At 57.7% G+C, this 57287-nt stretch carries 52 protein-coding genes, 1 pseudogene and 1 other annotated feature (1 of these 54 only partly in view); of the genes and pseudogenes, 30 read left to right on the forward strand and 23 right to left on the reverse strand.

All coding sequences use genetic code 11. The features are described from left to right. Nucleotides 1-206: 206 nt before the first annotated feature. From malG to malE, 3 genes are all read right to left on the reverse strand, one after another. Nucleotides 207-1097 carry a maltose ABC transporter permease MalG gene (malG, locus tag RTX96_RS15690; protein WP_103818754.1) on the reverse strand — a complete coding sequence of 297 codons (891 nt, stop codon included), beginning with the start codon at nucleotides 1095-1097 and terminating at the stop codon, nucleotides 207-209. A 14-nt stretch (nucleotides 1098-1111) separates the two neighbouring features. Continuing rightward, nucleotides 1112-2656, reverse strand: a complete 1545-nt coding sequence (gene malF, locus RTX96_RS15695; protein ID WP_103818753.1) for a maltose ABC transporter permease MalF — start codon at nucleotides 2654-2656, stop codon at nucleotides 1112-1114. Between the two features lie 75 nt (nucleotides 2657-2731). Further along, entirely contained in the window at nucleotides 2732-3922 is a 1191-nt protein-coding gene (gene malE, locus RTX96_RS15700; protein WP_312671523.1) for a maltose/maltodextrin ABC transporter substrate-binding protein MalE, read from the reverse strand. Nucleotides 3923-4266: 344 nt separating this feature from the next. Here malE and malK point away from each other — a divergent pair, with 344 nt between their 5' ends. The 5 genes from malK to ubiA all read left to right on the forward strand — a co-directional run bounded on the left by malK (nucleotide 4267) and on the right by ubiA (nucleotide 9332). After that, on the forward strand, nucleotides 4267-5376 hold the full coding sequence (gene malK, locus RTX96_RS15705; protein ID WP_103818751.1) for a maltose/maltodextrin ABC transporter ATP-binding protein MalK: 1110 nt from the start codon (nucleotides 4267-4269) through the stop codon (nucleotides 5374-5376). A gap of 45 nt (nucleotides 5377-5421) precedes the next feature. Then, a complete protein-coding gene (locus tag RTX96_RS15710; protein ID WP_103818750.1) occupies nucleotides 5422-6741 on the forward strand; it encodes a maltoporin in 1320 nt (439 codons plus the stop codon). Nucleotides 6742-6867: 126 nt separating this feature from the next. After that, complete coding sequence (gene malM, locus RTX96_RS15715) at nucleotides 6868-7836, forward strand: maltose operon protein MalM (RefSeq protein WP_103818749.1); 969 nt, start codon at nucleotides 6868-6870, stop codon at nucleotides 7834-7836. 117 nt (nucleotides 7837-7953) lie between these two features. Beyond that, nucleotides 7954-8460, forward strand: a complete 507-nt coding sequence (gene ubiC, locus RTX96_RS15720) for a chorismate lyase (RefSeq protein WP_103818748.1) — start codon at nucleotides 7954-7956, stop codon at nucleotides 8458-8460. Nucleotides 8461-8462: 2 nt separating this feature from the next. Beyond that, complete coding sequence (ubiA, locus tag RTX96_RS15725) at nucleotides 8463-9332, forward strand: 4-hydroxybenzoate octaprenyltransferase (protein WP_103818747.1); 870 nt, start codon at nucleotides 8463-8465, stop codon at nucleotides 9330-9332. Nucleotides 9333-9399: 67 nt separating this feature from the next. On the opposite strand, the gene thrC is transcribed toward ubiA, so the two are convergent. The 6 genes and pseudogenes from thrC to yjjY form a co-directional block, all read right to left on the reverse strand. After that, nucleotides 9400-10686, reverse strand: coding sequence for a threonine synthase (gene thrC / locus RTX96_RS15730; protein ID WP_312671524.1), 1287 nt, complete (start codon nucleotides 10684-10686; stop codon nucleotides 9400-9402). A gap of 3 nt (nucleotides 10687-10689) precedes the next feature. Next, nucleotides 10690-11619, reverse strand: coding sequence for a homoserine kinase (gene thrB / locus RTX96_RS15735; RefSeq protein ID WP_103818745.1), 930 nt, complete (start codon nucleotides 11617-11619; stop codon nucleotides 10690-10692). 1 nt (nucleotide 11620) lies between these two features. Then, nucleotides 11621-14083, reverse strand: coding sequence for a bifunctional aspartate kinase/homoserine dehydrogenase I (thrA, locus tag RTX96_RS15740; protein ID WP_103818744.1), 2463 nt, complete (start codon nucleotides 14081-14083; stop codon nucleotides 11621-11623). A gap of 24 nt (nucleotides 14084-14107) precedes the next feature. Next, nucleotides 14108-14225, reverse strand: a sequence feature (Thr leader region). Beyond that, the gene (gene thrL, locus RTX96_RS15745) at nucleotides 14164-14232 is read right to left on the reverse strand and encodes a thr operon leader peptide (RefSeq protein ID WP_103818806.1); all 69 of its coding nucleotides are present in this window, start codon (nucleotides 14230-14232) and stop codon (nucleotides 14164-14166) included. Its footprint overlaps the feature before it by 62 nt. A gap of 210 nt (nucleotides 14233-14442) precedes the next feature. Beyond that, a complete protein-coding gene (locus tag RTX96_RS15750; RefSeq protein ID WP_312671525.1) occupies nucleotides 14443-15129 on the reverse strand; it encodes a tRNA/rRNA methyltransferase in 687 nt (228 codons plus the stop codon). A gap of 400 nt (nucleotides 15130-15529) precedes the next feature. Beyond that, a pseudogene (gene yjjY, locus RTX96_RS15755) lies at nucleotides 15530-15672 on the reverse strand (protein YjjY). Nucleotides 15673-15767: 95 nt separating this feature from the next. Here yjjY and arcA point away from each other — a divergent pair. Beyond that, nucleotides 15768-16484 (forward strand): two-component system response regulator ArcA, encoded by a 717-nt coding sequence (gene arcA / locus RTX96_RS15760; protein WP_103818742.1) that lies wholly within the window; start codon nucleotides 15768-15770, stop codon nucleotides 16482-16484. 58 nt (nucleotides 16485-16542) lie between these two features. Here arcA and creA read toward each other — a convergent pair whose 3' ends face one another. After that, on the reverse strand, nucleotides 16543-17013 hold the full coding sequence (creA, locus tag RTX96_RS15765) for a protein CreA (RefSeq protein ID WP_312671526.1): 471 nt from the start codon (nucleotides 17011-17013) through the stop codon (nucleotides 16543-16545). Nucleotides 17014-17223: 210 nt separating this feature from the next. Here creA and robA point away from each other — a divergent pair, with 210 nt between their 5' ends. Further along, nucleotides 17224-18093 (forward strand): MDR efflux pump AcrAB transcriptional activator RobA, encoded by an 870-nt coding sequence (gene robA / locus RTX96_RS15770; RefSeq protein WP_103818740.1) that lies wholly within the window; start codon nucleotides 17224-17226, stop codon nucleotides 18091-18093. Here robA and gpmB read toward each other — a convergent pair. Continuing rightward, nucleotides 18090-18737: a 2,3-diphosphoglycerate-dependent phosphoglycerate mutase GpmB gene (gene gpmB / locus RTX96_RS15775; protein WP_103818739.1), complete on the reverse strand. Its 648-nt coding sequence runs from the start codon at nucleotides 18735-18737 to the stop codon at nucleotides 18090-18092. The genes robA and gpmB overlap by 4 nt on opposite strands. Nucleotides 18738-18791: 54 nt before the next feature. Between gpmB and yjjX the strand changes: the two genes are divergently transcribed. Next, nucleotides 18792-19307: an inosine/xanthosine triphosphatase gene (gene yjjX, locus RTX96_RS15780; protein ID WP_103818738.1), complete on the forward strand. Its 516-nt coding sequence runs from the start codon at nucleotides 18792-18794 to the stop codon at nucleotides 19305-19307. On the opposite strand, the gene trpR is transcribed toward yjjX, so the two are convergent. Both trpR and sltY read right to left on the reverse strand, forming a co-directional pair. Continuing rightward, on the reverse strand, nucleotides 19304-19627 hold the full coding sequence (gene trpR, locus RTX96_RS15785; protein WP_103818737.1) for a trp operon repressor: 324 nt from the start codon (nucleotides 19625-19627) through the stop codon (nucleotides 19304-19306). The two genes, yjjX and trpR, sit on opposite strands and share 4 nt — an antisense overlap. A 53-nt stretch (nucleotides 19628-19680) precedes the next feature. Next, the gene (gene sltY, locus RTX96_RS15790) at nucleotides 19681-21615 is read right to left on the reverse strand and encodes a murein transglycosylase (RefSeq protein WP_312671527.1); all 1935 of its coding nucleotides are present in this window, start codon (nucleotides 21613-21615) and stop codon (nucleotides 19681-19683) included. 206 nt (nucleotides 21616-21821) lie between these two features. On the opposite strand from sltY, the gene ettA reads away from it, so the two are divergent. Next, nucleotides 21822-23489, forward strand: a complete 1668-nt coding sequence (ettA, locus tag RTX96_RS15795; RefSeq protein ID WP_103818736.1) for an energy-dependent translational throttle protein EttA — start codon at nucleotides 21822-21824, stop codon at nucleotides 23487-23489. Nucleotides 23490-23603: 114 nt separating this feature from the next. On the opposite strand, the gene nadR is transcribed toward ettA, so the two are convergent. From nadR to serB, 3 genes are read right to left on the reverse strand one after another with little or no spacing between them, the layout of a single operon-like run. Further along, on the reverse strand, nucleotides 23604-24836 hold the full coding sequence (gene nadR, locus RTX96_RS15800; protein WP_103818735.1) for a multifunctional transcriptional regulator/nicotinamide-nucleotide adenylyltransferase/ribosylnicotinamide kinase NadR: 1233 nt from the start codon (nucleotides 24834-24836) through the stop codon (nucleotides 23604-23606). A gap of 35 nt (nucleotides 24837-24871) precedes the next feature. Beyond that, the gene (radA, locus tag RTX96_RS15805) at nucleotides 24872-26254 is read right to left on the reverse strand and encodes a DNA repair protein RadA (RefSeq protein ID WP_103818734.1); all 1383 of its coding nucleotides are present in this window, start codon (nucleotides 26252-26254) and stop codon (nucleotides 24872-24874) included. Nucleotides 26255-26264: 10 nt separating this feature from the next. After that, nucleotides 26265-27236, reverse strand: coding sequence for a phosphoserine phosphatase (gene serB / locus RTX96_RS15810; protein ID WP_312671528.1), 972 nt, complete (start codon nucleotides 27234-27236; stop codon nucleotides 26265-26267). A gap of 119 nt (nucleotides 27237-27355) precedes the next feature. Between serB and RTX96_RS15815 the strand changes: the two genes are divergently transcribed. Beyond that, nucleotides 27356-28003 carry a YtjB family periplasmic protein gene (locus tag RTX96_RS15815; protein WP_103818732.1) on the forward strand — a complete coding sequence of 216 codons (648 nt, stop codon included), beginning with the start codon at nucleotides 27356-27358 and terminating at the stop codon, nucleotides 28001-28003. A 65-nt stretch (nucleotides 28004-28068) separates the two neighbouring features. Next, a complete protein-coding gene (lplA, locus tag RTX96_RS15820; protein WP_312671529.1) occupies nucleotides 28069-29085 on the forward strand; it encodes a lipoate--protein ligase LplA in 1017 nt (338 codons plus the stop codon). Between the two features lie 39 nt (nucleotides 29086-29124). Here lplA and plsB read toward each other — a convergent pair whose 3' ends face one another. Further along, complete coding sequence (gene plsB / locus RTX96_RS15825) at nucleotides 29125-31548, reverse strand: glycerol-3-phosphate 1-O-acyltransferase PlsB (protein WP_103818730.1); 2424 nt, start codon at nucleotides 31546-31548, stop codon at nucleotides 29125-29127. A gap of 129 nt (nucleotides 31549-31677) precedes the next feature. On the opposite strand from plsB, the gene RTX96_RS15830 reads away from it, so the two are divergent. The 3 genes from RTX96_RS15830 (at nucleotide 31678) to RTX96_RS15840 (ending at nucleotide 33238) form a co-directional block, all read left to right on the forward strand. After that, nucleotides 31678-32046, forward strand: coding sequence for a diacylglycerol kinase (locus RTX96_RS15830; RefSeq protein ID WP_103818729.1), 369 nt, complete (start codon nucleotides 31678-31680; stop codon nucleotides 32044-32046). Between the two features lie 108 nt (nucleotides 32047-32154). Beyond that, nucleotides 32155-32763 (forward strand): transcriptional repressor LexA, encoded by a 609-nt coding sequence (lexA, locus tag RTX96_RS15835; RefSeq protein ID WP_103818728.1) that lies wholly within the window; start codon nucleotides 32155-32157, stop codon nucleotides 32761-32763. 265 nt (nucleotides 32764-33028) lie between these two features. Further along, complete coding sequence (locus tag RTX96_RS15840) at nucleotides 33029-33238, forward strand: CsbD family protein (RefSeq protein ID WP_103818727.1); 210 nt, start codon at nucleotides 33029-33031, stop codon at nucleotides 33236-33238. A 75-nt stretch (nucleotides 33239-33313) separates the two neighbouring features. Here RTX96_RS15840 and zur read toward each other — a convergent pair whose 3' ends face one another. Then, a complete protein-coding gene (gene zur, locus RTX96_RS15845) occupies nucleotides 33314-33829 on the reverse strand; it encodes a zinc uptake transcriptional repressor Zur (protein WP_103818726.1) in 516 nt (171 codons plus the stop codon). Nucleotides 33830-34183: 354 nt separating this feature from the next. Here zur and RTX96_RS15850 point away from each other — a divergent pair, with 354 nt between their 5' ends. The 3 genes from RTX96_RS15850 to pspG all read left to right on the forward strand — a co-directional run bounded on the left by RTX96_RS15850 (nucleotide 34184) and on the right by pspG (nucleotide 36957). Further along, the gene (locus tag RTX96_RS15850) at nucleotides 34184-35482 is read left to right on the forward strand and encodes a conjugal transfer protein TraF (RefSeq protein ID WP_312671530.1); all 1299 of its coding nucleotides are present in this window, start codon (nucleotides 34184-34186) and stop codon (nucleotides 35480-35482) included. Between the two features lie 102 nt (nucleotides 35483-35584). Beyond that, a complete protein-coding gene (gene dusA / locus RTX96_RS15855) occupies nucleotides 35585-36583 on the forward strand; it encodes a tRNA dihydrouridine(20/20a) synthase DusA (protein ID WP_312269607.1) in 999 nt (332 codons plus the stop codon). A 131-nt stretch (nucleotides 36584-36714) separates the two neighbouring features. Further along, the gene (pspG, locus tag RTX96_RS15860) at nucleotides 36715-36957 is read left to right on the forward strand and encodes an envelope stress response protein PspG (protein WP_042388868.1); all 243 of its coding nucleotides are present in this window, start codon (nucleotides 36715-36717) and stop codon (nucleotides 36955-36957) included. Nucleotides 36958-37258: 301 nt separating this feature from the next. Here the strand turns inward: pspG and RTX96_RS15865 are convergent, their stop codons facing one another. Further along, complete coding sequence (locus RTX96_RS15865; RefSeq protein ID WP_103818723.1) at nucleotides 37259-38242, reverse strand: quinone oxidoreductase; 984 nt, start codon at nucleotides 38240-38242, stop codon at nucleotides 37259-37261. A 103-nt stretch (nucleotides 38243-38345) separates the two neighbouring features. Between RTX96_RS15865 and dnaB the strand changes: the two genes are divergently transcribed. From dnaB to RTX96_RS15895, 6 genes are all read left to right on the forward strand, one after another. Beyond that, nucleotides 38346-39752, forward strand: coding sequence for a replicative DNA helicase (gene dnaB / locus RTX96_RS15870; RefSeq protein ID WP_042388864.1), 1407 nt, complete (start codon nucleotides 38346-38348; stop codon nucleotides 39750-39752). Nucleotides 39753-39897: 145 nt separating this feature from the next. After that, complete coding sequence (gene alr / locus RTX96_RS15875) at nucleotides 39898-40977, forward strand: alanine racemase (protein WP_103818722.1); 1080 nt, start codon at nucleotides 39898-39900, stop codon at nucleotides 40975-40977. Between the two features lie 141 nt (nucleotides 40978-41118). Further along, nucleotides 41119-42315 carry an aromatic amino acid transaminase gene (gene tyrB / locus RTX96_RS15880; RefSeq protein WP_312671531.1) on the forward strand — a complete coding sequence of 399 codons (1197 nt, stop codon included), beginning with the start codon at nucleotides 41119-41121 and terminating at the stop codon, nucleotides 42313-42315. Nucleotides 42316-42379: 64 nt separating this feature from the next. Beyond that, nucleotides 42380-43090 (forward strand): acid phosphatase AphA, encoded by a 711-nt coding sequence (gene aphA, locus RTX96_RS15885; protein WP_312671532.1) that lies wholly within the window; start codon nucleotides 42380-42382, stop codon nucleotides 43088-43090. Nucleotides 43091-43195: 105 nt separating this feature from the next. Continuing rightward, entirely contained in the window at nucleotides 43196-43618 is a 423-nt protein-coding gene (locus RTX96_RS15890) for a secondary thiamine-phosphate synthase enzyme YjbQ (RefSeq protein WP_312671533.1), read from the forward strand. Next, a complete protein-coding gene (locus tag RTX96_RS15895; RefSeq protein WP_103818718.1) occupies nucleotides 43615-43968 on the forward strand; it encodes an MmcQ/YjbR family DNA-binding protein in 354 nt (117 codons plus the stop codon). The genes RTX96_RS15890 and RTX96_RS15895 overlap by 4 nt, the downstream gene beginning before the upstream one ends. Here the strand turns inward: RTX96_RS15895 and uvrA are convergent, their stop codons facing one another. Then, a complete protein-coding gene (gene uvrA, locus RTX96_RS15900) occupies nucleotides 43969-46794 on the reverse strand; it encodes an excinuclease ABC subunit UvrA (RefSeq protein WP_312671534.1) in 2826 nt (941 codons plus the stop codon). Between the two features lie 261 nt (nucleotides 46795-47055). On the opposite strand from uvrA, the gene ssb1 reads away from it, so the two are divergent. Together ssb1 and RTX96_RS15910 are read left to right on the forward strand one after the other, a co-directional pair. Next, the gene (ssb1, locus tag RTX96_RS15905) at nucleotides 47056-47592 is read left to right on the forward strand and encodes a single-stranded DNA-binding protein SSB1 (RefSeq protein WP_103818716.1); all 537 of its coding nucleotides are present in this window, start codon (nucleotides 47056-47058) and stop codon (nucleotides 47590-47592) included. 138 nt (nucleotides 47593-47730) lie between these two features. Then, the gene (locus tag RTX96_RS15910; RefSeq protein ID WP_312671535.1) at nucleotides 47731-48591 is read left to right on the forward strand and encodes a PhzF family phenazine biosynthesis protein; all 861 of its coding nucleotides are present in this window, start codon (nucleotides 47731-47733) and stop codon (nucleotides 48589-48591) included. A 59-nt stretch (nucleotides 48592-48650) separates the two neighbouring features. Here RTX96_RS15910 and RTX96_RS15915 read toward each other — a convergent pair whose 3' ends face one another. Then, nucleotides 48651-48932 (reverse strand): YjcB family protein, encoded by a 282-nt coding sequence (locus tag RTX96_RS15915; protein WP_103818715.1) that lies wholly within the window; start codon nucleotides 48930-48932, stop codon nucleotides 48651-48653. A 617-nt stretch (nucleotides 48933-49549) separates the two neighbouring features. Between RTX96_RS15915 and RTX96_RS15920 the strand changes: the two genes are divergently transcribed. Then, complete coding sequence (locus RTX96_RS15920) at nucleotides 49550-51115, forward strand: EAL domain-containing protein (protein WP_312671536.1); 1566 nt, start codon at nucleotides 49550-49552, stop codon at nucleotides 51113-51115. A gap of 10 nt (nucleotides 51116-51125) precedes the next feature. Here RTX96_RS15920 and soxS read toward each other — a convergent pair whose 3' ends face one another. Continuing rightward, a complete protein-coding gene (soxS, locus tag RTX96_RS15925; RefSeq protein ID WP_103818713.1) occupies nucleotides 51126-51449 on the reverse strand; it encodes a superoxide response transcriptional regulator SoxS in 324 nt (107 codons plus the stop codon). Between the two features lie 86 nt (nucleotides 51450-51535). Between soxS and soxR the strand changes: the two genes are divergently transcribed. The 4 genes from soxR (at nucleotide 51536) to RTX96_RS15945 (ending at nucleotide 56465) form a co-directional block, all read left to right on the forward strand. Next, nucleotides 51536-52006: a redox-sensitive transcriptional activator SoxR gene (gene soxR, locus RTX96_RS15930; RefSeq protein ID WP_103818712.1), complete on the forward strand. Its 471-nt coding sequence runs from the start codon at nucleotides 51536-51538 to the stop codon at nucleotides 52004-52006. A 291-nt stretch (nucleotides 52007-52297) separates the two neighbouring features. Further along, entirely contained in the window at nucleotides 52298-52966 is a 669-nt protein-coding gene (locus RTX96_RS15935) for a glutathione S-transferase (RefSeq protein WP_312671537.1), read from the forward strand. A gap of 340 nt (nucleotides 52967-53306) precedes the next feature. Continuing rightward, entirely contained in the window at nucleotides 53307-54656 is a 1350-nt protein-coding gene (locus RTX96_RS15940; protein WP_103818710.1) for an NCS2 family permease, read from the forward strand. 162 nt (nucleotides 54657-54818) lie between these two features. Beyond that, nucleotides 54819-56465 carry a Na+/H+ antiporter gene (locus RTX96_RS15945; RefSeq protein ID WP_103818709.1) on the forward strand — a complete coding sequence of 549 codons (1647 nt, stop codon included), beginning with the start codon at nucleotides 54819-54821 and terminating at the stop codon, nucleotides 56463-56465. Between the two features lie 65 nt (nucleotides 56466-56530). Here the strand turns inward: RTX96_RS15945 and RTX96_RS15950 are convergent, their stop codons facing one another. Beyond that, nucleotides 56531-57287: the 3' portion of a LysR family transcriptional regulator gene (locus RTX96_RS15950; RefSeq protein WP_103818708.1), read on the reverse strand. Its footprint extends 158 nt past the window's final position; the window shows 757 of its 915 coding nt (coding positions 159-915); the start codon falls outside the window, past its right edge — the gene reads right to left on this strand; it ends in the stop codon at nucleotides 56531-56533.

The following is a 57287-nucleotide window of genomic DNA, read 5'->3' on the forward strand; positions in this document are numbered from 1 at the left end:
GCCCGCGTAAGCGAAGCGCCACCGGGCGTGACTGTGCTGATGCTGCAACGCCGGGCGGCGCTACGCTTGCCCGGCCTACGACTCACCTATTTAACCTGGAATGGAATAAAAAAATGGCGCTCCTAAGAGCGCCAATAACAGTCACGAGTCAAAGTACAAATGGATAGATAAAGGTTGAGGATAACAGTGGCAAAACATGATGAAACCTAGCCTTTCACCCCACCTGCCGTCAGGCCGTTAACCAGCCAGCGCTGGGCCAGCAGGAAGACAAGGGTAATCGGAATAGCAGAGAGCACCGCCGCTGCGGCAAAATCGCCCCACAGGTAGTTCTGCGGGTTGAGATACTGCTGCATACCTACCGCCAGGGTGTAGCTATTGACGTCGCGCAGCAGCAGCGAGGCAACCGGCACCTCAGTAATGGCGGCGATAAACGACAGAATAAACACCACCGCCAGGATCGGCACCGAGAGGGGCAGCAGGACCAGACGGAACGCCTGCCACGGCGTCGCCCCATCCAGCGAAGCAGCTTCTTCCAGCGAATTATCGATGGTTTCAAAGTAGCCCTTAATCGTCCAGACATGCAGGGCGATACCACCCAGATAGGCGAAGATGACGCCACCGTGCGTGTTCAGACCGATAAAAGGCACGTACTGGCCAAGGCGGTCGAACAGGGCATAGAGCGCCACCAGAGAGAGCACCGCCGGGAACATCTGGAAAATCAGCATCCCTTTCAGCAGCGATGACTTACCGGTAAAGCGCATGCGGGCAAAGGCGTAGGCGCAGGTGGTGGAGAGCACCACGATGCCCACCGCCGTAATGCCAGCGATCTTAACCGAGTTCCACAGCCACAGCAGCACCGGGAAGGGCGGTGGAGTGACGCGCCCATCCGCATGTTCAACGCTGAAACCCAGCGCCAGACGCCAGTGCTCCCAGGATATCTGGTCCGGGATCAGGCTGCCGGTCGCAAAGTTACCGGGGCGCAGCGAGATCGCAATGACCATCAGCAGCGGGAACATGATCGCCGCGATAAAAACCAGCAAGCCCAGATGCGTAAGGAAAAGGCGCAGCTTTTGAGATTTGGGTTGAACCATAGCCATTGTCTGTCTCTCCCTTAATCAAATTTCATGCGCGTGGCTTTCAAATTCACAATCGCCAGGACGCCAACCAGCAGGAAGATCAGCGTGGCAATCGCCGCAGCGAGGCCGAAGTCCTGGCCGCCGCCGCCCTCAAAGGCGATGCGGTAGGTATAGCTCACCAGCAGGTCGGTATAGCCCGCTGGCGTGGTGGTGCCCAGGCGATCCGGGCCGCCGTTGGTCAGGAGCTGGATCAGCACGAAGTTATTAAAGTTAAATGCAAAGCTGGCGATCATCAGCGGCGTTAGCGGCACGACCAGCAGCGGCAGGGTGATGCGGAAGAAGTTCTGCATCGGCCCCGCCCCATCCATTGCCGAGGCCTCATAGAGATCGTCAGGAATGGCTTTCAGCAGGCCCATGCAGAGGATCATCATGTAGGGGTAGCCGAGCCAGGTGTTAACGATGACCACCATCGCACGGGCAGTCGTGGGATCGCTAAACCAGGCGGGCTTGGCACCGAACAGCGCCCCCAGCATCATGTTGATTTCACCGAAGCTCTGGTTAAACAGCCCTTTGAAAATCAGGATCGAGATAAAAGACGGTACGGCATAGGGCAGGATCAGCAGCACCCGGTAGATGGCCTTGCCGCGCAGGGCTTCCCACTGCACAAGACACGCCAGCACCATACCCACCGCCACGGTCAGCACCACCGTCAGCAGCGAGAAGACCACGGTCCAGACAAATATCGCCAGGAACGGCTTCTGAATGCCCTCGTCGGTGAAGACGCGCATAAAGTTATCCCAGCCGATGGTCACGGTATAGCCTGGGCTGAGGCGCTCGCTTTCCCAGCCGCCGTCGGCGTTAACGGCCTGATAGAAACCGACATCGTTATTGGGACGGTATTTAACGCCGCTCTGGTTGTTGGTCAGCGTGCCGTCGTCGGCAAGGGTATAGAGCGGGCGCGTGCCGGAGAACTGGCGCAGAGAGCTCATCACCACGTGGCTCTCATCCGGCAGCACGGCGGTAAGCTGCGTCAGCGCCTGGCGCTGCTGGGTAATCACACGCAGGTTGGCGCGTTCGCCCGCGGGCAGGGCCGCCGCTTCTTTCAGGGTCAGCGTCTGCTCGCCACCGGGCGTAAACGGTTCCGAAACGTAGTGTTTGTCGCTCTCGCCGTCGGTCAGCACCAGCTGCCATTTATTCTCCGCCGGATAGAGGCCAAAGTTAAAGGTCTTACCCGCCTGATAGACGCGATCCATCAGCACGTCACGGACGCGCTCCTGGGCCAGCTGGTTGGTGCTGCTGTAGTTAGTGAAGGCGATAGCAATGGTGCAGATCAGCGGAAAGAGAACAAACAGGCCCATCCCGGCGAGACCGGGGTAGACATAGCGCCAGGCGTAGGCTTTACGATTGGCGAAAATATAGAGGCCAACCGAGCTTAAAATCAGCGTCGTGATGGCAAACAGGTACTCTCCCTGGGCGTACATCAAAACCACAAGATAGCCCACCAGCAGCCCCAGCAGGGCGATCGCCGACCACTTCAGCGCGTTGCTTTGCCACCAGGCACTCTTTTTAACGACATCCATGAGACACTTCCTCAACAACCGTGGAAAACATTGTCAGTTGTAGGGCGGGTAGCGAGGCGCCACCCGCCATTTTTATTACTTGGTAATACGTCCCTGCGCATCTTTCAGCGCAGCATCCACGGTCTGGCGACCGCTGGCAGCGTTGATCACCGCCGTACGCACCGCGTACCAGAAGGCAGCCATCTGCGGAACGTTCGGCATGATTTCACCCTTCTCGGCGTTGCTCATGGTGGCGGCAATGCGTGGATCCTTCGCTAAGGTCTCCTGGAAGGACTTCAGCGCGACGGCACCCAGCGGCTTATCTTTATTCACCGCGTCCAGGCCCTGGTCGGTCAGCAGGTAGTTTTCAATGAACTCCTTCGCCAGCTCTTTGTTCGGGCTAGCAGCGTTGATGCCCGCGCTCAGCACGCCAACGAACGGTTTCGACGGCTTGCCTTTAAAGGTCGGCAGCAGCGTCACGCCGTAGTTCACCTTGCTCTTGTCGATGTTTGACCACGCCCACGGACCGTTGATGGTCATCGCGGTTTCGCCTTTATTGAAGGCCGCTTCGGCGATGGAGTAGTCGGTGTCCGCGTTCATGTGTTTGTTCTTGATCAGATCAACCAGGAAGCCCAGGCCCGCTTTGGCGCCCGCGTTGTCCACGCCCACGTCCTTCACGTCATACTTGCCGTCGGCAAATTTAAACGCGTAACCGCCATCCGCGGCGATCAGCGGCCAGGTGAAGTACGGCTCCTGCAGGTTGAACATCAGCGCGCTCTTGCCTTTCGCCTTCAGCTCTTTATCCAGTGCCGGGATCTCTTCCCAGGTTTTTGGCGGGTTTGGCACGAGGTCTTTGTTATAGATCAGCGACAGAGCTTCGACGGAGATCGGATAGGCGATCAGTTTGCCGTTGTAGCGCACCGCGTCCCAGGTAAAGGGGAAAAGCTTGTCCTGGAAGGCTTTGTCTGGGGTGATCTCCGCCAGCAGGCCTGACTGGGCGTAACCACCAAAACGGTCATGTGCCCAGAGGATAATGTCCGGGCCGTCACCGGTCGCCGCCACCTGCGGGTATTTCTCTTCCAGCTTATCCGGATGCTCAACGGTGACCTTAATCCCGGTATCCTTCTCGAATTTCTGGCCGACTTCCGCGAGGCCGTTATAGCCTTTGTCGCCGTTGATCCAGATCACCAGCTTGCCTTCTTCAATTTTGGCAAGGGCCGAGGCGGAAAACATCATCGTCGTCAGCGCGGAGAGCGCAAGGATGCGAGCGCCAGTTTTCATGTTCATAAATCCCGTCCTTTAGGTAGCGATAAATTGACGCCTCTCAGTCTCCCGGTTTGACAAGCGCTTCTCATCCTCCCCCGACCTACGCCCTGCCGCCGTGATGTGTGATCTTTGTTACATAAAACAGAGTTATGCGTACCGGCGCACACAAAAGCGCCGCGATTTTTGCTGGCGGCATCACGAAAATCGCCCGCAGCCCGCAGCCCCGGTGGCAGAGCCGGGCCGCTCATCCTCCCGTCTCCTCCCCCATAAAAAACCGGGGGGCGGAGGATTCGCCCGACTTATACATGACGCATAGTCACTGCAACTGAATGTTTCAGGGTTGTAACGAAGGAAGGGAGAAGGGCATGGCGAGCGTGCAGCTGAGGAATGTGACGAAGGCCTGGGGCGACGTGGTGGTGTCAAAAGAGATCAACCTCGACATCGAGGAGGGGGAGTTCGTGGTCTTTGTTGGACCGTCAGGCTGCGGAAAATCGACCCTGCTGCGTATGATTGCCGGGCTGGAAACCATCACCAGCGGTGACTTAATGATTGGCGACACGCGAATGAATGAGATCCCCCCTGCGGATCGCGGCGTCGGCATGGTGTTCCAGTCCTATGCGCTCTATCCCCATCTCTCGGTGGCAGAAAATATGTCGTTCGGCCTCAAGCTGGCCGGCGCAAAGAAAGACGTCATTAACCAGCGTGTCACCCAGGTTGCCGAGGTACTCCAGCTGGGCCATCTGCTGGATCGCAAGCCGAAAGCGCTTTCCGGTGGTCAGCGCCAGCGCGTAGCCATTGGCCGTACGCTGGTGGCGGAGCCGCGCGTGTTCCTGCTCGATGAGCCGCTCTCCAACCTTGATGCGGCGCTGCGCGTGCAGATGCGAATTGAGATCTCCCGCCTGCACAAGCGCCTCAAGCGCACGATGATCTACGTCACCCACGATCAGGTCGAGGCGATGACCCTGGCGGACAAGATCGTGGTACTGGACGCCGGACGCGTGGCGCAGATTGGCAAGCCGCTGGAGCTTTATCACTACCCGGCAGACCGTTTCGTGGCGGGCTTTATCGGCTCGCCCAAGATGAACTTCCTGCCGGTAAAAGTGACCGCCACCGCCATTGAACAGGTGCAGGTGGAGCTGCCGAACCGCCAGCATATCTGGCTACCGGTGGACAGCGCCAACGTTCAGGTCGGCGCCAATATGTCTCTTGGGATCCGTCCCGAGCATCTGCTGCCCAGCGACATCGCCGATGTCACGCTGGAGGGGCAGGTACAGGTTGTTGAGCAGTTAGGTCACGAAACACAAATTCATATCCAGATCCCCGCCATCCGTCAAAACCTGGTTTACCGCCAGGGGGACGTGGTGTTGGTAGAAGAGGGTGCCACATTCGCTATCGGCTTGCCGCCGGAGCGCTGCCATCTGTTCCGTGAGGACGGCAGCGCCTGTCGGAGATTGCATCAGGAGCCTGGCGTTTAAGCATTCCCATTACAAAGAAAAGCAAGCAAAGCTTCAGGAGATAGAATGATGATTACTCTGCGCAAACTCCCTCTGGCCGTCGCCATAGCAGCAGGCGTGATGGCTGCCCAGGCGGGTGCTGTTGATTTCAAAGGCTACGCACGTTCCGGCATCGGCTGGACCGGCAGCGGCGGCCCGCAAGAGTGTTTCCAGGCAACCGGGGCCCAAAGTAAATACCGTCTTGGTAACGAATGTGAAACCTATGCTGAATTAAAACTGGGCCAGGAAGTGTGGAAAGAGGGCGATAAGAGCTTCTACTTCGACACTAACGTTGCCTACTCTGTTTCCCAGCAGAACGACTGGGAAGCCACCAGCCCGGCCTTCCGTGAAGCTAACGTCCAGGGTAAAAACCTGATCGAAGCGCTGCCAGGCTCCACCATCTGGGCAGGTAAACGCTTCTACCAGCGTCATGACGTCCACATGATCGACTTCTACTACTGGGATATCTCCGGCCCAGGCGCAGGTATCGAAAACATCGATCTCGGCTTCGGTAAACTCTCTCTGGCGGGTACCCGTTCGTCTGAGTCCGGCGGCTCCTCAACCTTCGCCGACCGCGATCCGATTACCGGTGAGCGTACCTACGACAATATCGTACCGAACGACGTCTTTGACGTGCGTTTAGCCGGTCTGGAAGTGAACCCGGGCGGCACCCTGGAGTTTGGCGTTGACTACGGTCACACCAACCTGCCGGATGACTACTACCTGCAGCCAAACGCCAGTAAAGATGGCTGGCTGTTCACCGGTGAGCACGTGCAGACCATCGGCACCGGCTTCAACAAATTTGTTGTCCAGTACGCTACCGACTCGATGACCTCGAACGGTAAAGGCATCCCGCAGGGCGCTCAGCTTAACAACGACGGCCACCTGCTGCGCTTCATCGACCACGGCTCCATCTCTATGGGCGACCGCTGGGACATGATGTACGTCGGTATGTACCAGGATATCGATCTGGACAACGGCAACGGCACCCGCTGGTGGACCGTGGGCGTGCGTCCGATGTTCAAATGGACGCCGATCATGAGCACCCTGCTGGAAGTTGGCTATGACAACGTGAAGTCCCAGCGTACCGACTCTACCAACGACCAGGTCAAAGTGACCCTGGCCCAGCAGTGGCAGGCAGGCGACAGCATCTGGTCCCGTCCGGCGCTGCGCGTATTCGCAACCTACGCCAAGTGGGATGAGTCCTTCGGCTTCGCTAACAATGGCAGCGACAGAACGGCTGGTCTGACTCCGGGTTACGCTTACCAGGATACCTCCGCACGTACCTTCAGCCGCGGCGATGATGACGAGTGGACCTTCGGTGCCCAGATGGAAATCTGGTGGTAAGACAGTATTGATGTCATGCAGTACCAAGGAGGGGCTTCGGCCCCTCTTAACTCAGTAAAGATTCATCTCTGACGCGGCGCGCTATTGCCTGGCTACCGTCCCGTCATCTCTACAGAGGTCACCATAATGAAAATGAAAAAAACGCTTCTCGCGCTCTGCCTCGGTGCAGGGCTGCTCGCCTGCGTACCCGCAGTAAGCTTCGCTGACGTGAATCTGGTTCCGCAGGATACCTCAAGCGCGCCAGCCATCCCGGCAGGCTCGCTCCAGCAGCTGACCTGGACGCCGGTTGCCAATTCACAAACCCAGACCACGAACCTGGCGACGGCAGGCCAGACCCTGAACGTGCCCGGAATTACCGGTAAAGTGGCCGCCTACAGCGTGCCAGCCAACATCGGTGAGTTGACCATTACCCTGACCAGCGTGGCGGATAAGCAAAGATCGATCTTTGCGCCTAACGTGCTGGTGCTGGATCAAAACCTGACCCCCGCCGCGTGGTTCCCCAGCAGCTACTTCACCTATCAGGAGCCGGGTGTGATGACCGCCGACCGTCTGGAGGGGATCATCAAGCTGACGCCGGCGCTGGGCCAGCAAAAAATCTATCTGCTGGTCTTCACCACGCCAGAAGATCTGCAGCGCACCACCACCATGATCAACCCGGCGAAAGCCTACGCCAAAGGCGTGGGTAATGCGGTACCGGATATTCCGGATCCGCAGGCGCGCCATACGCCGGACGGTACGGTGAAGCTCAAAGTCAGCACCAACTCCGCCTCCAGCATTCTGGTCGGCCCGATCTTTGGTTCTTCTGGCCATGCCGCCGTAACCGTCGGCAATACCGCTGCTCCAGCCACCGCCTATAGCGCCCCGGCGGCCTCGCCTGCGCCGGCAGCAGCGCCTGCTCAAGCCCCGGCTCCGGCCCCGGCAGCGAAGCGTGAGCCGGTATTGAACGATACGGAAAACTACTTTAACCAGGGCATTAAACAGGCCGTTGCCAGCGGCAATATTGATAAAGCACTGAAGCTATTGAATGAGGCTGAAAGCCTGGGCTCCACGTCTGCCCGCGCTACGTTTATCAGCAGTGTAAAAGGCAAGGGGTGATCGTCTCCCCACAATGCTGATTTTGTCCGTTTGGTGCACCTTCACCGGTGCACCCTTTTTCCCGATCTGCCTGTTCTGCGATACACTGTTGCTACGTTATGTACCGGAGAGTAAGGCATGCCACACCCTGCGCTAACGCAACTGCGCGCGCTGCGCTATTTTGACGCAATCCCCGCACTCGAACCACACCTGCTTGACTGGCTGCTGCTGGAAGACTCAATGACCAAACGTTTTGAGCAGCAGGGTTGCCAGGTGAGTGTTACGCTCATAAGAGAGGCGTTTGTCACCGCCGATGAGGTACCGGAAGAGCGCCCGCTCTTGCCCGAGGCATCACGCTACTGGCTGCGGGAGATCCTGCTCTGTGCCGATGGCGAGCCGTGGCTTGCCGGGCGCACGGTGGTGCCGGAGTCGACCCTGTCCGGTCCGGAGCTGGCGCTGCAGCGGCTCGGCAATACGCCGCTGGGGCGCTATCTCTTTACCTCATCAACCCTGACCCGTGATTTTATTGAAATAGGCCGTCATGCCGATCTCTGGGGACGCCGCTCCCGGCTGCGCCTCGGCGGCAAGCCGCTGCTGCTGACGGAGCTGTTTTTGCCTGCATCGCCGCTGTATCGAGAGGAGTAGAAATGGAGTGGAGTCTTACCCAGGGTAAGCTGCTGGCTTATCACCGCTTAATGCGCACGGACAAGCCAATTGGCGCGCTGCTGTTGCTGTGGCCCACCCTGTGGGCGCTATGGGTGGCGACGCCGGGCGTGCCGCCGCTGGGGATCCTCGTGGTATTTATCGCCGGGGTCTGGCTGATGCGCGCCGCAGGCTGCGTGGTAAATGACTACGCCGATCGTAAATTCGACGGCCACGTGAAGCGCACCGCTAACCGGCCGCTGCCGAGCGGCGCGGTGAGCGAAAAAGAGGCGCGTAATCTGTTTATCGTGCTGGTGCTGCTCGCCTTTGTGCTGGTGCTAACCCTTAACCTGATGACCATTCTGCTGTCGGTGGCGGCGCTGGCGCTGGCCTGGACCTACCCCTTTATGAAGCGCTACACCCACCTGCCGCAGGTGGTGCTGGGGGCCGCCTTTGGCTGGTCGATTCCAATGGCTTTTGCCGCGGTCAGCGAGTCGGTTCCCCTGAGCTGCTGGCTGATGTTCCTCGCCAACATCCTCTGGGCGGTGGCCTACGATACGCTCTATGCAATGGTGGATCGGGACGACGACGTTAAGATCGGCATTAAATCGACGGCTATTCTCTTTGGTCGGCACGATAAGCTGATCGTTGGCATTCTGCAGGTGCTGGTGCTGGTGCTGATGGCGGCGGTGGGCTGGCTAAACGGCCTGGGCTGGCCTTTCTATGCCTCGATTGCGGTGGCAGGGGCACTGTTTGTCTGGCAGCAGAAGATGATTGTGCATCGCGATCGCGACGCCTGTTTCAAAGCCTTCCTGAACAATAACTACGTTGGCCTGGCGCTGTTTGTTGGGCTGGCGGTGAGTTACCTTCCCTAAAAAGCGGCCATAAAAAAAGCCCGGGATCGTTCCGGGCTTTTTATCCAGAGGCTGGCTAACCCAGCGATTACGCTTTTTGCATCATCAGCGCGCGCAGGGCGGCAAAATCAGCAGGCAGGCTATGGGAGAGCAGCGGCAGCTCGGCACGTTCCGCCAGCGCGGCAGGCAGATCCAGCGTATCGCCCAGGATTGCCTCAACGCTCTCTTTGAATTTCGCCGGATGTGCGGTGCCGAGGAACAGCCCGTACTCGCCCGGGTGCAGCTGGTCGCGTAGGGCGCGATAGGCCACTGCCGCGTGCGGCTCGGAGAGATACCCCTTCTCCTTCAGCTCAAGCATGGTGGCTTTGGTTACGTCATCGTCGATGGCAGCATAGCCCAGCTCGTTCAGACGCCAGATCTTACGGCGGAACAGCTCCTCCACGCGCGGCCAGTTGTTCGGCTGGCTAACGTCCATCGCGTTGGAGAGCGTCGCCTGGGTCGCATTCGGGCTCCACTCGCCAGCATGCAAGAAGCGCGGCACGGTGTCGTTGGCGTTGGTGGCTGCGATGAAGCGCTTCACCGGCAGGCCCAGCGATTTTGCCAGCAGACCGGCGGTGAGATCGCCGAAGTTTCCGCTGGGTACTGAGATCACCAGCTGGTTGCGTGCTTCCTGCGGCAGCTGCGCCACCGCCTCGAAGTAGTAACAGATCTGCGCCAGCAGGCGGCTGATGTTGATCGAGTTTGCCGAGTTCAGCCCCAGCTTCTGTTTCAGCTCTTCATCATCAAAGGCTTGCTTGACCAGCGCCTGGCAGGCGTCAAAGTCGCCGTCGATGGCCACCGTCTCAATGTTACCGCCCAGGGTACAGAAGAGCTTCTCCTGCAGCGGGCTGATTTTGCCCTGCGGGTAGAGGATCACCACGCGCACGTTTTTCAGGCCATAGAAGGCGTGCGCTACGGCTGCGCCGGTATCGCCGGAGGTCGCGGTCAGAATGGTCACCGGCTTGTCGCCGCTGATGTGGGTCAGCATCTGCGCCATAAAGCGGCCGCCAAAGTCTTTAAACGCCAGCGTCGGGCCGTGGAACAGCTCCAGGCAGCCGATATCTTCCTCAACCTTGCTTACCGGGGCAGGGAAGGTAAAGGCGGTCCGCACACGCTCCTCCAGCAGCTCCTGGGGGATCTCATCCCCAATGAAGGCAGCGAGGATCTTTGCGCTACGGCTGACGAAATCCTGCTCCAGCATCTCGTCGATTTCGGTCAGGTTAAACTCGGGCAGATCGTGAGGGAAGAAGAGTCCCTGCTGTTTACCCAGCCCCTGCGTTACCGCCTGGGCAAAGGAGACCTGCTCGTTATGATCTTTAAGATTGTAGAGTTTCATTAATTATCCCAGTACGCGTGCGCCCGCTGTATCCAGCCGGCAAATATGAACAAAGCCTTCCTGATTCTGCAGATAGTGTTTACCCAGCCAGTCTGCTACGCGCTGCGCGGTGTCCGGCTTGTCACAGAGCGCGAACAGCGTCGGCCCCGACCCGGAGATACCGCTCGCCAGCGCGCCAATCTCTGCCACCGCCTGCCGTGCCTCTTTAAAGCCCGGCAGCAGGCGGGCGCGGTACGGCTCGGCAATGACATCTTTCATCAGCTTCGCGGCCAGCTGCGGCTGCCGTGAGTAGCAGGCGTGAATAAACCCGGCCAGATGCCGCCCGTGGGCGATGCAGTCCTGACGGCGATACTGCGCGGGTAAAATCGCCCGCGCCTCTGCCGTGGAGACTTTGATCCCCGGGTAGGCCAGCACCCACAGCCACTCATCAAAGCCTGGCACCTGCTGGCTGATAATGCCGTTCTCTTCGATCATCAGCTGCATGCCGCCGAGGAAACAGGGGGCAACGTTATCGTAATGAATGCTGCCGGAGATGCGTCCCTCCAGCTCGCCCATCAGCGCCAGCAGGCGCGTATCGTTGAGCGGTTTGCCACAGTGCTCGTTCATCGCCATCAGCGCGGCGACCACCGAGCAGGCGCTGGAGCCGAGTCCCGAGCCAATCGGCATATTTTTTTCCAGCGTCATGGTGACTGGAATCGTTTTACCCAGCTCCTGGCAGAAACGCTCCCAGCACTGATAGACAATATTTTCCCGCGGCTCCGGAGGCAGCTTATCCGCAAAGCGCCCGAGATTATGCAGGCTAAAACGGTCTGCGGCTTCTACCGTGACGACATCGCCCAGCAGTGAATCATCAACCGGCGTTACCGCCGCCCCGAGTACATCGAAGCCAACGCTCATATTGGCGCTGGAGGCCGGGGCATACACTTTCACCATGTTAAACTCCTAACTTCCATGAGAGGGTGCGCAGCAGATCGGCAAAAACGCCTGCTGCCGTCACATCGTTGCCCGCACCGTAACCACGCAGTACCAGCGGCAGCGGTTGATAGTAGTGGCTGTAGAACGCCAGCGCGTTCTCACCGTTTTTCACTTTATAGAGCGGATCGTTGCCGTCTACCTCGGCGATTTTCACCCGGCAGACGCCATCCTCTTCGATATTACCGACATAGCGCAGCACTTTACCTTCATCGCGTGCTTTCGCCACCCGCGCGGCAAAGGCGTCGTCAAGCTGCGGCAGACGCGCCATAAAGCCGGTGACATCGCCGCTGTCGTCAAAGCCTGCCGGCAGAACCGGCTCGATAACAATATCCGTGAGCTCCAGCTCGCGGCCCGTTTCGCGTGCGAGGATCAGCAGCTTACGCGCCACGTCCATGCCGGAGAGATCGTCTCGCGGATCCGGCTCGGTATAGCCCATATCCCGTGCGATACCGGTTGCTTGTGAAAGGCTCATGCCTTCGTCCAGCTTACCGAAAATAAAGGATAATGACCCGGAAAGGATGCCGGAAAAGCGCTGAAGCTCATCGCCAGCGTTCAGCAGGTTTTGCAGGTTTTCGATCACCGGCAGCCCCGCCCCGACGTTGGTATCGTAGAGGAACTTGCGGCGCGATCCGGCGGCAGCGTGGCGCAGCTGGTGGTAGTAGTCCATCGACGAGGTATTGGCTTTCTTGTTCGGGGTGACCACGTGGAAACCTTCGCGCAGGAAGTCGGCATACTGATCGGCCACCGCCTGGTTGGAGGTACAGTCAACGATAACCGGATTGAGCAGATGATACTCTTTGACCAGGCGGATCAGCCTGCCCAGGTTGAATGGCTCTTTCGCCTCTGCCAGCTCCGCCTGCCAGTTCTCGAGGTTCAGGCCGTGCACGTTGGTCAGCAGCGCCTTTGAGTTCGCTACGCCGCAAACCCGCAGATCGATATGCTTCCCTTTCAGCCAGCTCTGCTGACGCTTGAGCTGATCCAGAAGCGCGCCGCCGACGCCGCCGACGCCAATCACGAATACCTCAATCACCTGGTCGGTATTGAACAGCATCTGGTGGGTGACGCGTACGCCTGTGGTGGCATCGTCGTTGCTGACCACCACCGAAATTGAGCGCTCCGAGGAGCCCTGGGCAATTGCCACGATGTTGATATTCGCGCGGGCCAGCGCGGCGAAAAATTTAGCCGAGATACCGCGCAGGGTGCGCATGCCATCGCCGACGACGGAGATAATCGCCAGCCGCTCCATGACCGCCAGCGGCTCCAGCAGCCCCTCTTTCAGTTCAAGGTAGAACTCATCCCCCAGCGCCCGGCGCGCACGGCCGCAGTCGGCCTGCGGCACGCAGAAGCTGATGCTGTATTCAGACGAGGATTGCGTAATCAACACCACCGAGATCCCGGCGCGTGACATGGCGGCAAATACCCGCGCCGCCATCCCGACCATCCCTTTCATGCCGGGGCCGGAGACGCTGAACATCGCCATGTTATTGAGATTAGAAATACCCTTAACCGGCAAGCCGTCATCGTCGGACGTGGCACCAATCAGCGTACCGGGCGCTTGCGGGTTACCGGTATTTTTAATCAGGCAAGGGATCTGGAACTGGGCGATAGGGGTAATGGTGCGTGGGTGCAGCACCTTCGCGCCAAAGTAGGAGAGCTCCATCGCCTCCTGATAAGACATTGACTTCAGCAGCCGGGCGTCGGGTACCTGACGCGGATCGCAGGTGTAGACGCCGTCAACGTCGGTCCAGATTTCACAGCAGTCGGCGCGCAGGCAGGCGGCCAGCACGGCGGCAGAGTAGTCGGAGCCGTTACGCCCCAATACCACCAGCTCACCTTTCTCATTACCTGCGGTGAAGCCCGCCATCAGGATCATATGGTCGGCAGGGATCTGGCTGGCGGCGATGCGGCGGGTAGATTCCGCAATATCAACGGTGGATTCGAGGTAGTGGCCTACGGCGAGCAGTTTTTCCACCGGGTCGATAACCGAGACCTTATGACCTCGGGCCTCCAGCAGTCCGGCCATAATCGCAATGGAGAGCTTCTCCCCGCGACAGATGATGGCGGCGTTGATGCTGTCCGGACACTGGCCCAGCAGGGCGATCCCATGCAGAACGTGTTTGATTTGCGCGAACTCTTGCTCAACCTGCTGCTTCAGCCGGGCAAGGGGGAAACCGGGCTGAACCTCGGCCAGGCCTGCAAGCAGGTCGGCAAAAATATGCTCTGCGTCGCTGATGTTGGGTACGGCATCCTGGCCACCGATGGTCTTCTCAATCATCGCCACCAGATGGTTGGTAATTTTGGCCGGGGCAGACAGCACGGTTGCAACCTGCCCCTGCCTGGCATTGCTCTCCAGAATTTCGGCAACACGCAGAAAACGTTCTGCATTTGCCACTGACGTACCGCCGAACTTCAACACTCGCATGGTATTACCCCTTGATTTTTGCTCGAAAAAAAAGCCCGCACTGTTCAGGTGCGGGCTTTTTTCTGTGTTTCCTGTACGCGTCAGCCCGCACCGTTACCTGTGGTAATGGTGGTGGTGGTAATAATTGTCAGCGTGCTGATGCGATTCATGGACGTTGTGTGCTCTGTTATTTTATCTGTCTGTCTTGTATAGCTATACGGTTAAAGTATATCCCTGCTCGAGTCAATGAATTTTTACTTTTTACCCTTTTCATCGTCTGCGCAGGTCGCGCTGCGCTGACCGCATTTCGCTCCGCACTCTCACCGTATGGAAAAACGATATCAGCATCATTTACCATAATAAAAAGCAATGGCAGGGTTTTACTCTGTGAGTTTTTTTTCGATATCGTGCAGCAATCGGTGCAGCATCGCCGTATCGCGCTGCGCAAACAGGCCCAGCCGCTGATCCAGCCAGTCGGCCAGTTTAACGTCATCGTCAACGCCCAGCGTCCCCAGCAGCGATCGCGCCCGCAGACGCAGCGCCTTAAGCTGCTCTTCGTTATGGGGCACCACCGGCTCGTTGCCCTGTTGCATTAATGACGCTAACTGATAGCAGTAGACCATTACCGCCTGGCCGAGATTTAGCGACGGGTAGTCGGCGACCATTGGCACGCCGGTAAGAATATCGGCAAGGGCCAGCTCTTCGTTGGTTAAGCCTGAATCTTCCCGGCCAAACACCAGCGCGGCGCGTTTCATCCACTGGCTCTTTTCGTGCAGGAGCGGCACCAGTTCAGCTGGCGTGGCGTAGTAGTGAAACTTCGCCCGGCTGCGGGCGGTGGTGGCAACCGTAAAATCGATATCCGCCAGAGCATCGGCGAGCGTCGGGAAAACCGTTGCGTTATCAATAATATCACCCGAGCCGTGGGCAACCCAGCGCGCGCCATCCTGCCGGTGGGCCTCGCTGTCAACAATACGCAGATCGCTAAAGCCCATCGTCTTCATGGCCCGGGCCGCCGCGCCGACGTTTTCAGGCCTGGCGGGGGAAACTAATACTATTGATACATGCATGGGATACTCTCTGGTTTGCCCGGTGGCGGGGTAAAAAGGCAATCAACGTCAGGTTATTACGCAGCAAAAATTTACAAAAACGTAACAGAAATCACTGAATTTGCATCAGGTAAAGCTTAAAAATTACTACACTGTTTACTGGGTTTATTAGCTGCCAGTATGTTAACAGAAGAGGATTATCCCTCTGTTTCCTCATGATAATCTGCAGGAGGAGGGCGATCCGTAGGTGGATTCAGAAAATTTATTAATTATCGTTTGTAACTACCTGTTTATTGAAAAGATGTTATAAACGCTAGTAAGAAGATGCGATGATTTCATCAAACTGTTAACGTGCTACAATTGAACTTGATATATGTCAACGAACCGTAGTTTTATTGGGTGTCCGGAACGTCTTAACCTGTTATGTTGCTGTTAAAATGGGTAGGATGACAACCGTTTTTGACACTGTCGGGTCCAAAGGGAGCGTGTGCCCACGACCAAGCTAATGATGTTGTTGACGTTGATGGAAAGTGCATCAAGAACGCCATTACGTACTTTAGTCATGTTACGCCGTTCATGTTAATTTGCGACATGCATCAGGCAGGTCAGGGACTTTTGTACTTCCTGTTTCGATTTAGTTGGCAATTTAGGTAGCAAACATGCAGACCCCGCACATTCTTATTGTTGAAGACGAGTTGGTAACACGCAACACGTTGAAGAGCATTTTCGAAGCAGAAGGATACGATGTCTTTGAAGCGACTGATGGCGCTGAAATGCATCAGATTCTTTCTGATAACGATATCAACTTGGTGATCATGGATATCAACCTGCCGGGCAAAAATGGCCTGCTGCTGGCGCGTGAACTGCGTGAACAGGCAGACGTGGCCCTGATGTTCCTGACAGGCCGTGATAATGAAGTCGATAAGATCCTCGGCCTCGAGATTGGCGCGGATGATTACATCACCAAACCGTTTAACCCACGCGAGCTGACTATCCGCGCGCGCAACCTCCTTTCTCGTACCATGAACCTTGGTACGGTGAGTGAAGAGCGTCGCAGCGTCGACAGCTATAAATTCAACGGCTGGGAGCTGGATATCAACAGCCGCTCGCTGGTCAGCCCAAACGGCGAGCAGTACAAGCTGCCGCGTAGCGAGTTTCGCGCCATGCTCCACTTCTGCGAAAACCCGGGCAAGATCCAGAGCCGCGCCGATCTGCTGAAGAAGATGACCGGCCGCGAGCTGAAGCCGCACGATCGTACCGTTGACGTGACCATCCGTCGCATTCGTAAACACTTCGAATCGACGCCGGATACGCCGGAGATCATTGCCACTATTCATGGCGAAGGCTACCGCTTCTGCGGCGATCTGCAGGAGTAAGCCGCGGCGTAACTGTAATGCCGGGCGGCACTGCGTTTGCCCGGCCTACGGTCACAAATTAATGCCAGGGCATAATCGGCACGGCGCTGAGCGCATTCTTCGGCGAGCCTTCGACTACCTTATCGGAGTAGGCGAGGTAGGCTAGCGTGTTGCGCTTCGCGTCGTAAAAACGCACAACCTGCAGCTTTTTAAAGACGAGCGAGGTGCGTTTCTGGAACACTACGTTGCCCTGGGCTTTACCGCTCTTCACCTTATCGCTCAGTTCGATCGGCCCTACCTGCTGACAAGAGATAGCCGCGTCAGAGGTATCTTCCGCCAGCCCTAATCCGCCCTTAATACCCCCCGTTTTCGCTCGGCTGATATAGCATGTCACATTTTTAACATCGGGATCGTCAAAGGCTTCCACCACGATTTTATGATCCGGTCCGAATACCTTAAAGACCGTATCCACCGATCCAATCTCTTCCGCCTGCGCGGCCTGGCCAACGAGGCCCAGCGCGAAGATTACTGCTAAGCACTTGTATTTCATATTGTTACCATATTTGAATATTACGTTGTGTTACTATTTCGGACTTAAAAATAAATACTTATAATTCAGCGAATTAAAATTTTTTTCAGCGAGGTGGGCTAAAAGCGCACGCTTACTCAAAAAAAACACTGAATGCTAAAATAGCAGGGAATGGTATTATTCGCACAACCCTGCTATTGGGTACGACTGTTTTAAGGATGAGGACACTGTATGGATCAGGCTGGGATTATTCGCGATCTACTCGACTGGCTGGAGGATCATCTCGATCAACCGCTGGCCTTGAATAACGTGGCGATCAAAGCAGGTTATTCCAAGTGGCATCTACAAAGAATGTTTAAGGACGTTACCGGCCTGGCCATTGGGGCATACATTCGTGCACGGCGACTCTCTAAATCTGCCGTGGCGCTGCGCCTGACTGCCCGTCCGATCCTCGACATTGCGCTGCAGTATCGATTCGACTCCCAGCAGACTTTTACCCGCGCCTTTAAGAAACAGTTTGGCCTGACGCCCGCGCTCTATCGCCGCTCACCTGACTGGAGCGCGTCGGGCATTCGTCCGCCGCTGCGTCTGGGTGAATTTACCCTGCCCAAACATGAATTTGTTACCCTGCCCGAAACGCCGCTGATGGGTATCACCCAGAGCTACAGCTGCTCACTCGAGGAGATCTCCGCCTTCCGGCATGAGATGCGGATCCAGTTCTGGCGCGAGTTTTTAGGCAATTCGCCTACGCTCCCTGCGGAACTGTACGGTCTGCATGAGCCGCGTCCTAGCCTGGAGAAAGATGACGAGCAGGAGGTGCTCTATACCACCGCCGTTACCCCGGAGATGGCCAACGGCCACCTGCAGGGCGCCTTTCCGCTGGTGTTACAGAGCGGGGAGTATGTGATGTTTACCTATGAAGGGCCGGGTACTGAACTACAGCAGTTTATCTTAACGATCTACGGCACCTGTATGCCGATGCTCAACCTGACCCGGCGCAAGGGGCTGGATATCGAACGCTTCTTCCCACGTGACGAAGCCAGGAACCAGACGCGGCCGATGCATATCCGCTGCGAATATCTGATCCCTGTCCGGCGTTAACGCTGGAGTTCGTCCAGCGCAGGCGCGTCCAGATGCGAAACGTCTCCTGCCGTCTCCACTACCCAGCCTGAGGCCAGCCACGGGCTCTGCTGGTAATCAATGCGCGAGATAGAGCAGTTGCGCAGGCGCAGACGACGCTCCGCCCAGGCTGGCAGGCCAAGGATAGTGCTCACCAGACAGCCCAGCGCCATACCGTGGCTAACCAGCAGCGGGCGGCTGCCTTCCGGCAGTTCAAGGCAGGTCGCCAGCGCCGCATGCATACGATCGCTGAGTTCCTGCATTGATTCTCCGTCAGGAATACGGCCATCCGATGTGCCGTTGACCAGCTGGCGACGCCACTGCTCCTCCTCCTCGGTCAGCGACTCGATAGGGCGCTTCTCCAGCACGCCCATATCCAGCTCGCGCAGGCGGGCATCCAGGGTAATCTCGCACCCGCAGAGATCGGCAATGATCTCCGCCGTGCGCTGCGTGCGACCGAGATCGCTGGCGATAACATGGGTGATCCCCAGCGCTTTCGCGCGTTCAGCCACCTGCTTTGCCTGCTGCTCCCCTTTGGCCGTCAGCGGACTGTCTGACTGGCCCTGAATACGGCGTTCGGCGTTCCACTGCGTTTCTCCGTGGCGAACAAGGTATACCTGTAACATGCTTTTTATCCGTTATACTGCGATGACAATTTTTTTATCTGAGTTGTTTAGATTATGCACCATGTTGTCTCAGCTACCACCAATCCCGCCAAAATTAAGGCGATTCTGCACGCCTTTAGCGAGATTTTCGGCGAAGGATCCTGCCATATCGAGTCCGTGGCCGTCGAGAGCGGCGTCCCGGAACAGCCGCTTGGCAGCGCAGAAACGCGGGCTGGCGCACGTAATCGCGTGGTGAACGCGCGTCAGGCGCGTCCGGACGCGGACTATTGGGTCGCCATCGAGGCGGGGATAGATGAAGACAGCACCTTTAGCTGGGTGGTCATTGAGAGCCGGGAGCAGCGCGGCGAAGCGCGGTCCGCGACCCTGCCGCTGCCAGCGGCGATACTGAGCCGGGTGCGCGCCGGGGAGGCGCTTGGACCGGTGATGTCAGAGGTCACCGGCATCGATGAGATTGGGCGGAAAGAGGGGGCGATCGGCGTCTTCACTCACGGCGTGCTGACGCGCAGCAGCGTCTACCACCAGGCGGTGATCCTGGCCCTCAGCCCGTTTCACCATGCGGCGTACCGCTAATCCTTCAGCAGCGCCTTCTCCAGCCACAGGCGTAGCTCCGGCGGGGCGGCCTTCAGGCTATTAGAGCCGCGGGTAATAGTGGCGATGCCGGTACCCAGCTCGTTTTTAAGCTCCCGCTGGCTCATCTCACCCCGGAGAAGCTCTTCAATGATGCGTACCCGCGTACCCAGCGCTTCACGCTCGTCGGGGGTAAGCATCAGGTTAAGCAGCGGCAGGTGCAGATCCTGGTCGTAGGCGTGCTGGAGCAGCTCGACGAAGCGCAACCACTCCTGATGACGCTGTTCGGCTACTTCTGCTGAATAAGGGGATTGCTGGGTCATGTTAGGCTGCCATACTCGTTGACGAGTACAACAGCATAACACAAACCGCCGGATCAGTAACGGCGGCCCCACTCCGTGGCGGTCAGCAGGGTGGGTTTCCCGCCAAGGAAATAGCGGTAGTAGGCATCATAGGCCAGCACGTTTTTCACGTAGCCCCGCGTCTCCGAAAAGGGAATACTCTCTACAAACGCCACCGCGTCGATGCGTCCGGCGCTGTTGCCAAGCCAGGTCCGCACCCGTCCCGGGCCGGCGTTATAGGCCGCCGATGCAAAGATGCGGTTGTTGCCAAACTGGTTATAGACGTACTGCAGGTAGCTGGTACCAATATCAATATTGGTTTGCGGATCCAGCAGCTGGGAAGGATCGCTGTAGCCCGGAATATTGAACATCTGCACCGTATGCGTTGCCGTACCCGGCATGACCTGCATCAGACCGCTCGCGCCTACCGGCGAGCGCACCTTCGGATTCCAGGCGCTCTCCTGACGGGCAATGGCCATCGCGTAACTCTGGGGAATATCTTTGCCGCTGGTATAGCGTTCAAAGAGATCGCGCCAGGCCAGCGGGAAGCGCTCCTGCAGCTGATCCCACAGCTTGCCGGCAATGGTCGCCTGCACGCTCAGATCCCACCACTGACGATCGTAGGCGTAGCGCGCCAGCTGCGCCTGCTCCTGTGGCGTCCGGCTAGCCACCAGGTTCGCCCACTCGCCGCGCGCGGTATTGTCGAGACCCCAGTACATGAGCTCACGCACCCGTGCCATCTCCGCACCCTGTACCAGCTGCGGATCCGGCTCGCCCGACGCTTTGTCAATTTTCAGCTGATACTCTTCGCCGAGGCGCTGCGCGGCGACCATCGGATAGAAGCCGCGCTTCTGCATCAGATCGTGCAGGATGGTATTGGCTTCCTCCTCGCGCCCGCGCTCCAGCAGCAGATCCGCCTGCCAGTAGCGCCACTCATCTTTCTCCTTGGCATCCATCGGCAGGCGGGCCAGCCAGGTATTAAGACCCCGGCGATCGCCTGAACCTAATGCCAGCCGTACCCGGCGCTCCACCAGCGACGTTGACTGGGAGCGCATGATGGCGTCATCGCGCCAGCGCGCCTGCTCCTCGGTGATATCGTTGCCCATCAGCCGCCAGGCGACGATATCCCGCAGCGCCTGAGTCTGATTTTCATTGAGCTGCTGCGCTGAGGCCAGCGACGGGATCATCAGGCGCGCGTTTTCCACATCCTGACGGGCGACGCTCTCAAACGCCTCCTGCGCCATCTGTCGGGTAAAGTCAGTCGCGCCGGTGGTGCGGGCGAAGGCCAGCACGCTGTTGGGATCGTTTGCCAGGTCGATAATGGCGCTGGAGATGGTTTCATATTCGCTGGGCATCTGATTTGCCAGCAAGATAACCAGACGGGTATTGCCCGCTTTCATCGCCAGCCGGATGCGTTCAAGGAAGGCCAGCGGATCCTGAGTGCCGGAAGCACGCCAGGCACCAAACAGACGATCGCAGGCGTTGGGCTGGCTTTTACCGGTCAACCAGAGCGTTTTTGCCCCCTCCCAGGCCGCCTCGGGCTGGGCGGTGTTCCATTTTGCATAGTAGTAGTTGCACTGCGCTTCGGTGGTTGCGGGCTTGTCCGGGCTAAAGGCCAACAGACCGCGCCAGTCCTCCCGGCGAGCCAGTTCGTTGACAAAACGCGACTTCAGGTTGCGGACGAGCGGTAGCGTCGGGTTGGCCTGCACGAAGTTGGTCACCGTAATGGCCGGCTGGTTGGTCAGATCGTCAGCGATCTGGCGGTACTCCAGATAAGGGTAGAGAGGATAGTCTTTCAGCTGTGGCATCAGCTGCGCCACGACGTCCATCTGCTTGTTGTCCCACGCCTGCTTGATTTGTGCATAGCGGTTTCGCTGCTCATCCAACGCGTCAGCGCGTGCCAGGCCGCTTACCGTCAGCATGCAGCAGCCGATGGCCAGCAGTCGCCAGGCGACAGGTTTAGCATTCACAGGCACTTTCTCCTTAGAAATAAATTTGTTGGCGCATAACCCATTCATGCTAACCAGGCATGACTTAATCCGCCACGCGCTGAACACTTTTTTACTTTTGGCCTGATTTAACACTCGTGATGCAGCTGGCTGGGATTGGAACACAAAAACGGCTACACTCCGCACTTGAGTACCATTCACATACGATAAAAGAGGCGAAGTCCAACGTGGCTCAATTCGTTTATACCATGCATCGTGTCGGCAAAGTGGTTCCGCCGAAACGTCATATTCTGAAAAATATCTCGCTGAGCTTCTTCCCGGGCGCAAAAATTGGCGTTCTCGGTCTCAACGGTGCGGGTAAGTCCACCCTGTTGCGCATTATGGCCGGCATCGATACCGACATCGAAGGTGAAGCCCGCCCGCAGCCCGGTCTGAAAATCGGCTACCTGCCGCAGGAGCCGAAGCTGAATCCAGAGCACACCGTGCGTGAGTCCATTGAAGAAGCCGTGGCCGAGGTGGTTAACGCTCTGAAAGGTCTCGACGAGGTGTACGCTAAGTACGCAGAGCCGGACGCTGACTTCGATAAGCTCGCGGCCCAGCAGGGCAAGTTTGAAGAGATCATCCAGGCCCACGACGGCCACAACCTGAACGTGCAGCTGGAGCGCGCCGCTGATGCCCTGCGCCTGCCGGACTGGGATGCAAAAGTCGCCAACCTCTCCGGGGGTGAACGCCGCCGTGTGGCGCTGTGCCGCCTGCTGCTGGAAAAACCGGACATGCTGCTGCTCGACGAACCGACTAACCACCTGGACGCCGAGTCCGTGGCCTGGCTGGAACGCTTCCTGCACGACTTCGAAGGTACCGTCGTGGCCATTACCCACGACCGTTACTTCCTCGATAACGTAGCCGGCTGGATCCTTGAGCTTGACCGTGGCGAAGGCATTCCGTGGGAGGGTAACTACTCCTCCTGGCTGGAGCAGAAAGACCAGCGTCTGGCTCAGGAAGCCTCTCAGGAAGCGGCCCGCCGTAAATCCATTGAGAAAGAGCTGGAGTGGGTGCGTCAGGGTGCCAAAGGCCGTCAGTCTAAGGGCAAAGCCCGTCTGGCCCGCTTTGAAGAGCTGAACAACACCGAATACCAGAAGCGTAACGAAACCAACGAACTGTTTATTCCGCCTGGCGCACGTCTGGGGGATAAAGTCGTTGAGGTGAGCAACCTGCGTAAATCCTACGGCGACCGCGTGCTCATCGACGATCTGAGCTTCTCGGTACCGAAAGGGGCGATTGTCGGCATCATCGGCCCGAACGGCGCGGGTAAATCCACCCTGTTCCGTATGATGTCCGGTCAGGAACAGCCTGACAGCGGCACCATCACCCTGGGTGAAACCGTGAAGCTGGCCTCCGTGGATCAGTTCCGTGACGCGATGGATAACAGCAAAACCGTGTGGGAAGAGGTTTCCGGCGGGCTGGATATCATGAAGATCGGCAACACCGAGATGCCAAGCCGCGCCTACGTGGGCCGCTTTAACTTCAAAGGCGTCGATCAGGGCAAACGCGTAGGCGAACTGTCCGGTGGTGAGCGTGGCCGTCTGCACCTGGCCAAGCTGCTGCAGGTTGGCGGTAACGTGCTGCTGCTCGATGAACCGACCAACGACCTGGATATCGAAACCCTGCGCGCGCTGGAAAACGCCATGCTGGAGTTCCCGGGCTGCGCGATGGTGATCTCGCACGACCGTTGGTTCCTCGACCGTATCGCGACCCACATTCTGGACTACCAGGACGAGGGTAAAGTGGAGTTCTTCGAAGGTAACTTCACCGAGTACGAAGAGTATAAGAAACGCACCCTCGGCGCAGATGCGCTGGAGCCGAAGCGTATCAAGTACAAACGTATTTCTAAGTAAGCACCTGGATGCCGGGTGGCGCTTGCGCTTACCCGGCCTACGGTTTTGCACGGTTTGTAGGCCGGGTAAGGCGAAGCCGCCACCCGGCAATGCGAGCGTCAACTGCGAGCGGCTTTATCCCTGCTCGCCCATCATCTCTTTCACCAGCTCCACGCAGCGCAGGAATCGCCCGTCATAGTCTGACTCTTCGACGTGGATAAAATCGATATGGTTATCGCTCAGCATGGAGACCAGCATGGTCTGGAAGGTTTTGCGATCCACCGAGCTGCCAAGGCTGCGCAGACCGTCAGCGACCCACGGCGTATTATTCTCCAGCAGGATCACCAGGTCGAAGCGGTACTCATCGATCATCGCCTGCACGAACGGATGCTCGCGCCCCTCATACTTTTTACAGAAGGCCTGAGTGGTCACGAAATCGGTATCGATAAAGGCCACCTTATTGGCGTACTTCACTGCAAAGTCGATGTACTGCGCCTGGCCGAGGGCAATCTTGTCATAGTCGGAGTACTGCAGCGCCATCTCATCGCCGCCGAGATGAGAGAAGACGTAATCGCGCCCGTACTCCCATGCGCTGGTGGTATTGAAGATGTTAGCCAGCTTATTTACCAGCGTCGACTTGCCGCTCGACTCGCCGCCGAGGATCGCCACCGTACGGACGAAGAAGGGCTTCACCTCGGTGGGAATGTACTCCCAGTAGCGGAACGGGTTAGCGCGGATCTGCCCGCCGCTGATGTTCATAAAGGTGCGTTTCGGATCGATCAGCACCGTCTCAATCTCGAGGTGCTTCTCATAGGCCTGGGCATCGGCCTCTTCAGAGGTGTAGATCCAGTTGGGCTGGATCCCTTTCTCATCCATAAAGGCTTTGATCCCTTTACTCCACACGTCCCAGCCGTGCGGGTAAGGCTCCATTCCCTCTTCGTTAAAGGCATGGATACGAATATTTTTTTGGTATTTAAAGGTCTGTAACAGCCAGCGTAGGCGATCGGGCACCGTGGGCTGCTGCGACATGGCGCTCTCTTCAAACAGGGCGCGGTCGCGCGTCTCGTCATACCCCATGATGACATGCAGCTCATCTACCTGGCTGCAGGCGCGCTGCAGCAGGTAGATATGCCCGGTGTGCAGCGGGTAAAACTTGCCAAACACCACGCCGATGTTTTTCTGCTGCCGGGGAAACTCCAGCCCGAGGAAGCGGTGCAGGGCCTCCAGCTTCTGCGCGCTGGGGCTTTTGATCTTGGCGTTAAGCAGCTGGCTCAGGTAGCCCTTGGTCATGCCGCTTGCCTCCGCCACCTGCTGAAGCGTGCAGCCCTTCTGGCGGATGGCGGTTTTCAGATAGTCAAATGACGACATAAATTACGGTGCCTCCTGCAAAATCGTAGTGGTAATTATAAGTCGTCAAAGACGCTTAGCGCATCGGCAAGTTTTTTCACGCCAAACACCTGCATCCCGGCCGGTGGTTTTTTCGGTACGTTAGCGGCAGGGACGATAGCCCGGCGGAAACCGTGTTTCGCCGCCTCGGAGATACGCTCCTGGCCGCTCGGTACCGGACGGATCTCGCCGGCCAGCCCAACCTCGCCAAACACCACCAGATCGTCCGGCAGTGGGCGGTCGCGCAGGCTGGAGACCATCGCCAGCAGCAGCGCCAGGTCGGCGCTGGTCTCGGTGACTTTTACCCCGCCGACAACGTTTACAAAGACATCCTGATCCGCCATCTGCAATCCGCCGTGGCGATGCAGCACCGCCAGCAGGATCGCGAGGCGGTTCTGCTCCAGACCCACCGCCACGCGGCGCGGGTTGGCCATCATCGACTGATCCACCAGCGCCTGGATCTCCACCAGCAGGGGGCGCGTGCCCTCCCAGACTACCATCACCGAGCTGCCGGAGGTGACTTCGTCGCCCCGGCTGAGGAAGATAGCCGACGGGTTGCTGACCTCGCGCAGGCCCTGCTCAGTCATCGCAAAGACGCCCAGCTCGTTCACCGCGCCGAAGCGGTTTTTATGGCTGCGCAGGGTGCGGAAACGCGAGTCGGCGTCGCCGTCCAGCAGTACCGAACAGTCGATGCAGTGCTCCAGCACCTTCGGCCCGGCCAGCGAGCCATCTTTGGTGACGTGTCCCACCATCACGATGGCGACGCCGCGCGTCTTGGCGAAGCGCGTCAGGTAGGCCGCCGTCTCACGCACCTGAGCCACGCTGCCCGGCGACGACTGGATATCCGCCATGTGCATCACCTGGATCGAGTCGATGACCATCAGCTTCGGCAGCTCTTCATCCGCAATCATGCAGATCTGCTCGATGCTGGTCTCGGAGAGCATGTTCAGGTTAGCGGTCGGCAACCCCAGGCGATGGGCGCGCATCGCCACCTGCTGGAGTGACTCCTCCCCGGTGACGTACAGTGTCTTCATGTTTTCGGAGAGCTTGCACAGGGTTTGCAGCAGCAGCGTCGACTTGCCTGCCCCTGGGTTACCGCCGATCAGGATTGCGCTGCCCGGCACGACGCCGCCGCCCAGCACGCGGTCAAACTCTTTAAAGCCGGTAGAGAAGCGCGGCAGCTCTTCCAGACTGATCTCCGATAGCTTTTGCACCTTCGACACGCCTGCGTTACCGGCATAGCCGCTCAGCCGCTCGTTGCGCGCAACCGTCGGGGACGCCGCAACGCGCACCTCGGTGATGGTGTTCCAGGCATGACAGGCGCTGCACTGCCCCTGCCAGCGCGGATAATCCGCACCGCATTCATTACAGACAAATGCGCGTTTTGGAGCTTTCGCCACGTTGACCTCGTTATTTCTGGTTCAGGCTGCCCGACAGGATACAGAAAACGCCCATCAGGTCAGCGTGACGGATAGTGACTTCCGTCTTCTCATTTACTTTGGGTTTCGCGTGATAGGCGATCCCCAGCCCCGCCGATTTGATCATCGGCAGATCGTTAGCACCGTCGCCGATCGCCACAGTCTGTGCCAGCGGAATATCGTACTCCTGGGCCAGGCGCAGCAGCGTGGCCGCCTTGTACTGGGCATCCACAATGTCGCCCACGACGTGGCCGGTCAGCTTGCCATCAACAATCTCCAGCTCGTTTGCCACGGCGGCGGTCAGGCGCAGCCTGTCGCGCAGGTAGTCAGCAAAGAAGGTGAAGCCGCCGGAGGCGATAGCCACCTTCCAGCCCAGCGTCTCCAGCTTCAGCACCAGCTGGGTCAGGCCCGGCATCAGCGGCAGGCCGTCGCGCACCTGGTGCAGAATGGTGGCATCCGCCCCCTTGAGGGTGCCGACACGGCTGCGCAGGCTGGCGGTAAAGTCCAGCTCGCCGCGCATCGCCCGCTCGGTCACCTCGGCGACCATCTCACCGGTGCCCGCCAGCTTGGCGATCTCATCGATACACTCGATCTGGATGGCGGTAGAGTCCATGTCCATCACCAGCAGGCCCGGCGTGCGCAGGTGCGGGATCTTACCCAGCGGCGCAACGTCCAGACCGGCATCGTGCGCCAGACGCGTTGCCCGCGGTGTCAGCGAGCCGGCCAGGCGGATCACCTGATAATCCTCGACGCACCAGGCCGCGACGATCACCATCGCCGCGCCAAGCGAGCGCTGATACGCCGTCAGGCGCTGTTTATCCAGACTGCGGCCATAGAGCAGCCAGCCGCTGCGACCCGCGTGATAATCGAGCGGCATCACCTCGTCGCCGCTTAAAGAGAGCGGCAGCCCAGGCCACTGAGAGACGGCTTCGGGCAGGTCGCGCCAGGTTAAACTGTTAGACATTAAAGCTCCTGTAAAAACACGTGCGGCCAAACGCATCCGGGTAAAAATAACGCATGAGGCTACCTTGTAATCATCGCTTCTGGCAACATGCTAACCTCAAATTTTCATCAGGTAAGAATATGGCCCGCGCAAAACTGAGATTCCGGCTGCATCGCGCCGTAATAGTGCTCATCTGTCTCGCCCTTTTGGTGGCGCTAATGCAGGGGGCATCGTGGTTCAGCCAGAGCCACCAGCGGGCGCGTAACCCCCAGTTTGAAGAGCTGGCCCGTACCCTGGCGCACCAGGTGACCCTGAACCTCACGCCGCTGATGCGTAGCGAAACGCCGGATGAAAAGCCGATTAGCGCGCTCCTGCGCCAGCTCACCGAAGGGAGCCGTATTCTTGACGCAGGCGTCTACGATGAGCAGGGCGATTTGATTGCGCGTTCAGGGGAGAGCGTCGACGTCCGCGACCGGCTGGCGCTGGACGGAAAAAAAGCCGGCGGCTACTTCAACCAGCAGATTGTTGAACCCATACAGGGGAAAAATGGCCCGCTCGGCTACCTGCGTCTGACTCTCGACACCCATACCCTACCGACCGAAGCGAAACAGGTCGATAATACCACAAATATCCTCCGCCTGATGCTGCTCCTGTCGCTGGCAATCGGCGTGGTGCTGACCCGCACGCTGCTGCAGGGCAAGCGTACCCGCTGGCAGCAGTCGCCCTTCCTGCTCACCGCCAGCCGCTCGGTGCCGGAGGAGGGGGAGAGCGAGAAGCGCGAGCCGTAGGCCGGGTAGGCATACGCGCCGCTTTGTCGTTACTATGGGGGCAATTAAAGAAAAGGAAAGCTGCCATGTCCACATTACGTCTGCTTATCTCTGATTCATACGATCCCTGGTTTAACCTGGCGGTAGAGGAGTCAATTTTCCGTCAGATGCCTGCCACCCAGCGCGTGCTGTTTCTGTGGCGCAACGCCGATACGGTGGTGATTGGCCGGGCGCAAAATCCGTGGAAAGAGTGCAATACCCGGCGCATGGAGGAGGATAACGTCCGCCTCGCCCGACGCAGCAGCGGCGGCGGCGCGGTATTTCACGATCTCGGCAACACCTGCTTTACCTTTATGGCCGGCAAGCCGGAGTATGACAAAACCATCTCTACCCACATTGTGCTTAACGCCCTCAACGCGCTGGGCGTAGCGGCAGAAGCCTCGGGGCGTAACGACCTGGTGGTCAAAACGCCGGAGGGCGATCGCAAAGTCTCCGGCTCCGCCTATCGTGAAACGCCGGACCGCGGCTTCCACCACGGCACGCTGCTGCTCAATGCCGATCTAAGTCGACTGGCAAACTACCTTAACCCTGACCAAAAGAAGCTCCAGGCCAAGGGCATTACCTCGGTACGGGGACGGGTGGCAAACCTGGTCGATCTGCTGCCGGGCATCACGCATGAAGCGATCTGCGCGGAGGTCACCGAGGCCTTTTTTGCCCACTACGGCGAGCGCGTTGCGGCGGAGGTTATCTCTCCGGACAAGACGCCGGATCTGCCAAACTTTGCCGATACCTTTGCCCGTCAGAGCAGCTGGGAGTGGAACTTTGGTCAGGCACCCTCGTTCAGCCATCTGCTGGATGAGCGCTTCACCTGGGGCGGCGTTGAGCTGCACTTCGACGTCGAGCGAGGACACATCACGCGCGCGCAGATCTTTACCGACAGCCTGAACCCGGCGCCGCTGGAGGCGCTGGCGGCGCGTCTGCAGGGCTGCGCTTATCGTGCGGATAGTCTGCAGCAGGCGTGCGATGCGCTGCTAGGGGATTTTCCGGAGCAGGAGAGGGAGTTACGGGAGCTGTCCGCGTGGGTAGCGCAGGCGGTCAGATAATAGAGAGGCCCGGTACACTTGCGTTACCGGGCATCACCTTTACGCTTCTGCCTGGGTTGCGCTCTCGATAGTCAACCGCACGTCAGGCGTCACCAGATCCGCCAGCAGGAGATAGACCTGCATGGTTTTTGCCGGATCGGCATCACCCGTATCGCTGATGTAACCCTCGTCGCGCAGGGTGAGCACCAGGGTACTGAACACGGCTTTATCGAAGAACTCCGGGGCGTTGATCCCGTGCAGCACCGACAGGCGCTGAGCCAGGGTACGGCTCTCTTTCTCCAGCGTGCCACGGTTGATGGCCGGGTTGGCGCTCAGCAGCCAGAAAGTGATGGCGTAGCGCTGCAGGGTCTCGCGCGCGCCAGCCGCCAGCAGCTGCAGGGTACGGGAGCGCTGCGGGTTGAGATACAGGCGGTCGTCTTTATCTACCAGCAGGCCCTGACGCACCAGCTCGGCGATCAACGCGTTGAGCACCTCTGGCAGCTCGCTGTTATCCCAGCGCAGGAACAGCTCTGCTTTAAGCATCGGATAGAGCACATCAACGTGGCGCAGCAGCTCTTCGCGAGAGATCTGGCGATGCTGGGTTACGATAGCCGCCATCAGGGAGGGCAGCACCAGCATATGCGCGATGTTGTTGCGGTAGTAAGTCATCAGCACCGCCTGCTCGCGCGGCAGAATGATGATGTCGCCTATGGTGTCTTTCTCTACTTCGAACTTATTCATCTGCAGCGCGTGGGCAATCAGCTCGCTGGCGCTGGCCGCCGGGGCGGTGGCGTCAGGCGAGTAGGGCACGTTGCGCAGCAGATCGAGGTAGCAGTCCAGCTGCTCGGTCAGCTGCTCGCGGGTCAGCGAGCGCTGGCGCGAGGCCAGCAGCGCGGTACAGCAGAGGTTCATAGCGTTAGCCGCGCCCGCGTTGTTAATACGCACCATCAGATCGGCGGCGATGGTGTTGACGGTCGGCGTCAGCCAGGCCGGGCGTACCGCCTCAATCGGATCGATCGACTCGCGCCACTCGGGCACGTGCTGATTGAGGTAGTTCATCAGCGGTAGCGGCTCGCCGAAGTTAACGTAGCCCTGGCCGAGGTTGCGCAGCTTGCTCAGGCCGCGCAGCATCTGAAAGACGTTCTCTTTCTCTTTGGTTGCGCCGCGCAGCTCTTTTGCATAGGTGCCCACCTCCATCACGTGCTCGTAGCCGATATAGATCGGTACCAGGGTGATAGGGCGGGTGCCGCCGCGCAGCATGGCCTGCAGGGTCATCGACAGGGTGCCGGTTTTCGGATCCAGCAGACGGCCCGTACGTGAGCGTCCACCCTCGACAAAGTACTCTACGGAGTAGCCGCGGCTAAACAGCTCGCCCAGGTACTCACGGAACACCGTCGAATAGAGCTTGTTGCCCTTAAAGGTACGGCGAATAAAGAACGCCCCGAGGCGGCGGAAAACCGGTCCGGCAGGCCAGAAGTTGAGGTTAATCCCGGCGGCGATATGCGGCGGTACCAGCCCCTGATGATAGAGCACATAGGAGAGCAGCATGTAGTCCATGTGGCTACGGTGGCAGGGCACGTAGACAATCTCATGACCGTCGTGCGCCAGCTGGCGGACCCGCTCGGCGTTATGCACGTTGATGCCCTGATAGAGCCGGTTCCAGGTAAAGCCAAGGATACGATCGCTCAGGCGGATCATCTCATAGGAGAAATTGGCCGCAATCTCCTCCATCAGTGCGATGGCGTTCTGCTGGGCTTTCTCATGGGAGATCTTTTTGCTGCGCGCTTCGTCTTCTACCGCGCGGGCAATGGCTTTTGAGGCCAACAGCTTGTTAAAGAGATCCTGGCGCGCCGGCAGGCGCGGACCCACGGCGGCAAGCCGCTGGCGGGCAAAGTGCATGCGCGCTACGCGGGCCAGCTTTTGGGCGATAATTTTGTCTGTGCCATGCTCGGTGGCCATCCGGCGCAGGGAGACCGGCGGGGAGAAGCGCACAAAGCTATCGCGACCGAGCCAGGAGACGGCAAAGAACTTCTGGATGCCGTTCAGCATGCGCAGCGGCGGATTCACTTCGCCTTTTTCGCGCCCCGGTGAGCGGCCAAACATCACCGATACCGGCACCATCTGCACGTCCAGGTCCGGGTGGTTACGGTGGAGATCCAGATAATCATGGAACAGCTTAACGGACTCTTCTTTCGGCGTGTACCAGCTAAAGACACGCGGCCCGCTGTGAATAAAGATATAGCGAGGCAGCAGCGCACCGTCGATCTCCAGCGGTTCAAGCGGGTCGGGCAGCTCGTGCGCCAGGCATTGGGCACGCAGCGTCAGCAAGTCTGCCTTCGAGTTATAAGGCAAAACGTACATAATAGGGCGTGAGGTATCGAGTCCAGGTTCCTGGGCAGGTTCTGCCGGGATCGACTTGCTTTTTACCAGCACGCTTAATGGTAAATTCAGTAATTTGTAGTAAATTCGTGGCCAGCCGGACATAAACAATGTGAAGCCTCTGGTTAATAATGCCATTGCGCCGCAAGAATATCAGAAAGCGCGCAGAATATCTTTTGTACCTCGGTACGCTCGCATAGACATTGACGATAATTACGTAAAAAGGTTCTTTTGATGGCCAATAATACCACTGGTTTAACCCGAATCATTAAAGCCGCAGGGTACTCATGGAAGGGCGTTCGCGCTGCCTGGCTGAACGAAGCCGCTTTCCGCCAGGAGTCCGTCGCGGTGATCCTTGCCGTTGTCATTGCCTGCTGGCTCGACGTAGACGCCATTACCCGCGTGCTGCTCATTGGGTCCGTTGTGCTGGTAATGATAGTGGAGATCCTGAACAGCGCGATCGAGGCGGTTGTTGACCGTATCGGGACTGATTTCCATGAGCTTTCCGGCCGGGCCAAAGATATGGGCTCGGCAGCGGTGCTGATGTCTATTCTGCTCGCGCTGGCCACCTGGGGCATTCTGCTCTGGCCACATTACCGCTAAGGCGCGCAAAATCGGCCTTGCGCGGCGGTTTTGCTCAAAATTTGGTTTCAAAAACGGTTTTTGCTGTATATACTCACAGCATAACTGTATATACACCCAGGGGGCGGGATGAAAGCGTTAACAGCCAGGCAGCAAGAGGTGTTTGATCTCATTCGCGATCACATCAGCCAGACCGGCATGCCGCCGACGCGTGCTGAAATTGCGCAGCGTTTGGGATTCCGTTCCCCAAACGCGGCAGAAGAACACCTGAAAGCGCTGGCGCGCAAAGGCGTCATTGAGATTGTTTCCGGCGCATCGCGCGGGATCCGTCTGCTGCAGGAAGAGGAAGATGGCCTGCCGCTGATTGGCCGGGTCGCTGCCGGTGAGCCGCTGCTGGCACAGCAGCATATCGAGGGCCACTACCAAGTCGATCCGTCACTGTTTAAGCCCAGCGCCGATTTCCTGCTGCGCGTTAGCGGGATGTCGATGAAAGACATTGGCATCATGGATGGCGATCTGCTGGCAGTACATAAAACGCAGGAAGCGCGTAACGGCCAGGTGATTGTGGCGCGTATTGATGACGAAGTGACGGTAAAGCGGCTGAAAAAGCAGGGCAATACCGTGCAGCTGCTGCCTGAAAACAGCGACTTCGATCCCATCGTTGTTGACCTTCGTCAGCAGAACTTCAGTATTGAAGGTCTGGCGGTCGGCGTCATTCGCAACGGCGAGTGGCTCTGATAGCATATAAGTGCTTGTGGCAGTTAACCTTCTGCTGTCACAGCGCTTAATGTTTTTCCTCCTCTCTCTTTCTCACCTCCTTTAGCCTTGCCTTCTAGCCTTGCCTTCCTGTTGTTTGTTCGCGCCTGAATGGTTAAATATTCCGAATAATCCCCAGCTTAGAAAATCCTTAGCTACAATTATTATCACGTTCAGCAGATAAAGAACGTAACGAAGGACCAACGAATATTGCTATTCAACACCGAACGATGATGAGGATACCATTATGAATAAAGACGAAGTCGGCGGTAACTGGAAACAGTTCAAAGGTAAAGCGAAAGAGCAATGGGGTAAATTAACGGACGATGACATGACCGTTATTGAAGGTAAACGCGACCAGCTGGTCGGTAAAATTCAGGAACGTTATGGCTACCAAAAAGACCAGGCTGAGAAAGAGGTGGTCGACTGGGAAACCCGTAACGAGTATCGCTGGTAATCACCCTGGATTAACAGTTTGACTACCCTGCCCGACGGTACAAGGACGTACCGACTCTTCCCACCACTTTTTAACCTAACGCGGTTTCTTCTTCACTAAAATGCTGTGATCGTGCTGACATTGGCCCTGATGACGGCAGGCTTCCACTTCTGAACACGCTGCACACAACCCGTGCGCCTCAATGACGTTATGACGCAGCGCAAAGCCCATCCTGGCCGCCAGCGCGTGCATAATATCTTCCACGCCTTCAGCCGCCTCCTCTTTTACCACGCCGCAGCGATCGCAGATGAACATCGCAGACGTATGGGTAGGCTGATCGAGGAAGTGACACAGCACGTAGCTGTTGGTTGACTCGACCTTGTGCACAAAACCCTGCTCCAGCAGGAAGTCGAGAGCGCGGTAAACCGTCGGCGGCTTGGCCTGCGGCTCTGAGACGCGCAGGAGATCGAGCAGATCGTAGGCGCTGATTGCACCCTGCTGGAGGCTCATCAGGCGCAAAACCTCAAGGCGCTGCGGGGTCAGGCGCACGTTGCGCTGCGCGCACAGCGTTTCAGCATGTGCCAGCATCTGCTGCGAAGTGGTCTTATCCATAGGGCATCCTCAGGTTACGTAATGTAATAACGTTGAAACCGTCACTTTATCATATCCTGCGACAAACGCCGAGATCCCGCCGATCGTTCCGCACCCACCGTCGATCTCCATCCTGGCATTTTCCTGAATTTTTCAACGCTCAGAGCAGAAAAACTTCCCGAATCGAATTTCCTCCTCTATAAGTAAAGAGCGTTTATAAAAAGACGCAGATTGTTACGAATAAAAATACTCTCATGCAGATAAAAAACGAATTAGCTGCATTTAGCATCGCTTTTCACAGCAATAGTTCACCTCTCGCCAGGCGATAACTGGCAGGGCATAAATCGACCTTTGATCAATAAGACAGGGCAAACTGTGAAAAAAATTTTTAAGCTTTCAGTGGTAACACTTGCGGTCTCTTTTGGGGTAGTCACTCAGGCGGGGGCAGCCAATACATGGGCAGAAGCGCGTAGTGATGCGATGGGCGGCACCGGCGTAGCATCCGCCAGCTATGGCAGCGGCGTACTGATTAACCCGGCGCTGCTGGCGAAGGCTAAACCGGATGATAACGTGACTGTCATCCTGCCGAGCGTGCGGGCGCAGATTAGCGATAAAGATAATCTGCAGGATGAAATCGACGATATCAGCGACAAAGTCGACTATTACGATAACGTTATCGACAACCTGACCTTTGCTCAGTTTATTACTAACCCAACGGGAACCATTAATCAGGTGCGCGGCGCCGCGACCGATTTAGCCGATGAGCTGGAGTTTCTCGACGGCAAAACGGCGCGTGCTAATGCGGGCGCTGGTATTGCAGTAAGCATTCCTAACGACGTGCTGTCGTTTGCTTTCGTGGCGAAGGCCTATGCCCATGCCCGGGTCAGCTCCAACGTCGACCAGCAGGATATTGACTACCTGCGCGGCAATGAAATCCTCCTTGATGCCGGGCAAGTCGCCCTTGGTCGCAGCTCGGATATTATTACCAGCCACTTGAACTCTACCGCGTCTGGACGTGCGGCGATCGTCTCCGACTACGGCGTGGCCGTGGCGCGTCAGTTCCAGCTTGGCGACGTGCCGGTCTCTATCGGCGTGACGCCGAAGCTGCAAAAAACCTGGCTGTTCAACTACACCACCTCCATCTACGACTACGATAGCAGCGACTTCAACAGCAGCCGCTACCGTAACGACGATACCGGCTTCAACGTTGACGCCGGTATTGCCGCTGATTTTGGCGATAACTGGACCGTAGGCCTGAGCGGACAGAACCTGATCTCCCGCGATATCGATACCAAAGATATCCAGATCCGCAATGGCCGTACTCAAGAGGTGCGTAGCTATAAAGATACCTACCAGATCAGCCCGGTGGTTACCGCAGGGCTGGCGTGGCATACGGATCTGGTTACCCTCAGCGCCGACGGCGATCTGACCGAGACCAAAGGCTTTAAGAGCGAGGAGGCTTCCCAGTATGTTGGCGTCGGGGCCGAGGTGCGTCCGCTCGACTGGCTGGCGGTGCGTGCGGGCTTCCGCGCCGATGTGAAAGGGGACGACAGCAACGTCGCCACCGCCGGTATCGGTTTTGCGCCGTTCAACCGCGTTCACGTCGACCTGATGGGCCTCTATGGTGAAGATGAAACCTGGGGCGCAGGCGCGCAGCTCAGCCTGACGTTCTAATGATCTCCCCGCCGGAGGCGCAATGCCTCCGGCGGGCTGTTCAGGCTAAATGAGTATGCTATAGTAGCGCCCCTTTTCCATTTTGATGAAAAAACGTACGCTATGCCGCCAGTCACGCCCGCTACAGCCTTCGCCGCCCACCGCTTCTCCATCGCGCCAATGCTCGACTGGACCGACCGCCACTGTCGCTATTTCCTGCGCCTGCTGTCGCGGGAGACGCTGCTCTATACCGAGATGGTGACTACCGGGGCGATTATTCATGGTAAAGGTGACTATCTGGCCTACAGTGACGAAGAGCATCCCGTAGCGCTTCAGCTGGGCGGCAGCGATCCGGCTCAGCTGGCCCACTGTGCGAAGCTGGCCGAAGCCCGCGGCTATGACGAGATCAACCTCAACGTCGGCTGTCCGTCGGATCGCGTGCAGAACGGTATGTTCGGCGCCTGTCTGATGGGCAATGCGCAGCTGGTGGCGGACTGCATCAAAGCCATGCGCGACGTCGTCTCTATCCCGGTGACGGTGAAGACCCGCATCGGCATTGACGACCAGGACAGCTACGAATTCCTCTGCAGCTTTATTGATACCGTTTCCGGCAAGGGCGAGTGCGAGACGTTTATTATTCACGCCCGTAAGGCCTGGCTCTCCGGACTCAGCCCAAAAGAGAACCGTGAGATCCCGCCTCTGGACTACCCGCGTGTCTATCAGCTTAAGCGCGACTTCCCGCACCTGACCATGTCTATCAACGGCGGCATCAAATCGCTGGAAGAGGCAAAGGCGCACCTTGAGCATATGGACGGGGTGATGGTAGGGCGCGAGGCGTATCAAAACCCAGGCATTCTGGCCGCGGTTGACCGTGAGATCTTTGGCGTAGCGCGTGACGATGCCGATCCGGTTGCGGTAGTGCGGGCCATGTATCCCTATATTGAGCGTGAGCTGAGCAACGGCGCCTATCTCGGGCATATCACTCGCCATATGCTGGGCCTTTTCCAGGGTATTCCCGGTGCGCGCCAGTGGCGTCGCTACCTGAGTGAAAACGCCCATAAGGCTGGGGCGGATATCGATGTACTGGAGCAGGCGCTAAAGCTGGTGGCGGATAAGCGTTAGAAATTCGCTAAAAGTTAGCTAAATTCACCACGCCTCGCAGCACGCTGCGGGGCGTTTTGTTTTATTATCAATGCATTACATTCTGGCACGTTTCTTGTAATAGATTGGGTAACTATTAAGGGGGAAGAGCCATGCTGGAACTACTGTTTGTTATTGGATTTTTTATGATGCTACTGGTCACGGGCGTCTCGCTGCTGGGCATTATTGTCGCGCTGGCAGTGGCCACCGCGCTGATGTTTGTCGGTGGACTGTTTGCGTTAATGTTTAAGCTGCTGCCCTGGCTGCTGCTGGCGGTGGCTATCGTCTGGGTTATCCGGGCGGTAAAAAAACCAAAATTGCCGTTGTATCAGCGCAATAGCCGCTGGCGTTACTAAGTTATGCGGTCTTGATCACAACCTGGCACTTTTCTCTGGCAGGTTCAGCCAAACCGCATAGGATTTAGGTATCGAATCTGTCACTATTGCGCGTCTTAGAATTCATCGAGCTGTACCCTACATACAGCCGAACTAAAAAAAGAAAGGGCTTCCTTAAGGGAAGCCCTAATTCTTTTCCCTCGTCATACTTCAAGCAGCCGGTGCGTTGGCTGCGCTTACTCGCCCCAGTCACTTACCTATGTAAGCTCCTGGGGACTCGCGCTCTTGCCGCCTTCCTGCTACTCAAATTATTTAGAGGGGCTCAGGGGATCAGCAGACTCGATCCTTGAGTTGATCGGCTCTCCAGCGTCTCGTGCGCACGCTGCGCCTCCGCCAGCGGGAATTTCTGATCTTCTGCCACGTCGACCTTAATCACGCCGCTGGCAATCAGCGAGAATAGCTCGTTGCTGGCCTCTTCCAGCTCCTCCCGATTAGTGATGTACCCCTGAAGGGAAGGGCGGGTTGCATAGAGGGAGCCTTTCTGGTTAAGGATGCCGAGATTAACGCCGGTGACCGGACCAGAGGCGTTGCCGAAGCTGACCATCAGGCCGTGACGCTGCAGGCAGTCCAGCGACGATTCCCAGGTATCTTTTCCTACCGAGTCATAGACAACGCGTACCTTCTTACCCCCGGTGATCTCCTTGACGCGCTCAACGATGCTCTCCTCGCGGTAGTTAATCACCTGCCATGCGCCCGCCTGCAATGCGCGCTGCGCCTTCTGCGCGTTGCCCACCGTGCCGATCAGCTTGCCACCCAGCGCCTTGGACCACTGGCAGGCGATAAGCCCTACACCGCCCGCCGCCGCGTGGAACAGAAACGGCTCGTCGGGCTTGATCTCATAGGTTTTACGCAGCAGGTAGAAGACCGTCAGCCCCTTCAGGAACGAGGCCGCGGCCTGCTCAAAGGAGATGGCGTTGGGCAGAATAGCGACCTTATCCGCCGGCACGTTATGTACTGAGCTGTAGGCCCCCAGCGCCGACTGGGCATAGACCACCCGATCGCCCGCTTTAATATGGCTAACGTTTTTACCAACTTTACTCACTACGCCTGCCGCCTCTGTACCGAGACCGCTTGGCAGCGCCGGAGGCGGATAGAGGCCGCTGCGGATGTAGGTATCGATATAGTTGATACCAATAGCTTTGTTCTCGACCTGCACCTCGTTCTCTGCCGGATCGGTGGGCGTAAACTCCACCGCTTTTAATACCTCAGGGCCACCATGCTTGTGAAATTCAATTCTTGTTGCCATGTTTCCTCCCAAAGATCCTAAGCCAATGCGACATTAGGGTCGGTGCATAATCTAAAATATGATAAAGTTTCGACCCACAATTTATCTCGGTACTCCATTCACTATGGCAGGAAATAAACCCTTCAACAAACAGACTGAACCCCGCGATATGCAAGTCGAGGGGATGAAAGTGCCGCCACACTCAATCGAAGCGGAGCAGTCGGTGTTGGGCGGTTTAATGCTGGATAACGAACGCTGGGACGACGTTGCCGAGCGCGTTGTTGCGGAAGACTTTTATACCCGCCCGCACCGACATATCTTCACTGAGATGCACCGTCTGCAGGAGATGAGCAAACCCATCGACCTGATCACCCTGGCGGAGTCGCTGGAGCAGCAGGGCCAGCTGGACAGCGTCGGCGGTTTTGCCTACCTGGCAGAGCTATCGAAAAATACGCCAAGCGCGGCGAACATTAGCGCCTATGCTGACATCGTCCGCGAACGTGCGGTCGTGCGTGAGATGATCTCGGTTGCCAACGAAATCGCCACCGCGGGCTTTGACCCGCAGGGCCGCACCAGCGAAGATCTGCTCGACCTCGCCGAATCCCGCGTATTCCAGATCGCTGAAAACCGGGCGAATAAGGACGAAGGACCGAAAAGTATCGATCAGATCCTTGAGGCCACCGTCGCGCGTATTGAGCAGCTCTTTCAGCAGCCCCACGACGGCGTGACCGGCGTTGATACCGGCTATCAGGATCTGAACAAAAAAACGGCGGGCCTGCAGCGCTCGGATCTGATCATCGTGGCGGCGCGTCCGTCGATGGGTAAGACCACCTTCGCCATGAACCTGTGCGAAAACGCCGCGATGCTACAGGATAAGCCGGTGCTGATCTTCAGCCTGGAGATGCCCGCCGAGCAGATCATGATGCGTATGCTGGCGTCGCTCTCCCGCGTCGATCAGACCCGCATCCGTACCGGCCAGCTCGACGACGAGGACTGGGCGCGTATCTCCGGCACAATGGGCATCCTGCTCGAGAAGCGTAACATGTACATCGACGACTCCTCTGGCCTGACGCCGACCGAGGTGCGCTCCCGTGCGCGGCGCATCTTCCGCGAGCATGACGGCCTGAGCATGATCATGATCGACTACCTGCAGCTGATGCGCGTTCCGTCGCTCTCTGACAACCGTACGCTGGAGATCGCGGAGATCTCCCGCTCGCTGAAAGCGCTGGCGAAAGAGTTACAGGTGCCGGTGGTGGCCCTGTCGCAGCTCAACCGCTCCCTGGAGCAGCGTGCCGATAAGCGCCCGGTCAACTCCGACCTGCGTGAGTCCGGCTCTATCGAGCAGGATGCCGACCTGATCATGTTTATCTATCGTGATGAGGTGTACCACGAGAACAGCGATCTGAAAGGCATCGCGGAAATTATTATTGGTAAGCAGCGTAACGGCCCGATTGGTACGGTACGCCTGACCTTTAACGGGCAGTGGTCGCGCTTCGATAACTATGCCGGGCCACAGTACGATGACGAATAAATCCTCTTCATCCTTCACGCCGCAGGGGCGTTGACTGCGTCCGCTCACCCCAGTCACTTACTTCAGTAAGCTCCTGGGGCTTCCCGGACTTGTCGCCTTCCTGCAACGCGAATGATTTTGAGGATCCGCTTTTAGAAGGAATAACATGCAAGCGGCAACCGTAGTAATCAACCGCCGCGCTCTGCGACACAATCTGCAACGCCTGCGCGAGCTGGCTCCCGCCAGCAAACTGGTTGCAGTGGTGAAAGCGAACGCTTACGGACACGGTCTCCTGGAGACCGCGCGAACGCTCCCCGACGCCGACGCCTTTGGCGTTGCCCGTCTTGAAGAGGCCCTGCAGCTGCGTGCGGGCGGCATTACCCAGCCGATCCTGCTGCTGGAGGGCTTTTTTTCCGCTGACGATCTTCCCACGCTCTCTGCGCAAACGTTGCACACCGCCGTGCACAATACCGAGCAGCTAGAGGCGCTGGAGAGGGCTGAACTCCCTGAACCCATCACCGTCTGGATGAAGCTCGATACCGGCATGCACAGGCTGGGCGTGCGTCCCGAAGAGGCCAGCGCGTTCTACCAGCGGCTCTGCGCCTGTAAAAATGTGCGCCAGCCGGTGAATATTGTCAGCCACTTTGCCCGGGCCGATGAGCCAGCGTGTGGCGCAACCGAACAGCAGCTGGATATCTTCACCACCTTCACCGAAGGCAAGCCGGGCCTGCGCTCTATTGCGGCCTCCGGCGGCATTCTGCTCTGGCCGCAGGCGCATTTTGACTGGGTGCGTCCCGGCATCATTCTCTACGGCGTATCACCGCTGGATCAAAAGCCGTGGGGCGCTGATTTTGGCTTCCAGCCGGTGATGTCCCTGGCCTCAACGCTGATCGCCGTGCGCCCGCACCGTGCAGGTGAGCCGGTAGGCTACGGCGGGACCTGGATCAGCGAGCGCGATACGCGTCTCGGCGTAGTGGCGATGGGCTACGGCGATGGCTATCCCCGCGCCGCGCCGTCCGGTACGCCGGTGCTGGTTAACGGTCGCGAAGTGCCTATCGTCGGGCGCGTGGCGATGGATATGATCTGCGTTGACCTTGGACCCGAGGCTCAGGAGCGCGCGGGCGATCCGGTAGTGATGTGGGGCGAAGGCCTGCCGGTAGAGCGCATCGCTGAGATTACAAAAGTAAGTGCTTACGAACTTATTACGCGACTGACGTCCCGGGTCGCGATGCAATACATCGATTAACGCATATAAAATGCCCGGTGGCGCTGCGCTCACCGGGCCTACAGAACGCCCCAGCAATTCGTTTGAACATCCTCTCGACCTTCTCCTGCTTCCGGTTTATTGTGTTTAACACCCCCGCCTGTAAATCTGGAGAACCACCGCGTGTTTCAAAAAGTTGACGCCTACGCTGGCGACCCCATTCTGACGCTGATGGAGCGTTTCAAAGAAGATCCCCGTAGCGATAAGGTAAATCTTAGCATCGGCCTCTACTACAACGAAGATGGCCTGATCCCTCAGCTTCAGGCCGTTGCCGAAGCAGAAGCACGCCTGAACGCCCAGCCGCATGGCGCATCGCTCTATCTGCCGATGGAGGGCCTGCCGGGCTACCGTCACACCATCGCGCCGCTGCTGTTTGGCGCTGAACATCCGGTACTGAAGGCGAACCGCGTAGCGACTATCCAGACTCTCGGCGGCTCCGGCGCGCTGAAGGTGGGGGCTGACTTCCTGAAGCGCTACTTCCCAGAATCCGGCGTCTGGGTCAGCGATCCGACCTGGGAAAACCACATCGCCATCTTTGAAGGCGCTGGATTCGAAGTAAGTACTTACCCGTGGTTTGATAGCGAAACCAACGGCGTACGCGTAAACGCGCTGCTGGAAAAACTGCAAAGCCTACCGGCCCGCAGCATCGTTCTGCTACATCCGTGCTGTCATAACCCAACCGGGGCTGACCTGACCAATCCTCAGTGGGACGCGGTGATAGAGGTACTTAAAGCGCGCGAGCTGATCCCGTTCCTCGACATCGCCTATCAGGGCTTCGGTGCCGGAATGGAAGAGGATGCCTACGCGATTCGCGCCATCGCCGATGCCGGTCTGCCAGCGCTGGTGAGCAACTCCTTCTCGAAGATCTTCTCTCTCTACGGCGAGCGCGTCGGCGGTCTGTCTATCGTTTGTGACGATGCCGACACCGCCGGGCGCGTGCTGGGACAGCTGAAAGCAACCGTACGCCGCAACTACTCCAGTCCGCCAAACTTTGGCGCACAGCTGGTGGCGACCGTACTGGGTGACGCGACCCTGAAAGCGCAGTGGCTGGCGGAAGTTGAAGCGATGCGCCTGCGTATCTCCGCTATGCGCCAGGAGCTGGTGAACGTTCTGCGCGAGGCAGTGCCGGGCCATAACTTTGACTATCTGCTGCAGCAGCGCGGCATGTTCAGCTATACCGGTCTTAGCGCAGCGCAGGTTACCCGCCTGCGTGAGGAGTTGGGTGTCTACCTGATCGCCAGCGGCCGTATGTGCCTTGCCGGCCTGAATAGCAGTAATGTGCACCGCGTCGCACAGGCCTTTGCCGCAGTGATGGCATAATACGCGCCTTCCCCGGCGCAAGGCCGGGGAAAATTCTGCCTAATTCTAATATTTAAGGATGAATATGCGTAAGATACCCCTCGCGCTCAGTGCATTCTGTCTTCTGTTTGCCGTGGGCGCTGCCAACGCGCACGCCTCCTCACCTTCGCCGCTCTATCCCGGAACTAACGTCGCGAAACTGGCTGAACAAGCGCCCATTCATTGGGTCTCGGTTGCACAGATTGAAAATAGCCTTCAGGGCCGACCGCCGATGGCCGTTGGGTTTGATATTGATGATACGGTGCTCTTCTCCAGCCCGGGCTTCTGGCGCGGCAAAGAACTCTTCTCTCCACAGAGCGAAGCGTATCTGCACAATCCCGCCTTCTGGGAGAAGATGAACAACGGTTGGGATGAGTTCAGCATTCCCAAAGAGGTGGCGCGGGCGCTGATCGCCATGCACGTCAAGCGCGGCGACGCTATCTACTTCCTCACCGGACGCAGCCAGACAAAGACCGAGACCGTTTCAAAGACGCTGCAGGATGATTTCCAGATCCCCGCCGAAAATATGAATCCGGTGATCTTTGCCGGGGACCAGCCGGGTCAGAATACCAAGACCCAGTGGCTGCAGGATAAGCACATCAAGATGTTCTACGGCGACTCGGATAACGACATCCGCGCCGCTCGGGAAGTGAGTGCGCGAGGCATCCGCGTGCTGCGGGCCGCTAACTCCACCTACCGGCCACTGCCGCAGGCGGGAATGTATGGCGAAGAGGTCATTGCCAACTCCGAGTATTGATCGGCAAAAGGCAATCGCCAGGTTGCCTTATTTTCTCCGTTTTCTGGCTGTTCTGCCCTACGTGTTACACACTTAGCATCAGGTGAAATAACTCTGGAGCAGTCTATGTGGTATCAACAAACTCTCAGGCTTGGCGCAAAGCCACGCGGTTTCCATCTGGTGACGGACGAGGTGCTGGAGCAAATTCCCTCCCTCGCTCACATCAAAACGGGTTTGTTACACCTCCTGCTACAGCACACCTCCGCCTCCCTCACGCTGAATGAAAACTGCGATCCCACCGTGCGTCACGATATGGAGCAGCACTTTCTGCAGGCCGTGCCGGACAGCGCCCGCTACGAGCATGACGCTGAGGGGCCGGACGATATGCCTTCCCATATCAAATCTTCCACGCTTGGCGTATCGCTGCTGCTGCCGGTGCAGAACGGGCGCGTACAGCTGGGAACGTGGCAGGGCATCTGGTTGGGAGAACACCGCATTCACGGTGGGTCACGTAAAATCATCGCAACACTACAAGGGGAAGAGAAATGATCAATTCGGAACTGCTGCCCTACTGCATGGGTAAACCAGGCGCGGAGCAGAGCGTACACAGCGACTGGAAGGCGACGCAGATCAAAGTGGCAGACGTACTATTTGCGATGGTGCATGACGTTGATAACCGCCCGGCGGTATCGCTGAAAACCAGTCCAGAGCTGGCCGAGCTGCTGCGCAGCGAAAATGCAGACGTGCGGCCAAGTGCACGTCTGAATAAGGCGCACTGGAGCACGGTCTTTCTCGATGGATCCCTGCCGGATTCGCAGATTTACTACCTGGTGGATGCGTCCTACAAGCTGGCGGTTGAAGCGCTGCCTGACGCAATCAGGCAGCAGCTTTCCGTCTAGCTATTTCAGCATCGGTTTAAGGAAGCGGGCAGTGTGCGAGGCTTCGCACTCTGCAACCGTTTCCGGCGTGCCGGAGACGAGGATTTCGCCGCCGCCGCTACCCCCTTCCGGGCCGAGATCGACAATCCAGTCCGCCGTCTTGATCACGTCGAGGTTGTGCTCAATGACAACGATGGTGTTGCCCTGATCCCGCAGCTGATGGAGTACTTCCAGCAGCTGCTGGATGTCGGCAAAGTGCAGGCCAGTGGTCGGCTCGTCCAGAATATAGAGCGTCTGACCGGTACCGCGTTTTGACAGCTCACGGGCCAGCTTCACGCGCTGGGCCTCACCGCCGGAGAGCGTGGTAGCAGACTGGCCGAGACGGATGTAGGAGAGACCCACGTCCATCAGGGTTTGCAGCTTCCGCGCCAGCGCCGGAACGGCATCAAAGAACTCACGCGCCTCTTCGATGGTCATATCCAGCACTTCGTGGATGCTCTTGCCCTTGTATTTGATCTCCAGCGTTTCGCGGTTATAGCGTTTGCCTTTGCACTGGTCGCACGGCACGTAGATATCCGGCAGGAAGTGCATCTCTACCTTGATCACGCCGTCACCCTGACAGGCCTCGCAGCGGCCGCCGCGCACGTTAAAGCTGAAACGTCCCGGCGTATAGCCACGCGAGCGAGACTCCGGCACGCCGGCAAACAGCTCACGCACCGGCGTAAAGACGCCGGTATAGGTCGCCGGGTTTGAGCGCGGAGTACGGCCAATCGGGCTCTGGTCAATATCGATCACCTTGTCGAAGTGCTCCAGACCCTGAACCTCACGGTAGGGTGCCGGCTCGGCGATGGTCGCGCCGTTAAGCTGACGCTGGGCAATCGGGAACAGGGTGTCGTTGATCAGGGTCGATTTACCCGAGCCCGAGACGCCAGTGATACAGGTAAACAGGCCTACCGGCAGGGTCAGCGTCACATCCTTCAGGTTGTTACCGCGTGCGCCGGAGAGCTTCAGCACCTTCGACGGATCGGCAGGCACGCGCTCTTTCGGCACGGCGATCTGCCGCTTGCCGCTCATAAACTGCCCGGTTAACGACTCCGGCACCGCCATGATGGCATCCAGCGGGCCTTCCGCCACCACCTGACCACCGTGGACCCCTGCGCCTGGACCGATATCAATCACGTGGTCGGCGGCGCGGATCGCGTCTTCATCATGCTCAACCACAATCACCGTGTTGCCGAGGTCGCGCAGGTGGATCAGCGTGCCCAGCAGGCGTTCGTTGTCGCGCTGGTGCAGGCCGATAGACGGCTCATCCAGCACGTACATTACCCCAACCAGACCGGCACCGATCTGGCTCGCCAGACGAATACGCTGCGCTTCACCGCCGGAGAGCGTCTCCGCCGAGCGGGAGAGAGTCAGGTAGTTGAGGCCGACGTTCACCAGGAATTTCAGGCGGTCGCCAATCTCCTTCAGCACCTTCTCGGCGATCTTCGCCCGCTGGCCGGCCAGCTTAAGGTTGTTGAAGAAGTCCATCGCGTGACCGATGCTCATGTCAGAGATCGCCGGCAGCGGCGTATTCTCAACAAAGACGTGGCGCGCTTCACGACGCAGGCGCGTGCCGTCGCAGGAGGCGCACGGACGGTTGCTGATAAACTTCGCCAGCTCTTCGCGTACCGCGCTGGATTCGGTCTCTTTGTAGCGGCGCTCCATGTTGTGCAGGACGCCTTCAAACGGATGACGGCGCACGGAGGTGTCGCCGCGATCGTTCATGTACTTAAATTCGATGCTCTCTTTGCCGGAGCCGAACAGCACCACTTTTTGCACCGACGCGCTCAGGCTCTCCCAAGAGGCATCAACGTCAAACTTGTAGTGATCCGCCAGCGAGCGCAACATCTGGAAATAGTAGAAGTTACGGCGATCCCAGCCGCGGATCGCGCCGCCGGACAGCGACAGCTCCGGGTTCTGGATCACGCGATCCGGATCGAAATATTGCTGTACGCCCAGGCCGTCACAGGTCGGGCAGGCACCGGCCGGGTTGTTGAAGGAGAACATGCGCGGTTCCAGCTCGTTCATGCTGTAGCCGCAGATCGGACAGGCAAAGTTGGCCGAGAAGAGCAGCTCTTCGACCTTATCATCGTCCATATCGGCGACAATCGCCGTCCCGCCGGAGAGATCCAGCGCGGTTTCAAACGACTCGGCCAGGCGCTGGGTCAGATCGTCCCGCACCTTAAAGCGGTCGATAACCACTTCGATAGTATGTTTTTTATGCAGTTCAAGGCTCGGCGGATCTGAGAGGTCGCACACTTCACCATCAATACGGGCGCGGATATACCCCTGGCTTGCCAGGTTCTCCAGCGTCTTGGTGTGCTCGCCCTTACGCTCTTTGATAATCGGCGCAAGCAGCATCAGGCGCTTGCCTTCCGGCTGCGACAGCACGTTATCCACCATCTGGCTGACGGTCTGCGCATCCAGCGGCACGTTGTGGTCCGGGCAGCGCGGCTCGCCTACGCGGGCAAACAGCAGGCGCAGGTAGTCGTGGATCTCGGTAATGGTACCAACCGTGGAGCGTGGGTTGTGCGAGGTCGACTTCTGCTCAATAGAGATCGCCGGTGACAGCCCTTCGATGTGATCGACATCCGGCTTTTCCATCAACGACAGGAACTGGCGCGCATAGGCGGAGAGCGATTCAACGTAGCGACGCTGACCTTCGGCATAGAGGGTGTCGAAAGCCAGGGATGATTTACCTGAACCTGAAAGTCCGGTGACGACAATCAGCTTGTCGCGTGGGATAACGAGGTTGATATTCTTGAGATTGTGGGTGCGCGCGCCCCGTACTTCTATCTTATCCATTCACCTTTCCCGGTAAGAGACTCGGCGCTCGGTATGTTTGAAGGACATCCGGCGAACTGAACTGAAACGGTTAATTATGACACAAAAAAACCTGAATGGATATACAGTATAGGAATGCATCCCGGGCGCATTTGTGCGAAAATAACGCACGGCGGGCGGATTACTGGAATCCTCCCCGCAATGTATCAAAGCGTCGCTTGGTAAGTTACAATCGCGCGCTTACACTATTGAGACTAAGAAACGTATTCAGGAGAGACAATCATGGCCAGCAGAGGCGTAAACAAGGTGATTCTCGTCGGTAATCTGGGCCAGGACCCGGAAGTACGCTACATGCCGAATGGGGGCGCAGTAGCCAACATTACGCTGGCTACTTCCGAATCCTGGCGTGATAAAGCGACCGGCGAGATGAAAGAGCAGACCGAATGGCACCGGGTTGTGCTGTTTGGCAAACTGGCCGAGGTGGCCGGTGAGTATCTGCGTAAAGGTTCTCAGGTCTACATCGAAGGCTCCCTGCGTACCCGCAAATGGACCGATCAGTCCGGCGCGGAAAAATACACCACTGAGGTGGTGGTGAACGTGGGCGGCACCATGCAGATGCTCGGCGGCCGTCAGGGCGGCGGCGCACCGGCAGGCGGTCAGCAGGGCGGCGGCCAGCAGGGTGGTTGGGGTCAGCCTCAGCAGCCGCAGGGTGGTAACCAGAACCAGTTCAGCGGCGGCGCACAGCAGCGTCCGCAGCAGTCCGCTCCGGCACCGTCTAACGAGCCGCCGATGGACTTCGACGACGACATCCCGTTCTGAGTGCGCGCTGACCCAGCGTAAGCGATATAAAAAACCCCGACGCGTCGGGGTTTTTTGTTTTTATTGATAGGTTAAGGCGATATAAATAGCGATAAGAACAGACAACAATAAACGCAAACGCAACAGATGGGAGAGGGTATGGCAGAGCTGGTTCCTGAATTAACACGCATCGCAGCATTCTCTGATAGTGGGGCAGGCGGTAATCCTGCGGGTGTCTGGATAGGCGACACACTACCTGCCGCAGAAGAAATGCAGCGTATCGCTGCAGAGGTCGGTTTTTCTGAGACGGCATTTGCCGCTCCCATTCCTGATAGTGATATTTATCACTGGCGGGTACGTTACTTCTCGCCCGCAGCAGAGGTACCTTTTTGCGGCCATGCAACTATCGCCACAGGCGTTGCGTTAGCGAAGCGCTTTGGCGAGGGGGAGTATAAACTGCAGCTGAATCAGGCAGATATTGTGGTGTCAGGCTGGCAGGATAGCTCAGGAGCCTGGCAGGCGGCGCTGCAATCCCCGGCGACGAAAAGCCAGCCAGCCTCGGAAGAGATAGTTGAAAAAGCGCTGCGGCTTTTTGGCTATACCGCTGCAGATTTAGATCCCCGCATTCCCCCTGCGCTTATTCACGGCGGCGCGGATCATCTGGTGCTGCCGTTAAAAGAGCGTACTGCGCTTGCCGCTATGCACTATGAGCTTGCCCAGGGAAGAGCGCTGATGCAGACCTATGGCTGGGTAACCATTCTGCTGGTGTATACGGAGGGAGAGCAGCTATTTCATACGCGTAATCCCTTCGCCTATGGCGGCGTCTATGAGGATCCCGCGACCGGGGCCTCCTCTGCGGCGTTTGCTGGCTATTTGCGGGATATTAACTGGCCGCACGGTGGAGCGATCGAAATTATCCAGGGTGAGGATATGGGAATGCGCTCTCTTATTCGCGCAGAGATCAAGGATGAACCAGGGAGCGCGATTCGCGTATCAGGGCAGGCCAGACTGATGGCGTAAATAGGGTAAAAATCCCGCTGGTCACGGTCAGTGACCAGCTTGCTGAGGGATGAGGTAAATCAGGTCATCACCATAGGCCACTCCGGCGGCGTATGGCTGGCAACTTCAACCATTACGCTTTTGATGTTATGCCAGACAGAGGCAACGTCAACCAGAGTAATGCCGAGCAGTCCCGTGGCGAACCAGCAGGCCGCCACGAGGCCGAGACCGCTGCTGACGATCGCCAGTCCAATATAGTCGGATTTACGGAACCTGATGTTCAGCGAGCTGGCTAAAAACATCAGGATCGCGCTCACGAGTTGCCAGCGAAGCAGAACAACGCTAGTCGTAAAAGTGGCCATAGCTTGTAACCTCACACGTCTGCGGGCCGCTTTCGTTGGGGTGAGGCTCGCAGGGACTGACGGGATATAATGAAACGTTCTTTTTGTTTCATAAGATATGTGAACTATATCACATTTGCTCTTTTATTCGCCAGTTCCGAAACGGCATTTTTGAACGCTTTTTGACCTTAAAAAGAGCAGGGGAATAGAGGCGAGAATGCATAGCTATGCGACCAACTTCTCGCTATGCGCTGCGTTTAATGGCCCGCTTTTTATCTAATGGGGAAACGGTATACGGAGCGAACATTATTCGTTCAATACTCACTCCCACAGACGAAAAAATAAACGCAGGGGATATCCTTTTTTTATCACTCTGGCAGTTTGGCTTAATCAGCGATCCTCTGTTGCGTTAACGGAAAACCCTCAACCGTAGCTGGATAATTATTTTCCTTAATATAAACAGGGCGAACACTTTTAGTTTGGCTTACGGACAAATATTATCGTCATAACCAAATATTAGGTTTTTAATGATAAAAGTCGGTTGCTAATGTCGAATGATTCATGCAACGTAATCACCTGTTTATCAAAGCTTCCTGCTGTCAATGCAGGCACACATAAAGCAGGGATATAGGGCAGAAATGAATCATAGCGCACGCCGCAAGGCGCTAAGGATTGTCGGGATCATCATGGTAGTTTTGCTGCCTGTGATGCTGGCGCTATGGTTTGCTCACATCCGCGCCGTTAAAGAGACCGGCATACAGCTGCGTTCATTTGCCCAGCTGGCGCTGGATAAGACCGAGCGGGTTATCCAGCATGTTGATATGGCCCGTAGTGAAGCAGAGAAATTTAACGGCAGGATCTGTTCGCCGGCGCATCGCTATAATATGCTCAATATTATCCGCGGGCAGCTCTACGTTGCTGATATAATATACGCCAACGGCAATCGCTTTTTATGCTCCACCTCAATGGCACCCGCCGAACCCTATATTATTCACGCAGCGGAATATAGCCATGCTCCGGATATCTCCAACTATTATTACCGTGACACGCCGTTTTACGCTGGCTATAAGATGGTCTATATGCAGCGCGGCCATTATGCAATGGTCGTTAACCCGCTGGCCTACAGCGAAGTCATGTCAGACGATCGCTCGCTGGCCTACGGCATATATGACACGATCACCAAGGGGTTCTTCTCGGTAAGCCCGACGGCGGATGTCCGGGTACTGGCAGGTCTGGTGCAGAACAACGACTTTACCTTTCAGCAGGATGGTCGCTTCTATACCATTGCCCACTCGGAAAAGCGTCCTATAGCAATTATTGTCTCAACCTCCAGCGATCGCTATTTTCAGTTTCTCTATCACCAGGCAACGCTCACTCTGCCGCTGGGGATGATTTGCAGCATTATTATTCTGCTCATGTGGTCCCGAACCCAGCAGGAATTTAATTCACCGCGGCGTCTTTTGCATCGCGCCTTGTTAAAACGCCAGCTGCGGCTCAACTATCAACCTATTATTGATATTAAAACCGGACAGTGCGTAGGGGCTGAGGCGCTGTTACGCTGGCCAGGTTTTGAAGGGCCGGTGATGAGCCCGGCGGAATTTATACCGCTGGCGGAAAAAGAGGGGCTGATTGAACGGGTGACCGATTATGCCGTTGAGGAGGTCTTCGCCGATTTAGGCCGTTTCTTATCAGAAAACCCACAACTCTATATTTCAATTAACTTATCCGCTTCGGACTTCCACTCCTCTCGCCTGATAGCGTTAATTTCCGATAAAGCCCAGCAGCATGCCGTCAAGGCACAGCAGATTAAGATTGAGGTTACCGAGCGCGGATTTATTGATGTACCGAAAACAACGCCGGTTATCCAGGCCTTCCGCCAGGCCGGATATGAAGTAGCGATTGATGATTTTGGCACCGGTTATTCTAACCTGCACAATTTATATTCGCTGAACGTCGATATTCTTAAAATCGACAAATCCTTTATCGACACGCTGACTACCAACAGCACCAGTCACCTGATTGCTGAACACATCATTGAGATGGCACAAAGCTTACGTCTCAAGATTATTGCCGAAGGCGTGGAAACCTCAGAGCAGGTGACCTGGCTGCTAAAACGTGGCGTGCAGTATTGCCAGGGCTGGTACTTCGCGAAAGCGCTGTCACCGCAGGATTTCATGGAGTGGCTCCGGCAACCTCTGCGCTGATCCGCTCATGCTACATCTGATGCCGGTAATCGCTCGGCGTCCGGTCAAACTCCCGGCGAAACACGCGGGAAAAGGTCTGCTGCGACACATACCCTAGCTCCATCGCAATATCAAAGATCGGCCGCTGCGTAGTACGTAGCGCTTCTGCCGCCATCAGCAGGCGCCGCTGGCGGATATAGTCTCCGAGCGTCTGGTGAGTCACCGCACGAAACATCCGCTGTAAATACCACTTGGAATAGCCAGATTTCTGCGCCACTACATCAATGTTCAGGGGTTGGTCGATATGTTCATCAATCCATTCAATAAGCGTTTGAATAATTTGCTGATGGGACATACTGCTGCCTCTTTTTCAGTGCTGAAGTCGTCGTTTGGTCTGAAGCGGAGTATAATTCCTCAAGTTAACTTGAGGTAAAGAGCTTTATGGAAAAGAAATTGCCGCGTATTAAAGCGATGCTGACGCCAGGCGAAGTGGCAAGGCGTAGCGGGGTCGCCGTTTCGGCCCTGCACTTTTATGAGAGTAAAGGCCTGATTAAGAGCGTACGTAACGAGGGTAACCAGCGGCGTTATACCCGTGACGTGCTGCGCTACGTTGCCATCATTAAGATTGCCCAGCGCATCGGTATCCCGCTGGCGACCATCGGCGAAGCCTTGAGCGTGCTGCCGGCGGGCCATACGCTGAATGCGAAAACGTGGGAGCAGCTCTCCTCTCAGTGGCGAGAAGAGCTGGACAGACGTATCCATACCCTGGAGGCGCTACGGGACGATCTTAACGGCTGTATCGGCTGCGGCTGCCTGTCGCGTAGCGACTGCCCACTGCGTAACCCGGGCGACAGGCTGGGAGAGCAGGGGACAGGTGCCCGCCTGCTAGAGGATGAGGTTAACGACAAATAAAACTAAAGCGCCACAAGGGCGCTTTAGTTATTTCCGGTCTTTGTCTTTCACTCTATCCCGCTCATTTTACAGGAGGGTTTCCCCCGACATCGACACCCCTCGCTCGAACGCGTTGTTGAGGTTCCGGTTTGTGTCGACACTTTTAGTCTATGCCACCCGGCCCGGATTACCAGCGGGATCGCCGCCAGTTTTGCCGAAATTTTTCGCGGATCATCTGCAATTTTCTATAGTTAGGAGAGGAGAGGGCAAGCCTGACAAGGCCTTATCTCACATCCATAACAGGAGACATCCGTGATCACTGTACATCATCTTAACCAGTCGCGTTCGCAGCGTGTGCTTTGGGCGCTTGAAGAGCTGGGTCTGCCCTACCAGATTGTGCGCTACCAGCGCGAAAAAACCATGATGGCGCCGGAGGCGCTGAAGAGAGTGCATCCGCTGGGAAAATCGCCGGTGCTGGATGATAACGGCACGATCATAGCTGAATCGGGCGCAATCCTTGAACACCTTCAGGAGACCTATGACACCCGTGGCCAGCTTAAGCCGACGGATACGCAGCAAAAGCTCCAGTACCGTTTCTGGCTGCACTATGCCGAAGGATCGTTGATGCCGCTTCTGCTCATGAAGCTGGTGTTTGGCAGCCTTGGTAAACCGCCGGTACCTTTTGGCCTGCGCACGCTTGGCAAGGCGCTGGGTGAGGGAGTACAGAAGGCCTGGCTTAATAAGCAGCTCGAAACCCATGCCCGCTACATTGAGTCACAGCTCGGCAGCCAGCCGTGGTTCACCGGCGAGCACCCCAGCATGGCGGATATTCAGATGAGCTTCCCGGTATTTGCCCTGCTGGCACGCGGCGGTGTCGATCATCTACCCAACCTGCAGGCGTGGAAGATGCGGGTTGAAGATCGCCCGTCCTGGCAGCGCGCCATTGCCCAGGGCGGCCCTTTCGAACTGCCCGGCGCGTAATTATTCTAAAAAATGATGGCTGCTAGCCCTCGGGCAGGAGTCTGGCGAAAAATGTTGCAAGGTTGCGCATAGACGATAACGTTTGCGCATCCTCTGCCTGGTTTTTCGCCGTCATAAGCGAAATTTAGTAAAAACCCGTAAAGTTAAGTTGAAATACCCCCTGTGAAGACTAGATAATCGTTTGCCTTTTTTACAGCCGTTCTGTTTGCGCGGAGTTAAACGTTTGCTTTTTGTGGCTCTGCTTAGCCACAACCTGTTTCGGAATGATGACGTTTAACGGGCAGTGGATTGTCCACCACGCTAAACAACGAAAAATAAAACTCTTCAGGGGATGTTTTCTATGTCTACGCCTTCAGCGCGTACCGGCGGTTCGCTTGACGCTTTGTTTAAAATTTCTGCTCGTGGCAGTACCGTCCGTCAGGAAGTGGTCGCCGGGTTAACCACCTTCCTCGCGATGGTCTACTCCGTCATCGTTGTTCCAGGCATGTTAGGAAAAGCGGGCTTCCCACCCGCCGCGGTGTTTGTTGCTACCTGTCTGGTTGCCGGCGTCGGCTCTATCGTCATGGGGCTGTGGGCGAACCTGCCGCTGGCGATTGGCTGCGCCATTTCACTGACCGCCTTTACCGCGTTCAGCCTGGTGCTGGGTCAGCAGATCAGCGTCCCGGTTGCCCTGGGTGCCGTGTTCCTGATGGGCGTGCTGTTTACCGTGATCTCCGCCACCGGCATTCGTAGCTGGATCCTGCGCAACCTGCCGCAGGGCGTGGCGCACGGCACCGGGATCGGTATTGGCCTGTTCCTGCTGCTGATCGCCGCCAACGGCGTCGGTCTGGTGGTGAAAAACCCGATTGAAGGGCTGCCGGTGGCGCTGGGCAACTTCGACAGCTTCCCGGTGATGATGTCTCTGATTGGCCTGGCGGTAATTATCGGCCTCGAGAAGCTGAAGGTACCGGGCGGCATCCTGCTGACCATCATTGGGGTGTCGATTGTGGGCCTGATTTTCGATCCGGCCGTACACTTCTCTGGGATTTTTGCCATGCCGTCGCTGAGCGACGATAAAGGTAACTCCCTGATCGGCAGCCTGGATATCGTTGGCGCGCTGAACCCGCTGGTGCTGCCAAGCGTGCTGGCGCTGGTGATGACGGCGGTGTTTGATGCCACCGGGACTATCCGCGCGGTAGCCGGGCAGGCAAACCTGCTGGATAAAGATGGCCAGATTATCGACGGCGGCAAAGCGCTGACCACTGACTCCCTGAGCAGCGTCTTCTCTGGCCTGGTGGGCGCAGCCCCGGCAGCGGTCTATATCGAATCGGCGGCCGGTACGGCGGCGGGGGGTAAAACTGGCCTGACGGCGATCACCGTTGGCGTGCTGTTCCTGCTGATCCTGTTCCTGTCTCCGCTCTCCTACCTGGTCCCGGCCTACGCGACCGCTCCGGCGCTGATGTACGTTGGCCTGCTGATGCTCAGCAACGTGGCAAAAATCGACTTTGCCGATTTCGTTGATGCGATGGCCGGTCTGATCACCGCCGTCTTTATCGTGCTGACCTGTAACATCGTTACCGGCATCATGATTGGCTTCGCCTCGCTGGTGATTGGCCGTATCGTCTCTGGCGAATGGCGTCGCCTGAATATCGGTACCGTGGCGATCGCCATCGCGCTGGTGGCTTTCTACGCGGGCGGCTGGGCAATCTAAGCCTTTCAGCTCCTTAAAATGGGCGGCATTGGCCGCCCATTTTGTTTTTTAAGGCACATCTTGTTTCCTTTGCGTTAACCTGCATGTTCTATTATGAGAGGCATGATGCCTCGTCATCGTTCGTCACCTCTCGATATAAAAAACATCGCAAACAGGGAACGCATGGAAATATTCTTTACCATCCTCATCATGACCCTTGTGGTCTCTCTCTCCGGCGTCATCACACGGGTTCTACCGTTCCAGATCCCGCTACCGCTGATGCAGATTGCCATCGGCGCGATGCTGGCGCTGCCAACGTTTGGCCTGCACGTTGAGTTCGATCCAGAGCTGTTTCTGGTGCTCTTTATCCCGCCGCTGCTGTTCGCCGACGGCTGGAAAACGCCGACGCGGGAGTTCCTTGAACACGGACGGGAGATCCTCGGTCTCGCGCTGGCGCTGGTGCTGGTCACCGTCGTTGGCATCGGCTTTCTCATCTACTGGATCGTGCCGGGCATTCCGCTGGTCCCGGCGTTAGCGCTGGCGGCCGTGCTCTCGCCAACCGACGCCGTGGCGCTCTCCGGCATCGTTGGGGAGGGGCGCATCCCGAAAAAAATCATGGGCATTTTGCAGGGCGAGGCGTTAATGAACGACGCCTCCGGCCTGGTATCGCTGAAGTTTGCCGTTGCGGTAGCGATGGGCACGATGGTGTTTACCGTCGGCGGGGCCTCGGTAGAGTTCCTCAAGGTGGCCGTGGGCGGCATTTTAGCGGGCTTTATCGTCAGCTGGCTGTACGGCCGCTCGCTGCGCTTTCTCAGCCGCTGGGGCGGCGATGAGCCCGCGACGCAGATCGTGCTGCTGTTCCTGCTGCCGTTTGCCTCCTACCTGATTGCGGAACATATTGGCTTCTCGGGCATTCTGGCCGCCGTGGCGGCAGGGATGACCATTACCCGCTCCGGGGTGATGCGCCGCGCGCCGCTGGCAATGCGTCTGCGGGCCAACAGTACCTGGTCAATGCTGGAGTTTGTCTTTAACGGCATGGTGTTCCTGCTGCTGGGCCTGCAGCTGCCGGGGATCCTTGAGTCCTCGCTGGTGGCCGCCGAGGCCGACCCGAACGTTGAAACCTGGATGCTGTTTACCGACATCGTGCTGATCTATGCCGCGCTGATGCTGGTGCGTTTCGGCTGGCTATGGACGATGAAAAAGTTCAGCCAGCGCTTCTTAACGAAGAAGCCAATGGAGTTCGGCTCGTGGAGCACCCGTGAGCTGCTGATCGCCTCCTTCGCCGGGGTACGTGGGGCGATTACCCTCGCGGGCGTGCTCTCTATCCCGCTGCTGCTGCCGGACGGTAACGTCTTCCCGGCCCGCTACGAGCTGGTGTTTCTTGCTGCCGGGGTGATCCTCTTCTCGCTGTTTGTGGGGGTAGTTATGCTGCCGATCCTGCTTCAGCATATGGAGGTCGGCGACCATATTCAGCAGGCGAAAGAGGAGCGGCTGGCACGTTCGGTCACTGCCGATGTGGCGATTGTGGCGATCCAGAAGATGCAGGAGCGGCTTGCGGCAAACAGCGAGGAGAATATCGATAACCAGCTGCTGACCGAAGTAAGCTCTCGGGTGATCGGTAACCTGCGTAGGCGGGCCGATGGACGCAATGATACTGAGGGATCGATGCAGGAGGAGAACCTTGAGCGCCGTTTCCGTCTGGCGGCGCTGCGCTCCGAACGCGCCGAGCTCTATCACCTGCGCGCAACGCGGCAGATCAGCAATGAGACGATGCAGAAGCTGCTGCACGATCTCGACCTGCTGGAAGCACTGCTCATCGAGAATAAGTAGCTGTCTTGCCCGGTGGCGCTACGCTTACCGGGCCTATGGGGGCATGATGTCGTCTGTAGGCCGGGTCAGGCGAAGCCGCCACCCGGCGTTTCCAGGTTCGGCGGTAGCCAGAACCCCTCGCAGCACGCCAGCCACGCCTGGGCGCTGTGCGACAGATAGACCCCCTCCCGCCAGATCATCCCCAGCTGCCACTGCAGATCACTCTGCAAGGGGATCCAGCGCAGCGTCTGCTTGTCCAGCCGCTGACAGATTGGCTCCGGCAAAATCGCAATGCCGACCCCCGCCTGCACCATCGCGGCCAGAAAATCCCACTGGCCGCTGCGCACGGCGATGCGCGGCTTCACGTCGTGCCGGTTGAAGAGCTGCATCAGCTGCTGGCTGAGGGCAAAGTCCTCGTTGTAGATCAGCAGCGGATGGTCGGCCAGCATCTCGGGGGAGACCGCCTTGCACTTCAGCCAGTCGCCGGATCGGGGCACCAACACGCAGAGCGGATGGCTAAACAGCGGCAGGGTGGTCAAGGCGCTCTCCTCCTCTACCGGTAGCGCCGTCATCGCCAGATCCAGCTCGCCGTTCATGACCGCCTGCTGAACCGTCAGGCCGCCAAACTCAGCGATTTTTAACTCCACGCCGGGATAGCGCTGGCGAAACAGGCCGATCGGCCCGGCCATCAGCATACCTACCATCGGCGGTATGCCCAGCCGCAATACACCTTTGTTGAGATGCTGGATATCATCCAGCTCGGCCTCCAGCTGGCGGAACTCGCCAAGGATAGCCTGGCCACGTTCAAAGACCACCCGGCCGGTATCGGTGAGCAGCAGCCTG

This window comes from Pseudescherichia sp. (assembly GCF_032052675.1).
GTDB lineage: Bacteria > Pseudomonadota > Gammaproteobacteria > Enterobacterales > Enterobacteriaceae > Pseudescherichia.

Bases quoted from the DNA above. Each gene is read 5' to 3' on its own strand.
- malG (WP_103818754.1), bottom strand. From the start codon at position 1,097: ATGGCTATGGTTCAACCCAAATCTCAAAAGCTGCGCCTTTTCCTTACG.
- malF (WP_103818753.1), bottom strand. From the start codon at position 2,656: ATGGATGTCGTTAAAAAGAGTGCCTGGTGGCAAAGCAACGCGCTGAAG.
- malE (WP_312671523.1), bottom strand. From the start codon at position 3,922: ATGAACATGAAAACTGGCGCTCGCATCCTTGCGCTCTCCGCGCTGACG.
- malK (WP_103818751.1), top strand. From the start codon at position 4,267: ATGGCGAGCGTGCAGCTGAGGAATGTGACGAAGGCCTGGGGCGACGTG.
- RTX96_RS15710 (WP_103818750.1), top strand. From the start codon at position 5,422: ATGATGATTACTCTGCGCAAACTCCCTCTGGCCGTCGCCATAGCAGCA.
- malM (WP_103818749.1), top strand. From the start codon at position 6,868: ATGAAAATGAAAAAAACGCTTCTCGCGCTCTGCCTCGGTGCAGGGCTG.
- ubiC (WP_103818748.1), top strand. From the start codon at position 7,954: ATGCCACACCCTGCGCTAACGCAACTGCGCGCGCTGCGCTATTTTGAC.
- ubiA (WP_103818747.1), top strand. From the start codon at position 8,463: ATGGAGTGGAGTCTTACCCAGGGTAAGCTGCTGGCTTATCACCGCTTA.
- thrC (WP_312671524.1), bottom strand. From the start codon at position 10,686: ATGAAACTCTACAATCTTAAAGATCATAACGAGCAGGTCTCCTTTGCC.
- thrB (WP_103818745.1), bottom strand. From the start codon at position 11,619: ATGGTGAAAGTGTATGCCCCGGCCTCCAGCGCCAATATGAGCGTTGGC.
- thrA (WP_103818744.1), bottom strand. From the start codon at position 14,083: ATGCGAGTGTTGAAGTTCGGCGGTACGTCAGTGGCAAATGCAGAACGT.
- RTX96_RS15750 (WP_312671525.1), bottom strand. From the start codon at position 15,129: ATGCATGTATCAATAGTATTAGTTTCCCCCGCCAGGCCTGAAAACGTC.
- arcA (WP_103818742.1), top strand. From the start codon at position 15,768: ATGCAGACCCCGCACATTCTTATTGTTGAAGACGAGTTGGTAACACGC.
- creA (WP_312671526.1), bottom strand. From the start codon at position 17,013: ATGAAATACAAGTGCTTAGCAGTAATCTTCGCGCTGGGCCTCGTTGGC.
- robA (WP_103818740.1), top strand. From the start codon at position 17,224: ATGGATCAGGCTGGGATTATTCGCGATCTACTCGACTGGCTGGAGGAT.
- gpmB (WP_103818739.1), bottom strand. From the start codon at position 18,737: ATGTTACAGGTATACCTTGTTCGCCACGGAGAAACGCAGTGGAACGCC.
- yjjX (WP_103818738.1), top strand. From the start codon at position 18,792: ATGCACCATGTTGTCTCAGCTACCACCAATCCCGCCAAAATTAAGGCG.
- trpR (WP_103818737.1), bottom strand. From the start codon at position 19,627: ATGACCCAGCAATCCCCTTATTCAGCAGAAGTAGCCGAACAGCGTCAT.
- nadR (WP_103818735.1), bottom strand. From the start codon at position 24,836: ATGTCGTCATTTGACTATCTGAAAACCGCCATCCGCCAGAAGGGCTGC.
- serB (WP_312671528.1), bottom strand. From the start codon at position 27,236: ATGTCTAACAGTTTAACCTGGCGCGACCTGCCCGAAGCCGTCTCTCAG.
- RTX96_RS15815 (WP_103818732.1), top strand. From the start codon at position 27,356: ATGGCCCGCGCAAAACTGAGATTCCGGCTGCATCGCGCCGTAATAGTG.
- lplA (WP_312671529.1), top strand. From the start codon at position 28,069: ATGTCCACATTACGTCTGCTTATCTCTGATTCATACGATCCCTGGTTT.
- plsB (WP_103818730.1), bottom strand. From the start codon at position 31,548: ATGTCCGGCTGGCCACGAATTTACTACAAATTACTGAATTTACCATTA.
- RTX96_RS15830 (WP_103818729.1), top strand. From the start codon at position 31,678: ATGGCCAATAATACCACTGGTTTAACCCGAATCATTAAAGCCGCAGGG.
- lexA (WP_103818728.1), top strand. From the start codon at position 32,155: ATGAAAGCGTTAACAGCCAGGCAGCAAGAGGTGTTTGATCTCATTCGC.
- RTX96_RS15840 (WP_103818727.1), top strand. From the start codon at position 33,029: ATGAATAAAGACGAAGTCGGCGGTAACTGGAAACAGTTCAAAGGTAAA.
- zur (WP_103818726.1), bottom strand. From the start codon at position 33,829: ATGGATAAGACCACTTCGCAGCAGATGCTGGCACATGCTGAAACGCTG.
- dusA (WP_312269607.1), top strand. From the start codon at position 35,585: ATGCCGCCAGTCACGCCCGCTACAGCCTTCGCCGCCCACCGCTTCTCC.
- pspG (WP_042388868.1), top strand. From the start codon at position 36,715: ATGCTGGAACTACTGTTTGTTATTGGATTTTTTATGATGCTACTGGTC.
- RTX96_RS15865 (WP_103818723.1), bottom strand. From the start codon at position 38,242: ATGGCAACAAGAATTGAATTTCACAAGCATGGTGGCCCTGAGGTATTA.
- dnaB (WP_042388864.1), top strand. From the start codon at position 38,346: ATGGCAGGAAATAAACCCTTCAACAAACAGACTGAACCCCGCGATATG.
- alr (WP_103818722.1), top strand. From the start codon at position 39,898: ATGCAAGCGGCAACCGTAGTAATCAACCGCCGCGCTCTGCGACACAAT.
- aphA (WP_312671532.1), top strand. From the start codon at position 42,380: ATGCGTAAGATACCCCTCGCGCTCAGTGCATTCTGTCTTCTGTTTGCC.
- RTX96_RS15890 (WP_312671533.1), top strand. From the start codon at position 43,196: ATGTGGTATCAACAAACTCTCAGGCTTGGCGCAAAGCCACGCGGTTTC.
- RTX96_RS15895 (WP_103818718.1), top strand. From the start codon at position 43,615: ATGATCAATTCGGAACTGCTGCCCTACTGCATGGGTAAACCAGGCGCG.
- uvrA (WP_312671534.1), bottom strand. From the start codon at position 46,794: ATGGATAAGATAGAAGTACGGGGCGCGCGCACCCACAATCTCAAGAAT.
- ssb1 (WP_103818716.1), top strand. From the start codon at position 47,056: ATGGCCAGCAGAGGCGTAAACAAGGTGATTCTCGTCGGTAATCTGGGC.
- RTX96_RS15910 (WP_312671535.1), top strand. From the start codon at position 47,731: ATGGCAGAGCTGGTTCCTGAATTAACACGCATCGCAGCATTCTCTGAT.
- RTX96_RS15915 (WP_103818715.1), bottom strand. From the start codon at position 48,932: ATGGCCACTTTTACGACTAGCGTTGTTCTGCTTCGCTGGCAACTCGTG.
- RTX96_RS15920 (WP_312671536.1), top strand. From the start codon at position 49,550: ATGAATCATAGCGCACGCCGCAAGGCGCTAAGGATTGTCGGGATCATC.
- soxS (WP_103818713.1), bottom strand. From the start codon at position 51,449: ATGTCCCATCAGCAAATTATTCAAACGCTTATTGAATGGATTGATGAA.
- soxR (WP_103818712.1), top strand. From the start codon at position 51,536: ATGGAAAAGAAATTGCCGCGTATTAAAGCGATGCTGACGCCAGGCGAA.
- RTX96_RS15940 (WP_103818710.1), top strand. From the start codon at position 53,307: ATGTCTACGCCTTCAGCGCGTACCGGCGGTTCGCTTGACGCTTTGTTT.
- RTX96_RS15945 (WP_103818709.1), top strand. From the start codon at position 54,819: ATGGAAATATTCTTTACCATCCTCATCATGACCCTTGTGGTCTCTCTC.